54 protein-coding genes and 3 pseudogenes (2 of these 57 running past the window's edge) are annotated in these 55765 nt (G+C 60.6%); 36 read left to right on the top strand and 21 right to left on the bottom strand.

Features of this window, described 5'->3' with window-relative positions:
* From ACM530_RS27475 to ACM530_RS27465, 3 genes are all read left to right on the top strand, one after another.
* Positions 1–323, top strand: partial view of a hypothetical protein gene (locus tag ACM530_RS27475; protein ID WP_416363685.1) — the 3' portion only. Its footprint begins 64 nt before the window's first position; 323 of the gene's 387 nt are visible here — the last part of the coding sequence; the start codon falls outside the window, past its left edge; the stop codon is at positions 321–323.
* 81 nt (positions 324–404) lie between these two features.
* Positions 405–1313, top strand: coding sequence for a glutaminase B (gene glsB, locus ACM530_RS27470; protein ID WP_242197920.1), 909 nt, complete (start codon positions 405–407; stop codon positions 1311–1313).
* Positions 1314–1463: 150 nt separating this feature from the next.
* Positions 1464–1838: a hypothetical protein gene (locus tag ACM530_RS27465; protein ID WP_416363684.1), complete on the top strand. Its 375-nt coding sequence runs from the start codon at positions 1464–1466 to the stop codon at positions 1836–1838.
* Positions 1839–2003: 165 nt separating this feature from the next.
* On the opposite strand, the gene ACM530_RS27460 is transcribed toward ACM530_RS27465, so the two are convergent.
* From ACM530_RS27460 to ACM530_RS27435, 6 genes are all read right to left on the bottom strand, one after another.
* Complete coding sequence (locus ACM530_RS27460) at positions 2004–2339, bottom strand: DUF6124 family protein (RefSeq protein WP_416363683.1); 336 nt, start codon at positions 2337–2339, stop codon at positions 2004–2006.
* A gap of 453 nt (positions 2340–2792) precedes the next feature.
* On the bottom strand, positions 2793–2996 hold the full coding sequence (locus ACM530_RS27455) for a hypothetical protein (protein WP_416363682.1): 204 nt from the start codon (positions 2994–2996) through the stop codon (positions 2793–2795).
* A 128-nt stretch (positions 2997–3124) separates the two neighbouring features.
* Positions 3125–4393, bottom strand: coding sequence for an NAD(P)/FAD-dependent oxidoreductase (locus tag ACM530_RS27450; RefSeq protein ID WP_416363681.1), 1269 nt, complete (start codon positions 4391–4393; stop codon positions 3125–3127).
* A complete protein-coding gene (locus ACM530_RS27445) occupies positions 4390–5142 on the bottom strand; it encodes an amino acid ABC transporter ATP-binding protein (RefSeq protein ID WP_416363680.1) in 753 nt (250 codons plus the stop codon). Before ACM530_RS27445 ends, ACM530_RS27450 begins: the two co-directional genes overlap by 4 nt.
* Positions 5139–5807, bottom strand: a complete 669-nt coding sequence (ehuD, locus tag ACM530_RS27440) for an ectoine/hydroxyectoine ABC transporter permease subunit EhuD (RefSeq protein ID WP_416363679.1) — start codon at positions 5805–5807, stop codon at positions 5139–5141. Before ehuD ends, ACM530_RS27445 begins: the two co-directional genes overlap by 4 nt.
* Positions 5804–6586, bottom strand: coding sequence for an ABC transporter substrate-binding protein (locus tag ACM530_RS27435; RefSeq protein ID WP_416363678.1), 783 nt, complete (start codon positions 6584–6586; stop codon positions 5804–5806). Before ACM530_RS27435 ends, ehuD begins: the two co-directional genes overlap by 4 nt.
* A 215-nt stretch (positions 6587–6801) precedes the next feature.
* Here ACM530_RS27435 and ACM530_RS27430 point away from each other — a divergent pair, with 215 nt between their 5' ends.
* Positions 6802–7581, top strand: coding sequence for an IclR family transcriptional regulator (locus tag ACM530_RS27430; protein WP_145164526.1), 780 nt, complete (start codon positions 6802–6804; stop codon positions 7579–7581).
* A gap of 276 nt (positions 7582–7857) precedes the next feature.
* On the opposite strand, the gene ACM530_RS27425 is transcribed toward ACM530_RS27430, so the two are convergent.
* Together ACM530_RS27425 and ACM530_RS27420 are read right to left on the bottom strand one after the other, a co-directional pair.
* Positions 7858–9102: a saccharopine dehydrogenase family protein gene (locus ACM530_RS27425; RefSeq protein ID WP_145164524.1), complete on the bottom strand. Its 1245-nt coding sequence runs from the start codon at positions 9100–9102 to the stop codon at positions 7858–7860.
* Between the two features lie 28 nt (positions 9103–9130).
* The gene (locus ACM530_RS27420) at positions 9131–10228 is read right to left on the bottom strand and encodes a carboxynorspermidine decarboxylase (RefSeq protein WP_145164522.1); all 1098 of its coding nucleotides are present in this window, start codon (positions 10226–10228) and stop codon (positions 9131–9133) included.
* 276 nt (positions 10229–10504) lie between these two features.
* Here ACM530_RS27420 and ACM530_RS27415 point away from each other — a divergent pair, with 276 nt between their 5' ends.
* From ACM530_RS27415 to ACM530_RS27385, 7 genes are all read left to right on the top strand, one after another.
* On the top strand, positions 10505–11524 hold the full coding sequence (locus ACM530_RS27415; protein ID WP_145164520.1) for a LacI family DNA-binding transcriptional regulator: 1020 nt from the start codon (positions 10505–10507) through the stop codon (positions 11522–11524).
* Positions 11508–12512: an ABC transporter substrate-binding protein gene (locus ACM530_RS27410; RefSeq protein WP_242197398.1), complete on the top strand. Its 1005-nt coding sequence runs from the start codon at positions 11508–11510 to the stop codon at positions 12510–12512. The genes ACM530_RS27415 and ACM530_RS27410 overlap by 17 nt, the downstream gene beginning before the upstream one ends.
* Positions 12513–13331 (top strand): ABC transporter permease, encoded by an 819-nt coding sequence (locus ACM530_RS27405; protein WP_145164516.1) that lies wholly within the window; start codon positions 12513–12515, stop codon positions 13329–13331.
* Complete coding sequence (locus ACM530_RS27400) at positions 13328–14122, top strand: ABC transporter permease (protein ID WP_416363677.1); 795 nt, start codon at positions 13328–13330, stop codon at positions 14120–14122. The genes ACM530_RS27405 and ACM530_RS27400 overlap by 4 nt, the downstream gene beginning before the upstream one ends.
* Positions 14119–15150 carry an ABC transporter ATP-binding protein gene (locus ACM530_RS27395; RefSeq protein WP_416363676.1) on the top strand — a complete coding sequence of 344 codons (1032 nt, stop codon included), beginning with the start codon at positions 14119–14121 and terminating at the stop codon, positions 15148–15150. The genes ACM530_RS27400 and ACM530_RS27395 overlap by 4 nt, the downstream gene beginning before the upstream one ends.
* A gap of 9 nt (positions 15151–15159) precedes the next feature.
* Positions 15160–15993, top strand: coding sequence for a phosphodiesterase (locus ACM530_RS27390; protein WP_416363675.1), 834 nt, complete (start codon positions 15160–15162; stop codon positions 15991–15993).
* Positions 15994–16130: 137 nt separating this feature from the next.
* Positions 16131–17450 (top strand): OprD family porin, encoded by a 1320-nt coding sequence (locus tag ACM530_RS27385; protein WP_416363674.1) that lies wholly within the window; start codon positions 16131–16133, stop codon positions 17448–17450.
* Between the two features lie 19 nt (positions 17451–17469).
* Here ACM530_RS27385 and ACM530_RS27380 read toward each other — a convergent pair whose 3' ends face one another.
* From ACM530_RS27380 to ACM530_RS27370, 3 genes and pseudogenes are all read right to left on the bottom strand, one after another.
* On the bottom strand, positions 17470–17952 hold the full coding sequence (locus tag ACM530_RS27380; RefSeq protein ID WP_242197379.1) for a GNAT family N-acetyltransferase: 483 nt from the start codon (positions 17950–17952) through the stop codon (positions 17470–17472).
* Positions 17949–18335, bottom strand: coding sequence for a GFA family protein (locus ACM530_RS27375; RefSeq protein WP_416363673.1), 387 nt, complete (start codon positions 18333–18335; stop codon positions 17949–17951). The genes ACM530_RS27380 and ACM530_RS27375 overlap by 4 nt, the downstream gene beginning before the upstream one ends.
* Positions 18323–18727, bottom strand: a pseudogene (locus tag ACM530_RS27370) (hypothetical protein); the annotation flags it as partial. The pseudogene ACM530_RS27370 and the gene ACM530_RS27375, both read right to left, overlap by 13 nt.
* 180 nt (positions 18728–18907) lie before the next feature.
* Between ACM530_RS27370 and ACM530_RS27365 the strand changes: the two are divergent.
* Positions 18908–19509 (top strand): annotated as a pseudogene (locus ACM530_RS27365) (LysE family translocator).
* A gap of 98 nt (positions 19510–19607) precedes the next feature.
* On the top strand, positions 19608–21896 hold the full coding sequence (gene metE, locus ACM530_RS27360) for a 5-methyltetrahydropteroyltriglutamate--homocysteine S-methyltransferase (protein ID WP_416363672.1): 2289 nt from the start codon (positions 19608–19610) through the stop codon (positions 21894–21896).
* Between the two features lie 79 nt (positions 21897–21975).
* Here the strand turns inward: metE and ACM530_RS27355 are convergent, their stop codons facing one another.
* Positions 21976–23010, bottom strand: a complete 1035-nt coding sequence (locus tag ACM530_RS27355; RefSeq protein WP_416363671.1) for a HoxN/HupN/NixA family nickel/cobalt transporter — start codon at positions 23008–23010, stop codon at positions 21976–21978.
* 118 nt (positions 23011–23128) lie between these two features.
* Between ACM530_RS27355 and ACM530_RS27350 the strand changes: the two genes are divergently transcribed.
* On the top strand, positions 23129–23680 hold the full coding sequence (locus ACM530_RS27350) for a DUF924 family protein (protein ID WP_416363670.1): 552 nt from the start codon (positions 23129–23131) through the stop codon (positions 23678–23680).
* Here the strand turns inward: ACM530_RS27350 and ACM530_RS27345 are convergent.
* Positions 23677–25110: a hypothetical protein gene (locus tag ACM530_RS27345; protein WP_416363669.1), complete on the bottom strand. Its 1434-nt coding sequence runs from the start codon at positions 25108–25110 to the stop codon at positions 23677–23679. The two genes, ACM530_RS27350 and ACM530_RS27345, sit on opposite strands and share 4 nt — an antisense overlap.
* Positions 25111–25284: 174 nt before the next feature.
* On the opposite strand from ACM530_RS27345, the gene yfcF reads away from it, so the two are divergent.
* Positions 25285–25917, top strand: a complete 633-nt coding sequence (gene yfcF, locus ACM530_RS27340) for a glutathione transferase (protein WP_416363668.1) — start codon at positions 25285–25287, stop codon at positions 25915–25917.
* A 4-nt stretch (positions 25918–25921) separates the two neighbouring features.
* Here the strand turns inward: yfcF and ACM530_RS27335 are convergent, their stop codons facing one another.
* On the bottom strand, positions 25922–26167 hold the full coding sequence (locus ACM530_RS27335) for a hypothetical protein (protein WP_416363667.1): 246 nt from the start codon (positions 26165–26167) through the stop codon (positions 25922–25924).
* Between the two features lie 143 nt (positions 26168–26310).
* Between ACM530_RS27335 and ACM530_RS27330 the strand changes: the two genes are divergently transcribed.
* Together ACM530_RS27330 and ACM530_RS27325 are read left to right on the top strand one after the other, a co-directional pair.
* Positions 26311–26955 (top strand): ATPase, encoded by a 645-nt coding sequence (locus ACM530_RS27330; protein WP_416363666.1) that lies wholly within the window; start codon positions 26311–26313, stop codon positions 26953–26955.
* A gap of 46 nt (positions 26956–27001) precedes the next feature.
* Positions 27002–27343 carry a hypothetical protein gene (locus tag ACM530_RS27325; protein WP_145164486.1) on the top strand — a complete coding sequence of 114 codons (342 nt, stop codon included), beginning with the start codon at positions 27002–27004 and terminating at the stop codon, positions 27341–27343.
* Positions 27344–27414: 71 nt separating this feature from the next.
* Here the strand turns inward: ACM530_RS27325 and ACM530_RS27320 are convergent, their stop codons facing one another.
* Entirely contained in the window at positions 27415–28161 is a 747-nt protein-coding gene (locus ACM530_RS27320; RefSeq protein WP_416363665.1) for a creatininase family protein, read from the bottom strand.
* A 30-nt stretch (positions 28162–28191) separates the two neighbouring features.
* A complete protein-coding gene (locus ACM530_RS27315; protein WP_145164484.1) occupies positions 28192–28905 on the bottom strand; it encodes a murein L,D-transpeptidase catalytic domain family protein in 714 nt (237 codons plus the stop codon).
* Between the two features lie 39 nt (positions 28906–28944).
* On the opposite strand from ACM530_RS27315, the gene ACM530_RS27310 reads away from it, so the two are divergent.
* Entirely contained in the window at positions 28945–30531 is a 1587-nt protein-coding gene (locus ACM530_RS27310) for a L,D-transpeptidase family protein (protein WP_369302356.1), read from the top strand.
* Positions 30532–30585: 54 nt separating this feature from the next.
* Here the strand turns inward: ACM530_RS27310 and ACM530_RS27305 are convergent, their stop codons facing one another.
* Together ACM530_RS27305 and ACM530_RS27300 are read right to left on the bottom strand one after the other, a co-directional pair.
* On the bottom strand, positions 30586–31125 hold the full coding sequence (locus tag ACM530_RS27305; protein ID WP_416363664.1) for an AAA family ATPase: 540 nt from the start codon (positions 31123–31125) through the stop codon (positions 30586–30588).
* 42 nt (positions 31126–31167) lie between these two features.
* Positions 31168–32208: an alginate lyase family protein gene (locus ACM530_RS27300; protein WP_416363663.1), complete on the bottom strand. Its 1041-nt coding sequence runs from the start codon at positions 32206–32208 to the stop codon at positions 31168–31170.
* A gap of 109 nt (positions 32209–32317) precedes the next feature.
* Here ACM530_RS27300 and dapF point away from each other — a divergent pair, with 109 nt between their 5' ends.
* Positions 32318–33118, top strand: a complete 801-nt coding sequence (dapF, locus tag ACM530_RS27295; RefSeq protein WP_416363662.1) for a diaminopimelate epimerase — start codon at positions 32318–32320, stop codon at positions 33116–33118.
* A gap of 54 nt (positions 33119–33172) precedes the next feature.
* Positions 33173–34378, top strand: coding sequence for a TPM domain-containing protein (locus ACM530_RS27290; RefSeq protein WP_416363661.1), 1206 nt, complete (start codon positions 33173–33175; stop codon positions 34376–34378).
* Positions 34379–34394: 16 nt separating this feature from the next.
* Here ACM530_RS27290 and ACM530_RS27285 read toward each other — a convergent pair.
* Together ACM530_RS27285 and ACM530_RS27280 are read right to left on the bottom strand one after the other, a co-directional pair.
* A pseudogene (locus tag ACM530_RS27285) lies at positions 34395–34664 on the bottom strand (methyltransferase); the annotation flags it as partial.
* Positions 34665–34793: 129 nt separating this feature from the next.
* Complete coding sequence (locus ACM530_RS27280) at positions 34794–35288, bottom strand: DUF1543 domain-containing protein (RefSeq protein WP_145164472.1); 495 nt, start codon at positions 35286–35288, stop codon at positions 34794–34796.
* 106 nt (positions 35289–35394) lie between these two features.
* Between ACM530_RS27280 and ACM530_RS27275 the strand changes: the two genes are divergently transcribed.
* Positions 35395–36216: an aldo/keto reductase gene (locus tag ACM530_RS27275; RefSeq protein WP_416363660.1), complete on the top strand. Its 822-nt coding sequence runs from the start codon at positions 35395–35397 to the stop codon at positions 36214–36216.
* A 54-nt stretch (positions 36217–36270) separates the two neighbouring features.
* On the opposite strand, the gene ACM530_RS27270 is transcribed toward ACM530_RS27275, so the two are convergent.
* Positions 36271–36786: an Hcp family type VI secretion system effector gene (locus ACM530_RS27270; protein ID WP_416363659.1), complete on the bottom strand. Its 516-nt coding sequence runs from the start codon at positions 36784–36786 to the stop codon at positions 36271–36273.
* Positions 36787–37264: 478 nt separating this feature from the next.
* Between ACM530_RS27270 and tssA the strand changes: the two genes are divergently transcribed.
* The 15 genes from tssA to ACM530_RS27195 form a co-directional block, all read left to right on the top strand.
* Positions 37265–38818: a type VI secretion system protein TssA gene (gene tssA, locus ACM530_RS27265; protein ID WP_416363658.1), complete on the top strand. Its 1554-nt coding sequence runs from the start codon at positions 37265–37267 to the stop codon at positions 38816–38818.
* A 32-nt stretch (positions 38819–38850) separates the two neighbouring features.
* Positions 38851–39348 carry a type VI secretion system contractile sheath small subunit gene (gene tssB, locus ACM530_RS27260; RefSeq protein WP_416363657.1) on the top strand — a complete coding sequence of 166 codons (498 nt, stop codon included), beginning with the start codon at positions 38851–38853 and terminating at the stop codon, positions 39346–39348.
* Between the two features lie 27 nt (positions 39349–39375).
* Positions 39376–40854 carry a type VI secretion system contractile sheath large subunit gene (tssC, locus tag ACM530_RS27255; RefSeq protein WP_416363656.1) on the top strand — a complete coding sequence of 493 codons (1479 nt, stop codon included), beginning with the start codon at positions 39376–39378 and terminating at the stop codon, positions 40852–40854.
* Between the two features lie 14 nt (positions 40855–40868).
* Positions 40869–41270, top strand: a complete 402-nt coding sequence (gene tssE / locus ACM530_RS27250; protein WP_242197316.1) for a type VI secretion system baseplate subunit TssE — start codon at positions 40869–40871, stop codon at positions 41268–41270.
* A complete protein-coding gene (tssF, locus tag ACM530_RS27245; RefSeq protein WP_416363655.1) occupies positions 41260–43047 on the top strand; it encodes a type VI secretion system baseplate subunit TssF in 1788 nt (595 codons plus the stop codon). The genes tssE and tssF overlap by 11 nt, the downstream gene beginning before the upstream one ends.
* A complete protein-coding gene (gene tssG / locus ACM530_RS27240) occupies positions 43011–44018 on the top strand; it encodes a type VI secretion system baseplate subunit TssG (RefSeq protein ID WP_416363654.1) in 1008 nt (335 codons plus the stop codon). The genes tssF and tssG overlap by 37 nt, the downstream gene beginning before the upstream one ends.
* A 12-nt stretch (positions 44019–44030) precedes the next feature.
* On the top strand, positions 44031–46469 hold the full coding sequence (locus ACM530_RS27235) for an AAA family ATPase (RefSeq protein WP_416363653.1): 2439 nt from the start codon (positions 44031–44033) through the stop codon (positions 46467–46469).
* Positions 46466–47998 (top strand): sigma-54 interaction domain-containing protein, encoded by a 1533-nt coding sequence (locus ACM530_RS27230; RefSeq protein WP_416363652.1) that lies wholly within the window; start codon positions 46466–46468, stop codon positions 47996–47998. Before ACM530_RS27235 ends, ACM530_RS27230 begins: the two co-directional genes overlap by 4 nt.
* 83 nt (positions 47999–48081) lie before the next feature.
* On the top strand, positions 48082–48213 hold the full coding sequence (locus tag ACM530_RS27225) for a type VI secretion protein (protein WP_145164452.1): 132 nt from the start codon (positions 48082–48084) through the stop codon (positions 48211–48213).
* Between the two features lie 17 nt (positions 48214–48230).
* A complete protein-coding gene (tagH, locus tag ACM530_RS27220) occupies positions 48231–49421 on the top strand; it encodes a type VI secretion system-associated FHA domain protein TagH (protein ID WP_416363651.1) in 1191 nt (396 codons plus the stop codon).
* A gap of 5 nt (positions 49422–49426) precedes the next feature.
* Entirely contained in the window at positions 49427–49912 is a 486-nt protein-coding gene (gene tssJ, locus ACM530_RS27215; RefSeq protein ID WP_416363650.1) for a type VI secretion system lipoprotein TssJ, read from the top strand.
* A 1-nt stretch (position 49913) separates the two neighbouring features.
* Positions 49914–51242 (top strand): type VI secretion system baseplate subunit TssK, encoded by a 1329-nt coding sequence (gene tssK / locus ACM530_RS27210; RefSeq protein ID WP_242197293.1) that lies wholly within the window; start codon positions 49914–49916, stop codon positions 51240–51242.
* 5 nt (positions 51243–51247) lie between these two features.
* Positions 51248–52108, top strand: coding sequence for a type IVB secretion system protein IcmH/DotU (icmH, locus tag ACM530_RS27205; protein WP_242197289.1), 861 nt, complete (start codon positions 51248–51250; stop codon positions 52106–52108).
* 16 nt (positions 52109–52124) lie between these two features.
* Positions 52125–55493 carry a type VI secretion system membrane subunit TssM gene (gene tssM / locus ACM530_RS27200; RefSeq protein WP_416363649.1) on the top strand — a complete coding sequence of 1123 codons (3369 nt, stop codon included), beginning with the start codon at positions 52125–52127 and terminating at the stop codon, positions 55491–55493.
* Positions 55490–55765 carry the beginning of a PP2C family protein-serine/threonine phosphatase gene (locus ACM530_RS27195; RefSeq protein ID WP_416363648.1) on the top strand. 456 nt of this gene lie beyond the right edge of the window, so the window shows 276 of its 732 coding nt (coding positions 1–276); the start codon lies at positions 55490–55492; its stop codon lies off the right edge, out of view. The genes tssM and ACM530_RS27195 overlap by 4 nt, the downstream gene beginning before the upstream one ends.

The raw sequence follows: 55765 nt of genomic DNA, 5'->3' as shown, positions 1-55765 counted from the left end.
TAAACGCTGTAGGCGGCGTTGAGCTGGACCAGAATGAACAGTCACTAGAGGCCCGCTTTGAGTCGGGCCTTTTCCTGAGTGGCTTCTATGAAGTGGAGGATCCGGCTATTCGCGCACAGGGTCTGCACGATCTGACGTTTACAGTGGCCACCCGAGGTTATCTGCGCATCAAAGGGCCAGTTCCCGAGGATGCCGATCCATTGGCTGAGGTAAGGGCGTTGATGGAGCAACTGGCCGCGAGGTGTGATGCCTGTTTCTTGCTGTCGTTCCAGTACGAGTCGCTGATGTATTTGCGCGACGATGCCGGGCTTCACGTTCTCTAGTGCGCCACCTGAGCGGCGCGTTTCAGGTATCCTGCGCGCCCCGCTTATCACTGATTCAAAGAAACAATGACCGGACAAGACATGCAGGCGTTGCTCGAGTCGATCCTCGACGAAGTTCGTCCACTGATCGGCCAGGGCAAAGTCGCCGACTACATCCCCGCACTGGCCGATGTGCCCGCCAATCAACTCGGTATCGCCGTGTACGGCAACGATGGCTCGGCCTACTGCGCCGGTGACGCCGACACGCTGTTTTCGGTGCAGAGCATTTCCAAGGTGTTCAGCCTGGTGCAAGCCATCGACCACGGCGGCGAAACCATCTGGGAGCGCCTGGGCCACGAACCGTCGGGGCAACCGTTCAACTCCATGGTGCAGCTGGAATTCGAACGCGGCCGCCCGCGCAATCCGTTCATCAACGCTGGCGCGCTGGTGATCTGCGACATCAACCAATCGCGCTTCGCCGTGCCGATCCTGTCGATGCGCGACTTCGTGCGGCGCCTGTCGGGCAACCCGCAGATTTTGGTCAACAGCGTTGTCGCCGAGTCCGAAGCGCAGCACGGTGCACGCAACGCGGCCATGGCCTACCTGATGAAAGCCTTCGGCAACTTCCACAACGACGTGGACGCAGTGCTGCACAGCTACTTCAACTACTGCGCATTGCAAATGAGCTGCCTGGACTTGGCCAGGGCCTTCAGTTTCCTCGCCAACGAGGGCGTGAGCGCCCACAGCGGCGAGCAGATTCTGACCGCGCGCCAGACCAAGCAAGTCAACTCGATCATGGCCACCAGCGGGCTGTATGACGAGGCGGGCAATTTTGCTTATCGCGTGGGTTTACCGGGCAAGAGCGGGGTAGGTGGCGGGATTGTCGCGGTGGTGCCGGGGCAGTTCACCGTATGCGTGTGGTCGCCGGAGTTGAATGCGGCGGGCAATTCGCTGGCGGGGATGAAGGCGTTGGAATTGTTGAGTGAGCGGATTGGGTGGTCGGTGTTTTGAGGTGCAACACACTTTGTCCTTGCAGCTAACAAAATCAATTAGACGATTTGATGGCTTTTTGATATCTTTTTCAGCGTTGACCATATTGCTTGGTATTAGCTATATGGTTTTTTCTCCGGTTAATGCTGAGTTTTATCAAGGAAGAATATTGTGAATATAAAGTTTATGGGTGTGCTTTTTCTGGCTGGCGTCTGTCTGAACAGTTTTGCAACAGACGGTATTAAAAATTCGGGAAAGGTAGGTTCTATTACAAAAGAGAAAGGCAGCTCTTATATTCTCTCTGGTATTGGGAGAGAGGGAGAGGTTAAGAGTGTAAGTGTAGAGTTAGTAAAGGTCGTCAGTACTAGAGGCTCTAGCGTGCGAGCAGTTTATGATTTTAATGTCGGGGAGTGTGGGACGTTAAAGTTTATACAAGGTGCTGGTCAAAAATATGCTTTGCTCTCACCCGATGACCAGGTTTCAGCAGATGCCGAATCTGCGTGTCCAATTTTTTTTGGAGCAACAGAAAGCTGGTTAATTAAGTAGCTTTTCAAAGCCGCTCAACCGTGCAATTTTCATTTCATTCCCACGCTCTGCGTGGGAATGCTACTCCAGACGCTCCGCTTCTAGCTGTATGGGAATGTATCAGGCCTTGCGCAATGTAATGAGTAGCGCCGCAGAATATACTCCCACCAAGAATAGAAACGATCTTTATGCTGGTGGGTGGGCCACGTTCAGTGCCTTGTCCACCAGCAGTTGCACCCCTTCGAGCATCCGGCAGATACCCAGCGCGACATTGCGTTGGGAACCGTCGATTTCAAAGGCCATATGGTTGGCAATATCACAGATGGACGCCAGGTCCTGGGAGGCGTTGACCAGCAAGGTTTCGGTGCCCAGGTCGGCGCGCACGGTGAAGAGGCCTTCGCTGGGTTCGGGGATGGGTTTGCCGGGATTGAGGTAGTGATTGATCGCACGGTAGGCCACTTCGTGCAGGGTGCTGGTGTCGAAGTCTTGCAGGCCTGGGGGATTGGGGCTGTCTTTAATCATGGTGAAGCTCCTTTATAAATGGAACTGCCACGATTCGCGGTCAAACGAAAGAGGGTGGCAGCTATACGCGGGTTGACCGACCGGCCAAAAGGAGCAAAACCGGCATACCCGAAGGTATCCCGCGCACAGCTGCCGCGACACGATACCTCAGACGTAAAAAAACGCCCAATATCGGTGTTAGCGCATTTGCTCTTTTGGAATCGGACGGTCAAATCCGGTCGCTGAATTGGCAGCGACGACGAGAGGTTAGTCAGCCCCTATCCGAGCCACAACCTGAAACCCTTGTCGGAAACTTCCGAGAGCCGCAAGCCCGGCAAGTGTTGGTGTGTTTTACCTTCGAGCTGTGCACTAAACGCGGTCTTGAAACCCTGCGAAAGCCCTGTGGCGAGGGAGCAAGTGCCCTCGCCACAGGTGTTCATCACGCCTGTACACACCCCCGCATCCAGCCCATCCCTAACAGCATGAGCACGCCGACGCCCAGCAGTAGGCGTGCGCCGGTTGCACACGGCGAATGCGCTCTTGCAATACGCTGATGCCGTAGAGCGCGATCAGCACTGCGAATGCCCAGCGCGGAAGGCGGGCGGTGATGCCCAAGCGGTTTCGTCCTTTAGGCTTGATAGGCGAAGGGTTGCGGTTTGAGGTTTCGTGGAACGTCATGGACGAATCCTTTCGCACATGCCGAGTGGGTAAGCCAATCGATGATTGACTCTCGACTGGCGAAGCTAACGGATTTTGCGGGTTCGGTAACCTGTGAGAGTTGACAGTTTTCTAGACTGTCTGGGCCGTCAACTGATGTTCAACCTGTCCAGCAAGCTATACCAAGCCACACCCGCTCCAATGTAAAAGCGCTGCAACCCATGCAACGGCAAACGCTGTAACGGCGTCACCGGGTAAGCGAAATCCGCGTTGCCGTCACACAAACGCCCGGCCAATTGCTGCCCCAGGCTGGTACACAGCGCGATCCCACGCCCATTGCACCCCAATGCCAGCGTCAGCCCCGGCGCCGGTTGGTGAATGTGGGGCATGAAGTCGCGGGTGATTGCGATACGCCCGGCCCAACGGTACTCAAACTCCAGCGGCCCCAATTGTGGAAACAGCAACGCCAGCGAGCGCTCCAGGTGCACAAAATCGGCGGGTGATGTGGGGTCGTTGAACAGGCCGCGCCCGCCCATCAGCAAGCGGCCATGGCTGTCCTTGCGAAAGTACAGCAGCAGCCTTTGCGCGGTGGACACGGTTTCCTGCCCCGGCAAGATACTGTCAGCGGCACGCCCGCTCAACGGCTTTGTGGCGACAATAAAGCTGTTCGCCGCCAAGATACTTTGTGCCATGCCCGGCCACAGGTTGCCGCTGTAGCCATTGGTAGCCAGCACCACCTGATCGGCCGTGACCTGTGCGCCAGAAACTGTCTGCAATTGCCAGCCCGAACTCTGGCGCTGCAACCCCGTCACGGCGCTGTGGCCATGAATTTGCACATCCGCCGCCAACGCCGCGCCTACCAGCCCACGCGCATACGCCAACGGCTGAATCGCCCCGGCGCGGCCATCCAGCCAGCCGCCGGCAAAGGCCTCGCTGCCCATGCGCGCCGCCACGTCACGTGCTTCCAAGCGCTGCACCGGTACGCCGCGACGCGCCCATTGATCGGCTCGAGCGTGCAGCCCGGCCACGCCTTTTTGCGTGTACGACACCTGCATCCAGCCTTTGCGCACCGGCGCGCAATCTATGCGATGGCGTTCGATCAACTTGAATACCAGGTCCGCCGAATTCGATACCGTGGAAATTAACGGTTCGGCACGTTCCGGCCCGTACATCTGCACCAACTGTTCGGGGTCGTATTTGAGCGTCGGGTTGACCTGCCCACCATTGCGCCCCGATGCGCCCCAGCCGGGCTCGTTGGCCTCCAGCACGCACACGTTGACGCCGCGCTCGGCCAGGTGCAGGGCGGTCGACAGGCCGGTGTAACCCGCGCCCACAATCGCCACATCGACCTTCACCGACTCACTCAACGCCGGTGTCGGCAGCACCGAGGGTGCAGTCGCTGACCATAAAGACTTCATGACAGGCTCCGCGTATTGCCGGTGGGGTGCAGCACGCGCCGCAGGAAATCCTGGGTGCGTGGGTGTTGCGGGTCGCCGAGTACTTGCTCGGCCGCACCGCTTTCGACGATGTAGCCGCCGTGCAGAAAGCACACGCGGTCGGCCACTTCGCGGGCAAAACCCATTTCGTGGGTGACCACGATCATGGTCATGCCTTCATCTGCCAGGGTGCGCATCACCGCCAGCACATCGCCGACCAGCTCCGGGTCCAGTGCCGAGGTGGGTTCGTCAAACAGCATGGCGTCGGGTTTCATCGCCAAGGCGCGGGCAATGGCCACGCGTTGTTGCTGGCCACCAGAGAGCTGTTCCGGGTAAGCGTCGGCCTTGGCACTCAGGCCGACTTTTTCCAGCAGTACCAAGGCTTCTTCGCGGGCTTGTTTGAGTGGCTCGCCTTTGACGTACACCGGGCCTTCCATCACGTTTTCCAGCACCGTGCGGTGCGGGAACAAGTTGAAACGCTGGAATACCATGCCCATGCGGCTGCGCAGGGCGTGCACGCTCTTGCTGCCGCGCTGCACGGTTTCGCCAAACACCGTGATAACGCCGCCGTCGTAGGCTTCCAGCGCGTTGATGCAGCGCAACAGGGTGGATTTGCCCGAGCCCGACGGGCCGATCAGGCACACTACTTCGCCCTTGGCTACATCGAGGTCGACGCCGTGCAGCACGCGGTGGCTGCCGTAATGTTTTTGCAGTTGGCGTATCGAGATCATGCTTTTTTCCTCCGGCCCAAGTGCTGTTCCATCCGGCGCAGGCCGTACACCAGCGGCAGGCTCATCAGCAGGTAGAGCAGGGCAACCAGGGTGTAGACGGTCATGTTCTGGAAGGTCGACGAGGCGATCAGCTGGCCCTGGCGGGTCATCTCGGCCACGGTGATGGTCGACACCAGGGATGAGTCCTTGAGCATCATCACCAGGGTGTTGCCGTAGGGCGGCAAGGCGATACGGAAGGCTTGCGGCAGGATCACCCGGCGCATCATCAGCACCGAGCGCATGCCCAATGCTTCGGCGGCTTCGCGCTGGCCTTGTTCGACGGCAATGATGCCGGTGCGAAAGTTCTCCGCCTGGTACGCCGAGTAGGCGATGCCCATGCCGATCACGCCCGCGTAGAACGCGGTGAGGTGCACGCCCATGTCCGGCAGCACGAAGTAGATATAGAACAGTTGCACGATGATCGGCAGACCACGGATCACGTTGATCACGGTGCTGGCTGCCCACGACAACGCGCGTATCGGCGACAACTTGAGCAGTGCCAACACCAAGCCAATCGCGCTGCTGAGCAGAAACGACAGCACGGTGATCTGGATCGTCACCCGCGCGCCTTGCAGCAGGATCGGCAAAAAGTCCTGGGCGTTTTGCAGGAATTCAGCCGGGTTCATGGGCGCACCTGGGTATCAAGCCCCCACTTCTTGAGGATGGCGTCGAGAGTGCCGTCAGCCTTGATGCTGGCGATCGCGGTGTTCAGGCGATCAAGGGTTTGCGCATCGCCTTTGCGTACCACCAGGCACACTTCGCCGACGTTGGTGGGTGTGTAGTCGGGGGCGAGTTTCACGCCTTTGAACAGCTTCTGGCGGATCTGGTAGGCGACGACCGGCTGGTCGCCGACCGCCGCCTTGATGCGGCCCAAGGACAGGTCGCGGACCATCTCGCCGATGGAGTCGTAGGTGCGGACTTCCTTGAAGATGCCGAGCTTGTTGAGTTGGTCGTAGAACACCGTGCCGGCTTGCACGCCGACCACTTGGTCCTTGAGTGGCGTGAGATCGGGGTAGGCGGTGTTGTCGTCGGCACTGATGATCAGGCCTTCACCGTAGGCATACACCGGAGCGCTGAAGTCGACGACTTTGGTGCGTTCTGCGGTCTTGAGCATGCCGGCGGCGATGAAGTCGAGCTTTCCGGAGGTGAGAGAGGGGATCAGCGCGGCGAAGTTGGTCTGTTCGATCTGGCTGGTAAACCCGCCAGCCTTGCCGACGGCCTCGGCCACATCGACCATTACGCCTTGAATGCTGTTGCTCTTGATATCCAGGAAGGTAAACGGCGAGCCACTGGCCGTTGCACCGACTTTGTACGAGGACGCACTCTCTGCGTGCACGGCGCTGACACAGAGCGCGGCGCAAAGACCGAAGGCAAGGCGGCGAAACAAGGGCGAAAGACTGTTCATCGGGTTACTCCAGAAGGAAAACGGATCGTCAGTACCGCAAGCGGTTGCTGATGAAACCGCAAGCTCTGTGCCATTTCGATTAAAATAAATCGTATGTTGGGTTGTAAAATCAACAAAATGAATCATTCGTATCGATATGCGATATTTAGTGGTCTATTTTTGTGATCTGAGGTAAGAATATCGCCACGCCTGATCGACCTGACCGTGAGTCCGCCATGTCTGAAGAACGCAACAGCTTGCACAACCAATCCCTGGAAAAAGGCCTGTCGGTGCTCAAGGCATTCAGCGCCCAGCGCCGCAGCATGAGCCTTGCAGAGGTGGCCGAGGCCGCCGGCATGACCAAAAGTTCGGCTCAGCGCATGGTGTTTACCCTCGAGAGCCTGGGTTACCTTCGGAAACACTCGCGCACACGGCATTACCAACTCACACCGCGGGTGCTGGAGTTGGGTTTCAGTTATTTGGATGCGCATTCGTTGATTGAGGTGGCCAACCCGTTTCTGTCTGAGTTGACGCGCTTGACCGGCGAAACCTCGTGCCTGACCGAGCCTGCGGGCTACGACATGACCTACATCGCGCGGTTTGTCAGCGCGGGCTTCGTGCCGGTGCACATGCCGATTGGCTCGCGGGTGCCGATGTATTGCACGGCCTCGGGGCGCGCGTATTTGAGCGCGTTGCCGACGGATGAGGCGTTGGTGTTGATTGAGAGCAGCCAGCGCATTGCCCACACCAGCCAGACGCTGACTGAAGTCGACCAGATTCTTGAGTCGCTGCAACAGGTGCGGGAACAGGGTTATGCGGTGAACGGCCAGGAACTGTTCCTGGGCGACATGACCATCGGCGCGCCGGTGCTCGGCGCCAATGGCCGGCCGGTGGCGGCAGTGCACGTGGTGGCGCCGACCAGTCGGTGGAGTAGGGCAGATGCCGAGAAACAGCTGGCACCGGCGTTGTTGCAGTGCTCGCGGGCGCTGAGCAACTCGGCCAGAAATCTGGAATAACTCGACCTCTCAAATCCACTGCAAATCTAGTGCGGTGTTTGTTCGATGCTTGCGTGCGCCAAGCCACTGGGGAATAACAGCCACAAATTAAAATGTGGGAGCGGGCTTGCTCGCGAAAGCGGAGTGTCAGTGCCGAATATGTTGACTGACACCCTGCATTCGCGAGCAAGCCCGCTCCCACATTTTGAATCTTCATTGGATTGCGGGTCTGTATATGCCCAAACAAAAAATGCGCCCCTGAGGGCGCATTTTTTTGTTCAGTCAGCTATCGCCTGTTCAGGCAATCGCATCCCACGCACGGTCACCGTTCTCGTCTTTGATCCGAGTCGGCAAGCCCATCACGTCCAGCGCTTTGAGGAACGGCTCAGCCGGCAGCTCCTCGACGTTGGCCATGTGCTTCACATCCCACTCGCCACGTGCAACCAGCAGCGCTGCGGCCACCGGTGGTACGCCTGCGGTGTAGGAGATGCCCTGGCTGTCCGTTTCAGCAAAGGCTTCTTCGTGATCGGCCACGTTGTAGATGAACATTTCACGCGGCTGGCCATCTTTGCTGCCTTTGACCAGGTCGCCGATGCAGGTCTTGCCGGTGTAGCCAGGGGCGAGCGAAGACGGGTCGGGCAGTACGGCCTTGACCACTTTCAACGGCACCACTTCCAGGCCTTCGGCGGTTTTGACCGGTTTTTCGGAGAGCAGGCCGAGGTTTTTCAGCACGGTGAACACGTTGATGTAGTGTTCGCCAAAGCTCATCCAGAAACGCACGTTGGGCACGTCGAGGTTTTTCGACAGCGAGTGCACTTCATCGTGGCCGGTCAGGTACAGGTTTTGCGAACCGACTACCGGCAGGTCGTCGGTGCGTTTGACTTCGAACATGGTGTTGCTGGTCCACTGGCTGTTCTGCCAGCTCCACACCTGTCCGGTGAATTCGCGGAAGTTGATTTCCGGGTCGAAGTTGGTGGCAAAGTATTTGCCATGGCTGCCGGCATTGACGTCGAGAATGTCGATCGAATCAATGCGGTCGAAATGCTGTTGCTGCGCCAGCGCGGCATACGCGTTGACGACACCCGGGTCGAAGCCCACGCCAAGGATGGCGGTGATGTTCTTCTGTTTGCACTCTTGCAGGTGGTTCCATTCGTAGTTGCCGTACCACGGCGGGGTCTCGCAGACCTTGCCCGGCTCTTCGTGGATGGCGGTGTCAAGGTAAGCGACGCCGGTATCGATGCAGGCGCGCAGCACCGACATGTTGAGGAAGGCGGAACCTACGTTGATGACGATCTGCGAGTCGGTCTCGCGGATCAGGGCCTTGGTCGCTTCCACGTCCAGGGCGTTCAGCGCGAAGGCTTGGATGTCGGCGGGCACCTTGAGGCTACCCTTGGCCTTGACGCTGTCGATGATGGCCTGGCATTTGGAGATGTTGCGCGACGCGATAGCAATACGACCGAGTTCGTCGTTGTGCTGCGCGCACTTGTGGGCCACCACCTTGGCGACACCTCCTGCACCAATGATAAGAACGTTCTTTTTCAATTGCTTTATCTCTCCTTTATCCGCCAGCTTACGAAAGGCTGGACAGGTAGTCGTCGTAACCAAATTCACGAACCACCTCGACAGTACCGTCGAGTTGTTTCACTACGATGGACGGCATTTTCAGGCCGTTGAACCAGTTTTTCTTGACCATGGTGTAGCCCGCGGTGTCGATGAACGACAGCCGATCGCCGATGGCCAGCGGACGATCAAATTGATACTCGCCGAAGATGTCCCCTGCCAGGCAGGATTTGCCGCACACCATATAAGTGTGTTCACCCTCGCTCGGCGCCAGCTTGGCGTTGAGGCGATAGATCAGCAGGTCCAGCAGGTGGGCTTCGATGGAGCTGTCGACCACGGCGAGGTTTTTGCCGTTGTAAAGGGTGTCGAGCACGGTGACTTCCAGCGAAGCGCTGTTGGTGATCGCCGCTTCTCCCGGTTCCAGGTAAACCTGCACGCCGTACTTCTCGGAGAACGCTTTCAAACGGGCGCAGAACGCGTCGATGGCATAGCCTTCGCCGGTGAAGTGAATGCCGCCGCCGAGGCTGACCCACTTGACCTTGTGCAGCAGTGCGCCGAAGCGTTCTTCGATGGTGCCGAGCATCTTGTCGAACAGGCTGAAATCGCCGTTCTCACAATTGTTGTGGAACATGAAACCGGAGATCTGCTCGATGACGCCTTCGATCTTCACCGGGTCCCATTCGCCCAAACGGCTAAATGGGCGCGCCGGGTCGGCCAGCAGGTAGTCGGAGCTGCTCACCTGTGGGTTGACGCGCAGGCCACGGGTCTTGCCTTCGCTGCGTTCGGCAAAGCGTTGCAGCTGGCTGATCGAGTTGAAGATGATCTTGTCGCAGTTCTCCAGCATTTCTTCGATTTCATCGTCGGCCCAGGCCACGCTGTAGGCGTGCGCCTCGCCTTCGAACTTCTGACGGCCGAGCTTCAACTCATACAGCGACGACGAGGTGGTGCCGTCCATGTATTGCTGCATCAGGTCGAATACCGACCAGGTGGCAAAGCACTTGAGCGCCAGCAGAGCCTTGGCGCCGGACTGTTCGCGCACGTAAGCAATCTTCTGCATGTTGACCAGAAGTTTCTGTTTATCGATGAGGTAGTACGGCGTTTTGATCATTTTTGAGAGCCTGCGGCGGTGCCTGCCAAAAAAGGACACGCATTGTGCCCGCACTTGGATCAGATCGAAAGGTTAGCGGGCGGATTTTGCTGCGCCGGTTTCCAAGCATACCCGCGGAGTATGACTATCTGTGGCTACACACCGATCTGATGGGGCAAGCCCCCTCCCACATTTAGCACGGGGTCGCTGCCATCAAACCGTCATCTTGGCACCACGCTACTGCCACATTCCGCCGTTACTGTCCTCGCCAATGAGATCGATCTCAAGCGAGTGATCATGACTGACCTGAAAGACGTTGCGCAGCTGGCCGGGGTATCCCGCGCCACCGCCGCCCGCACCTTTGCTTCCCCCGACCAGGTGCGCCCGGCGACCCGTGAGCAAGTGTTCGCCGCCGCCCGCGAGCTGGGCTTTCGGCCGAACCTGCTCGGCCGCCAACTGCGCCTGCAAACCACCCAGCTGATTGGCGTGGTGGTGCCCAACCTGCTCAACCCGGTGTTCGCCGAGCAGTTCCAGGCCATGGAGCGTGCCGCCCGGCTGCGTGGCTATAGCCTGCTGCTGGCGACCACCGACTACAGCAGCGAACGCGAGAGCATTGTGGTGGAAGAGTTGCTGCGCCAGCGCGTCGACGGGCTGGTGTTAACCGTGACCGACGCCGAAAGTAACAGCGTGCTCAACAGCCTTGCCAGCGAACAAACACCGTTCGTGCTGGCGTATCACCAACCCAGCAACCCCAGCTACAGCGCCGTGTCGGTCGACAACCGCGCGGGCATGGCCCTGGCCACGCGTTATTTGCTCGAAGCGGGGCACCGGCGCATCAGCATGGTCGCCGGCCCCGCGTTGCAGTCCGACCGTGCGCGCCTGCGCTACGCCGGCTATTGCGACGCGATGCGCGAGTACGGGCTTAAAAGCCGCGCAGTGATTGAAATGCCGGCCCACACCCAGGCCGAGTTCGCGGCAATCGAGCCGTTCCTCCAAGGCCCGCAGGCGCCGACCGCGCTGGTGTGTTCCAACGATTTTCTGGCCATCAGCCTGATCGCCGAGTTGCGCCGCAACGCCTGGAATGTGCCCGAGCAACTCTCGGTGATGGGCTTTGACGGCATCGCCCTCGGCACCCAGATGCACCCGACGCTGTGCAGCGTGGTGCAGCCCATCGGCCTGCTGGCCAGCACGGTGATTGACCAATTGCTGGCGCAGATCGCCGGCAACGCCCCGATTTCCCATTGCCTGCCGTGCCATATCCGGCCCGGCGACAGCACTCAACCCCTTGAGGAGACACCTGATGCGCGCGTTCAGTAAAACCCTGGCAGCCGTGCTGCTGTGCGGCATGGCCAGCCTGGCCCAGGCCGCCGAAACCGCGATTTGCTACAACTGCCCGCCGGACTGGGCCGACTGGGGCAGCCAACTCAAGGCCATCGCCGCCAATACCGGCGTGCAGGTGCCGCTCGACAACAAGAACTCCGGGCAGTCGTTGGCGCAGTTGGTGGCGGAGAAAGCCGCGCCGGTGGCCGACGTGGTGTATTACGGCGTGACCTTCGGCTTGCAGGCGCAAAAAGCCGACGTGGTGGGCACCTACAAGCCCAAAGGCTGGGAGCAGATTCCGGCCGGCCTGAAAGACCCGGCGGGCCACTGGTTTGCGATTCACTCCGGCACCTTGGGCATCATGGTCAATGTCGATGCGCTGGGCGGTTTGCCGGTGCCGCAAAGCTGGGCCGACCTGCTCAAGCCTGAGTACAAAGGCATGGTCGGTTACCTCGACCCATCCAGCGCGTTTGTCGGCTACGTCTCTGCCGTGGCGATCAACCGCGCCTTGGGCGGCGACCTGGATAACTTCGCCCCGGCCATCGACTACTTCCAGAAGCTCGCCAAAAACGCGCCCATCGTGCCCAAGCAAACCGCCTATGCGCGGGTGCTGTCCGGTGAGCTGCCGATTCTGGTGGACTACGACTTCAACGCCTACCGCGCGCGTTACAAGGACAACGCCAACGTTGCCTTCGTGATTCCCAAAGAAGGCAGCATCAGCGTGCCGTACGTGATGAGCCTGGTGGCCAACGCGCCGCACCGCGCCAACGCTGAAAAGGTCCTCGATTTCGTGCTCTCCGATGCAGGCCAGGCACTGTGGGCCAAGGCCTACCTGCGCCCGGTGCGCGCAATGAAAATGCCGGCCGACGTCGCCGCGCAGTTCCTGCCCGACAGCGACTACGCCCGCGCTGGCGTGGTGGACTACGAAAAAATGGCCGCTGTGCAGGAAGCCTTCGCCGCCCGTTACCTGAGCGAGGTCAAGTAAGTGGCAACCTCGGCAAAACATGCCGCCTGGGCACTGGCCCCGGCGTTTGCGGTGCTGTTCGCGTTCTGGCTGTTGCCGCTGGCGCATTTGATCGTGCTGGGCACCGAGCGCCGCGACAGCAACGGCAGCGGCTATTGGCAGGTGCTCAGCAGCACGCAGTACCTGGGCAGCCTGGCGCAGACCTGCGTGCTGGCCGTGTTTGTGACGCTCACCGCGTTACTGATCGGCGGCATCAGTGGTGTATTCCTCGCGCGGCAGCAGTTCTTCGGGCGTTCGGCATTGGTGGCATTGCTCACCTTTCCATTGGCGTTTCCTGGCGTGGTGGTGGGCTTTCTGGTGATCCTGTTGGCCGGTCGCCAAGGCCTGTTTGCGGCCCTGGGCCTGCAACTGGCCGGTGAGCGCTGGATTTTCGCGTACTCGCTGGCGGGGTTGTTTGTCGGCTACCTGTACTTCTCGATCCCGCGGGTGATCCTCACGGTAATGGCCGCGTGCGAAAGCCTCGACCGCAGCCTGGAAGAAGCCGCGCACTCACTGGGCGCCGGGCATTGGCGGGTGGTGTGCGACGTGATCGTGCCGGGGCTGGCGCCTGCGTTGGCCTCGTGCGGGGCGATTTGTTTTGCCACGTCCATGGGCGCGTTCGGTACCGCCTTTACCTTGGGCACGCGGCTGAATGTCACGCCCGTGGCGATCTACAACGTGTTCACCAACTACGCCAACTTTGCCGTCGCCGCCGCGCTGTCGGTGGTGCTCGGTGCAGTGACCTGGGCGGTGTTGCTGCTCACGCGACGCCTGGTGAAAAACGCGGGGACGGTCCTGTGAAGCGCTCATCGCTGTTTGTGGTGCAACTGCTGTTTACCCTGCTGGTGTGTGCCTTCATGTTGGTGCCGGTGTTGATGTCGTTGCTGGCCGGGCTGACGCGTAATTTCTTCGTCGGCCTGTCCAGCGGCTTGACCTTCGACTGGCTGGTGCAGGTGTGGCAGGCCTATTCGCCCACGGTTTGGCTGTCGCTGCAATTGGCCCTGGCCTGTGCGGTGTGCGTCTGCGTGGTCGGCGTGCCGGCGGCCTATGCCTTGGTGGGCATGAACAACCGCTTCAGCCGCGCCTTCGAAGAGCTGATGGTGCTGCCGGTGGCGATGCCGGGTTTGGCCAGTGCGTTGGCGTTGCTGCTGACCTACGGCCAATTCGGCACGTTCCGCAGCAGCTGGTTGTTCATCCTTGTCGGCCATGTGCTGTTCACCTTGCCGTTCCTGGTGCGCCCGGTGATGGCGGTGATGCAACGTCAGCAACTGCCGGTATTGGAAGAGGCTGCCGCCAGCCTCGGCGCGGGGCCGATCAAGCGCTTTTTCAGCGTGGTGGTGCCCAATTGCCGGGCGGGCATTCTGGCCGGCGTGCTGATGGTGGTCACCCTGAGCCTGGGTGAGTTCAACCTGACCTGGATGCTGCACACGCCGATGACCAAGACGCTGCCGGTGGGGCTGGCCGACAGCTACGCCTCGGCGCGTCTGGAAATCGCCAGCGCCTACACCCTTATCTTTTTGCTGATGATCGTGCCGCTGCTGATTGCGTTGCAGGCCATCAGTGCTCGTTTGTCCCGTGGAGAGCGTCGATGACCGCTATCACTATTCGCCTGCAAGGCTGTCGCAAGGCATTCGCCGACGGCACCGTGGCCGTGCATGACCTGAACCTGAGCGTCGAAGGCGGCGAAACCCTGGCAATTCTTGGCCCGTCCGGCTGTGGCAAAACCACGACCCTGCGCCTGATTGCCGGCCTGGAACGCCCGGACGTGGGCCAGGTGTTTTTCGGCGATCAAGATGTCACGCGCCTGCCCATCGAGCGCCGTGATGTGGGCATGGTGTTTCAGAATTACGCGCTGTTTCCCAACCTGGACGTGGCCGGCAATATCGTCTACGGCCTGAAGATTCGCGGCGTGTCGGCGCCTGAGCGCAACAAGCGCTGCGAGGAACTGTTGGAACTGGTGGGTTTGCAACACCACGGCAAACGCAGCATCCATGAACTGTCGGGCGGCCAGCGTCAGCGTGTGGCCTTGGCCCGCGCGCTGGCACCGCGTCCCAAAGTGCTGTTGCTCGATGAGCCGCTGGCCGCCCTGGATGCGCAATTGCGCGAGCGCCTGCGCAGCGAGCTGGATCAACTGCTGCGTGGGCTTGGCATCACCTCGGTGTTCGTCACCCACGACCAGGGCGAAGCCATGGCGCTGGGCGACCGCATCCTGGTGATGGAGCAGGGACGTATCGCGCAACTGGCCAGCCCTCGGGAGATCTACCAGCAACCGGCCAATGCGTTTGTCGCAGGCTTCGTCGGCAACCTCAATGCCTTTTCTGTGCTGGCGCGGACTGCCCACGGCCTGAAAGTCTGCGGCGGCGAACTGCCGTGGCACGGCGCCGGCTTACCGAGCACCGTCTACTGCCGCCCCGAACACCTGCGCGTGATGGAAGACGAAGGGCACCTGCACGGCCATCTGGTCGCGCAGTTCTTTCAGGGCGCACAAAGCCGCCTGCTGGTGGATGTGGGCGGCTCGCAACCGCTGCTGGTGGACAGCAGCGACAACCAAATGCACCGCGTCGGCGCGCCGATTGCCCTGGCAATCGCGCCGCACGTGGTGTTCACCCTGAATGCGTGAGAGCTTATTTTGAACCGTCCGTTTCTTGTTGCGCAGATCAGCGACCTGCACCTTAAAGCCGGTAACCGCCTGACCTATGGGGTGGTCGATACCTTGGGGGCACTGCGCCGCGCCGTCGACCATCTGAACGCCAGTCACCCACGGCCCGATATCGTAGTGATCAGCGGCGACCTGGTGGATTTTGGCCGCGCCGATGAATACGCCGTGCTGCACCCGGAGTTGGCGCGCCTGCACATGCCTTGCTACCTGGTGCCCGGCAACCACGATACGCGCGCGCCGTTGCTGGATGCGTTCGGCGATCACGCTTATCTGCCGACGTCGGCAGATGGCCCGCTGGATTGGGTCGTGGATGAGCATCCGTTGCGCTTGATCGGCCTGGACTCGACCATTCCCGGTGGTCACGGCGGCCAACTGCTCGACAGCCAATTGCAGTGGCTCGACGCGCAATTGGCGCTGCGCCCCGAGGCACCGACCTTGCTGATCCTGCATCACCCGCCGTTTAGCAGCGGCATCGGCCATATGGACCGCGAGCCCTTTATCAACGCCGCCGCCCTGGAGCGCGTCGTCGCCCGCCACCCACACGTGGAGCGCCTGTTGTGCGGGCATTTGCACCGCCCGATGCAACGGCGTTTTGGCGGCAGCCTGAGTTGCGTATGCCCCGGCACCTCGCACCAGATCGTGCTTGACCTGCAAGACGCCGCGCCTGCGCATTTCAACCTGGAACCGGCCGGCTACCTGCTGCACCGCTGGGATGCACAGCACGGGTTGATCAGCCACAACGGCGTGTTCGGGGACTACCCGGGGCCGTATCCGTTTTATGACGCTCATGGATTGATTGACTGAGGTTTTACGGAGGTTCACTTCACTCAACTAAGCACTTAAACGTTGGTTAACGCGGCGGCCAACCTAAGTTGGTCGCGTGCATCCTGCTGCCCTTTTTACGCGCCCGGAACCTGGATTCCGCGCCGGAGTTCGTCCTGATGAAAGCTACTTTGAATGTACTGAGTGTATTAACCGGCGGCCTGGGTATTGCCCTGAGCCCCTTGGCCTCGGCTGATTTTTTGAGCGACAGCAAAGCCAACTTGGGCCTGCGCAACTTCTACTTCAATAACGACAACCGCGATGGCGCCGCCGCACCGTCGAAGACCGAAGAGTGGGGCCAGGCGTTTATCCTCAACTACCAGTCGGGCTTTACCGACGGCACCGTCGGTTTTGGTCTCGACGCCGTCGGCATGCTCGGCGTGACCCTCGACAGCGGCACTGGCCGCCACGTGGGCAGCTCGATGATCCCCACCGATGACGGCAAGGCAGCCGACAGCTGGGCGCGCGGTGGCGCGACGGCCAAGGCGCGTTTTGCCAAAACCGAACTGCGCTACGGCTACCTGCGCCCGAACTTGCCGATCCTGGTGAGCAACGATGGCCGCCTGCTGCCGCAATCCTTCGAGGGCGCGCAGGTCACCAGCAAAGACATAGACAACCTCACGCTGATCGGCGGCCAGCTGCAACACACCACCGGCCGTGGCTCCAGCGATCGCAGTGGCCTGGCGGCCGCGGGTGGCACGCAAGAGAGCAATAAATTCAACTACGCAGGTTTCGACTACCAAGTGAACAAGGACCTGCTGGTCCAGTACTACTACGCCAACCTCGAAGACTATTACCAACAGCACTTTGCCGGGTTGATCCATGTATTGCCGTTGGGCGACTACGGTTCATTGAAAACCGACCTGCGTTATTTCAACACCACCTCCGACGGCAAGAACAGCACTGCCGCCGGGCGTGCCGAAGGCTATAAATTCAGCGGCTATACCCGGAACGGCAACGGCGAAATCGACAACAACACCTGGAGCGCCGCGTTCATCTACTCGCTGGGCCCGCACGCGATCACCGCGGGTTACCAGCAAGTTTCCGACGACAGCAACTTTGCCCAACTCAACCAGGGTGGCCTGGTCAACAAAGGCGAGGGCGGTTCGAGCCTGTACCTTTACACCGACCGCACCGTGCAAACCTTCATCCAGGCCGGCGAACGCACCGCCTTTGCGCAATACGCCTACGACTTTGTCGCGCTGGGCCTGCCTGGCCTGAAGGCGTCGGTGATGTATTTGAAAGGCGACCATATCCTCACCACCGCCGGCAACACTGCCAGCGAATGGGAACGGGACATCTCCCTGGATTACGTGGTGCAGAGCGGCAGGTTCAAAAACGTCGGCTTTGGCTGGCGCAACGGCGTGTCGCGCAGTGAAGTGGCGCGCGACCAGGATCAGAATCGGGTGTTTGTGAGTTATTCGATTCCGTTGCTGTAAGTGCGCGATGCACGGTGCCTCATGGCGCTTTTGAGGCCCGTGCTTTCAGCGCGATCAGTGACATTACGTGCGTCGCGTGGTCGTTATCGATACGTTGAAAACCGCAACGCAGATAGAACTGCGCGGCTTGCGGCGTATCGGTAGTGAGCCGTGCTTCCTGAAAATGCGCCGCCGCGTGCGCCAATAGCCGTTTGACCAAGGCTTTGCCAATTGCCTGCGCGCGCATGCTGGGCGCGATGTACACCCGGCGTAGCCGACCGACCCCAGGACCTGCATAGGGGTCACAGGACACACCGCCGACGCCAATCAACTGGCCGTGGCGAAACACACCGAAAAGGCATTCACCCGGCTGGTCAAACCGATTCGTACGGTTTTCCCATTCGCTGATAAGCCGCGTCAGGAACCTGAACCCTTCGGCGACAGCCTGCGCTTGCAGCGCGTGGATCTGCTCGGGAAGCTCTTCCAGTTTGCGTATCGCAATGTCTTCGCTGGCGTGGGTCACACAGTTTCTCCGCAAAACCACGCAGCTCTGGATTCAATGCAGCTGTGCGTCTGCTTGTGCGCAGTAAAAGGGCTATCGAGGGTGCCGACTGCGATGGATATCCATTCTGGAAAACGTCCATGGGCGTCAGACCAGAACAGCGATGATCCGCACCGCGAGCAGAATTGGCGAGTGACGCCCGCTGAAGATTCATAGCGTCGAAGCACATCCGAAGCGGCGTTGATACTGACGGCTGACCGAGGGGCGCTGGCATACGTGGCGAACGCGGCGCCGTGCGCTTTCTGGCATTTTTTGCAGTGGCAGTGAGTGACCGCCTTCAAAGGGGTCGACACCTGATAACTGATTGCGCCGCACAGGCAACTGCCTTGGGTCACTGCATCCATGTTTTTGTGCCTCCCAGTAAATACCGCCACAGTTTATTCCAGCGCGCCACGCCCAGGGTGAATGAGTTGTTGGGGTGAGCGGAAACCGACTTTGTGGGCGAGCGGGCCTCTTGTGGCGAGCGGGCTTGCCCCGCGTTGGGGGGCGAAGCCGCCCTGAACCCGGCTGGCGCGATGTGCCTGACTGAATGCGGCGCTCTTATTGGGGCTGCTGCGCAGCCCAACGCGGGGCAAGCCCGCTCGCCACAGGAAGCCTGTTTGCCACAGCAAGCCCACTGCACGTCATCGCCGACGGCGTAACCGTAGGTGTCGTTGACGCGCTTGAAATAGTCGGCGTCGATCAGTGCGTCGTGCGTGGCCAGTTTCGGCAGGTCGGCATTGGCCTGGGTGCGAGCCATTGGCGACGGGCGGGGTGTACGCGCTGTGTGTGCAACCGCAGGCAGCGTCCCACGCAGGCTGCAGCATGGTCATGGCGTGGTTCGCCCACCAGGCGCAACGCTGAACCACAAACGTACAAGATTCAGCGCAAAGCGCCTCAGTAGACTCGCCGGACTTCTTCTACTGCAGGTTTCTCCATGGACATTTTCCTCTACGCCTTCAGCGTCATGTACAGCCCCGGCCCTGTGAACCTGATGGGGCTGAACGCCGGGCTTACCGGCAAATTCCGTCGCTCCAGCGGGTTCTACCTCGGTGTGGGCTGCGCGATGCTGTTGATGTTCGTGCTGTTTGGCTACACCGGCGAGGCGATCATTTCCCAGGCGGCGCTGCCTTATATCTCGCTGGTCGGCGGGGTGTACACGCTGTACCTCGCCTATCAGGTGTTCACTGCCCGCACGGTGGTTGAAGAAACTTCAAGCACGCCGGGCAAGCCCTCACGTTCTGGAATGGTCTGGTGATTCAGTTGCTCAACCCCAAGGGCATCGTAGCGGTCTTGCCGATTACCAGCGTGATGTTGCCGGCGGCGCATATTACCGGGGCGTCCATCGCCGGGGTTTCGGCTTTGCTGGGGCTGGGCGCGGTCGGCGCGCCGTGGGTGTACGCCTTGTTGGGCGCCATGTTAGGACGCAGGATCAGCGGGGCGGCGTTCACGTGGTTCAACCGCTGCATGGGACTGGCGTTGGCCGGCTGTGCGTATTTCATGTTTCACGCGTTTTATCTCCACGTCGCTTCAACATGAACGAATCTTGTGATCATCTGGAATATAATGAGTTTGTCTCACGATGAGTGGGTGTCGACAATGGCTGCCATCAAATATCGACATTGGAGTTGTAAGTCATGGCAGTCGCTCATTCCCTGGGATTTCCGCGCATTGGACGCGATCGTGAACTGAAAAAAGCGCAGGAAGCGTTCTGGAAGGGCGAACTCGACGAAGCCGGCCTGCGCGCCGTTGGCCGTGACCTGCGCAACACTCACTGGGCGTTGCAGAAGCAGGCCGGCATCGAGCTGTTGCCGGTCGGCGATTTCGCCTGGTACGACCAGGTCCTGACTCATTCCTTGATGTTCGGCGTGATCCCTGAGCGCTTCCGCCCAGCCGACGGCCAAGCCACATTGCACACGCTGTTCGGCATGGCCCGTGGCGTCAGCGACAACTGCTGCGGCGGTGCCCACGCCCAGGAAATGACCAAGTGGTTCGATACCAACTACCACTATCTGGTGCCTGAATTCAGTGCTGACCAGCAATTCCAGCTGGGTTGGGAGCAGCTGTTTGAAGAGGTCAAGGAAGCCCGTGACCTGGGCCACAACGTCAAGCCGGTCGTCATCGGCCCGCTGACCTACTTGTGGTTGGGCAAGGCCAAGGGCGGTGACTTCGACAAGCTGGACCTGCTCGATCGCCTGCTGCCGCTGTACGGCCAGATCTTTCAGCGCCTGGCTGACCTGGGCGTTGAGTGGGTGCAGATCGACGAGCCGATTCTGGTTCTGGACTTGCCGCAAGACTGGAAAAACGCTTTTGAGCGCGCCTACAACCTGATCCAGCGCGACCCGCTGAAAAAGCTCGTGGCCACCTACTTCGGTGGTCTGGAAGAAAACCTCGGCCTGGCCGCCAACCTGCCGGTCGATGGTTTGCACATCGATCTGGTGCGTGCACCGGAGCAGTACCCGACCATTCTTGATCGCCTGCCGGCTTACAAAGTGTTGTCCCTGGGCGTGGTCAATGGCCGCAACGTCTGGCGCTGCGACCTGGAAAAAGCCTTGGCGACCTTGCAGCACGCACATGAAAAGTTGGGTGATCGCCTGTGGGTAGCGCCGTCCTGCTCACTGCTGCACAGCCCGGTCGACTTGGGCCGCGAAGACACGCTGGATGCCGAGCTGAAAAGCTGGCTGGCCTTCGCCGTGCAGAAGTGCGCGGAAGTGGCGGTGCTGGCCCAGGCCGTCAACGCGCCGCAGGCGCCGAATGTACGCGCCGCGTTGGCGCAGAGCCGCGCCGTGCAAGCGGCTCGCGCGGCTTCAACGCGAATTCACAAACCTGCCGTACAAGCCCGCGTGGCGGCGATCACCGCCAAGGACAGTCAGCGCCAGTCGCGGTTTGCCCAGCGTATCGAGCAGCAACGTGCCGGCCTGAACCTGCCGCTGTTGCCGACCACCACCATCGGTTCGTTCCCGCAAACTGCCTCGATCCGCCTGGCGCGCCAGTCGTACAAGGCCGGCAAGTTGAGCGAAGCCGAGTACGTCGAAGCGATGCACAGCGAGATCAAGCACGCCGTCGAAGTGCAGGAAAACCTCGGCCTGGACGTGTTGGTGCATGGCGAAGCCGAACGAAACGACATGGTCGAGTACTTCGCCGAACAACTGGACGGCTACGTGTTCACCCGCTTTGGTTGGGTGCAGAGCTACGGTTCGCGCTGCGTGAAACCGGCGGTAATCTTCGGCGACCTGAGCCGCCCCAAAGCCATGACCGTGGAGTGGATCCGCTACGCCCAAGGCCTGACCAGCAAGGTGATGAAGGGCATGCTGACCGGCCCGGTGACCATGCTGATGTGGTCGTTTGCGCGCGAAGACGTGAGCCGCGAAGTGCAGGCGCGTCAACTGGCGCTGGCGATTCGTGACGAAGTGGTTGACCTGGAGGCGGCCGGCATCAAGATCGTGCAGATCGACGAAGCGGCGTTCCGTGAAGGCTTGCCGTTGCGCCGGGCGCAGTGGCAACACTACCTGGACTGGGCCACCGAAGCGTTCCGCCTGTGCGCCTGCGGCGTGCGTGACGAAACCCAGATCCACACGCACATGTGCTACAGCGAGTTCAACGATGTGATCGAGTCCATCGCGGCGATGGACGCCGACGTGATCACTATCGAGACGTCGCGCTCGGACATGGAGTTGCTGGACGCGTTCGAAGCGTTCGCGTACCCCAATGACATCGGCCCGGGCGTCTACGACATCCACTCGCCGCGCGTGCCGGATGCGTCGGAAATGGCCAACTTGCTGCGCAAGGCCGCCCAGCGGATTCCGGCCGAGCGCCTGTGGGTCAACCCGGATTGCGGTTTGAAAACCCGCGGCTGGCCGGAGACAGAAGCGGCGTTGGTTCATATGGTCACCGCGGCGCGTCAACTGCGCGCTGAGCTGGCGTAACGCGGTTTAGACATGTGGGAGGGGCTCGCCCGCGATTGCAGTGTGTCAGTCCCGAATGTGGCTGACCTGCTTCTCGACTTCAGGCGAGCCGGTCGAAGCCCTTCAAGCGGTACAGCAACACCGACGCCGCCCAGCTGGCGACGAAAATCCCGATGATGATGTAGCCGAGCATCCCGAAGCTGTCGTTCAGGTTGCCGATAAAGCCCCAGAAATCACCCTTGAGCTCCAACTGGTCGGCCATCAGCCCCAGCGCCTCGATGCTGCCGATGATCACCGCCACGACCACCGAGACCAAGGTAATGCTCATGTTGTAGTAGAGCTTGCGCAGCGGCTTCATGTACGCCCAGCCGTAGGCGCCGAGCATCAAGTGGCCGTCCAGCGTGTCCACCAGCGACATGCCGGCGCTGAACAGCAGCGGGAACACCATGATCGACCATGGCGATAAGCCCTGCGCCGCCTGCGTGGCGGAGATGCCCAGCAGGGCGATTTCGGTGGCGGTGTCAAACCCCAGGCCAAACAGAAAACCCAGCGGGTACAGGTGCCAACTGCGGCTGATGAGGCGAAACAGCGGGCGGAAGATTCTCGCCATGAAACCGCGGTCGGCCAGCAGTAGGTCAACATCCTCTTCGACGTAAGCGCCGCCCTCGCGCACGTGGCGCCAGGCCTTGTAGATCGGACGCAGGATGACCAGGTTCATCAGCGCGATCACCAGCAAAAAGACCGCCGACACTGACGTGCCGATCACACCGCCAACCGCCTTGAACGCCTCGACATGGGCAGCGGTAAGGGCCACGCCAATCGAGGCCAGCACCACCACCGACGAATGCCCCAGAGAGAAAAAGAACCCCACCGCCACCGGGCGTTTCTGCTCTTGCATCAGCTTGCGGGTGGCGTTGTCGATGGCGGCGATATGGTCGGCGTCCACCGCGTGGCGCAGACCGAAACTGTAGGCGAGCAGGGCTGTGCCCAGTAACACGGGATGCTGATGAAACGCCACCAGCGCCCAGAGCCAGGCGCCGACGTTAATGGCGACCAAAATGCCGTAGATGCCAAACAGCTTGGTGCGCACGTGGCCATTGGAATCACTGAAAACCTGGGCAAGACGGTGGATCATCCGGTAAACCCTATGTGCGATGGCACGACCGCTGCGAAGCAGGAGCGGCTCCAGAGCGGAAACTTAATGGATTCTGCCGGCGTCAATGATGAAATCTGCAAGCCAATGGGAGGTAATGATGTCGAGCATCAACGGGCAACCGGCCGAGGCGGTGATCGAGTTCTGGAAGCAGGCGGGCCCCAAGCGCTGGTTCGCCAAGGACGACGCGTTTGACGCGGCCTTTCGCGACACCTTCCATGCCACGCATATGCAAGCGGCCCGGCGCGAACTGGAGGGCTGGCTGGATTCGGCACACGGCGCGCTGGCCTTGTTGATTCTGCTGGATCAATACCCGCGCAATGCCTTTCGTGGCACCGCGCACATGTTTGCCACCGACCCGCTGGCGCGTTTGTACGCGCGGCGGATGGTCGATGCTGGCCTGGACCAATTGATCGCGCCCGAGCTGCGGGCGTTCTGTTACTTGCCATTCGAGCATTCGGAAGACCCCGCCGATCAGCAGCGCTCGTTGGTGCTGAACCAGCAACTGGATGCCAGCACCTACCATTGGGCCAAGGAGCATGCCGCGATCATCGAGCGGTTTGGGCGCTTTCCACACCGTAATGAAGTGTTGGCCAGGGTCACCACGGCGCAAGAGCGTGAGTTTCTCGATAAAGGCGGTTTTGCCGGCTAAGCCTGCGTCAGGCTTTCCTTGGCGCCCGCCGGGCGCAAGCGCCGCAGGCCCTTGAGGTCGACGGCCCAGCGCAACGCTTCGGTGGCCGACGGACGCGGGCCCTGGGTGATTGCTTGTTCATCGGTGGAGAGCGCACCGAGGTAACCTTGGGCACCGCCGCGCTCACTCCAGTAGTGGGTGTGGCTGAGCCATGAGCGCGCGAGCCAGCCTTTGCGCGAGCCCACGGTCACCGGTAAATCCAGCACGCCTGCGCCCATCACCGGGCTGACCGGGCCCGCGACGATGTCGCCAAACAGGCCAAAGGGCGCGGGAAAGTAGAGGTTGGTCCAGCGCGTCACTGCGAATGCCGCCGCGTGGTGCAAATACTGGGGCGTGAAGGGTTTCTGGCCGAGCATCACCGGATGACGGGCGTTGTAGCCGTAGCCCTTTTCGTCCTGAGTGGGCGGGCAGGCGGGGGCTTCGCGGCGCTCCATGCGTTTTTGGAAGTCACTGACGCTGCGCCCCAACAACAGGCTCGCGTGGGCCATCGGGCTGCCGACGGTTACCAGATCGGTAATGCGCCACGGGTTGCCCAGGCCGCGCTGCTCGATAAAGGCTTCGGTCTGCTGCTCGCGAAATTTCAAAATGCTGCCCAGGCTGCCGTCAAGCGCGGCGCCGGCGTTGGGCAGCGTGTCCTTGATGACCGGTTGCAGCGCTTCGTGATTGGCATAACGGCTGGCGAGTTCGCGGTTGCTGGGAATGACTTGGGTCAGCTGATCGTGATGTTCGTGCCACAGATAACCGACGATGTCGTAGGCGATCACGCTGCCCAAACTGTGGCCGACCACGATGATGCGGTCGTAATCGCCTTTGTTGTGCAGGGCCCGCAGCAACGCCACGCCGTCGGCGCGAATCTGCTCGCGCACCACCACGTTCTGCGGGTTGGGGCTCAGGTAACGGGCGGCGTCGCCCAGGTAGGACAGGGCCGAGTAACGCAGCGCCAGGCCGATAGCGCCGAGCAGCAACGGCACCAGCGCGAACGGGTTGTCGCTGTGATCGAATTGGCCCCAGGCCGTGGCGAGGGTGCCGCTAGCGATCAGCAGCAACAGCAGCATCACCGTCCAGCGCGTGGTGCGCCAGATCGGCACGATGGCGTCGGGAATATCGCGGCGTGGGCGCTTGAAGATGTCCCAGAGCCAACTGAGCAGGTGGCCGACTTTGGTGCCCTGCATCTTGTGGGCCCAGTAGTACTCGTAGAAATCCGTGCTGGTGCGGCCGGACGACTTCAAGACGCGCAGGTCGAAATTGCGTGACAGCCGATCCGGCTTGCTCCAGTAGAAGGGCGTGCCGTCGGGCGTGTCGGCGGGAATCATGGCATCCACAAAGCCATGCAGGGTGTCCATCGGGCGTTGCTCGCCGATGCCGTGTATGACGACAACTGCTTGTTTCATAAGCTGATCGTTCCTTGAAAGCTTCGAATGGCGGGGCGTTTTCGCAAACTAGCGAATCGATGTGATATTGCCACTATCGAGGCTATTCCCGCCAGGAATGCCCCCATAAAAAACCGCCATTGTCTTTATTGCCCCGCCTCTCGTAGCGTGGGTGCTCACCCAAGGAGACCTGCCATGCACCCACGCCCGTTACGCCTCTATGTGGATTCCCAGTTCACCAGCCCCTACGCGATGTCGGTGTTTGTCACCCTGCGCGAAAAAGGCCTGACGTTCGACATGCTCACCCTGGACCTGGACACCGCGCAACACCAGACGGCGGACTTTACCCAACTGTCGCTGACCCAGCGTGTGCCGACGTTGGTGGAAGGCGAGTTTGCCCTGTCGGAATCTTGCGCTATCACTGAATACCTGGAACAGGTCTATCCCGAAACGCCGGTATACCCGGCTGACCCACAGCAGCGGGCGAGGGCGCGGCAGGTTCAGGCGTGGTTGCGCAGTGATTTGCTGGCGATCCGTCAGGAGCGCTCGACGCTGGTGGTGTTTTACGGGCAGAAAATGCCGCCGTTGTCGCCCGCCGCCGAAGCGGCCGTACGCAAGTTGTTCAGTGCGACGCAGGCGCTGTTGGCCGGCAACCCTCCGTACCTGTTCGGCGAGTGGTCGATTGCCGACCTTGACCTGGCGGTGATGCTCAATCGCCTGATCCTCAACGGTGACAGTGTGCCGGCCGAATGGGTGGACTACGCGCAGCGCCAATGGCAGCGGCCGTCAGTGCAGGCATGGGTCAACCTGCAACGCCCAGCACTCTAAGGGTTTACATCCATTCCTGGGACACGCGCCGGTCGAGGTCTTCCCAGTCCGCCAGGCCCAGCACTCGGGTGGTGTTCAAGCCCCGCAGGTAGCCGCGCAATTGCTGGGCGCTGGCGTAACGCTGGTCGGCGTCGGCGGCCTCGTCCTGCAGCACGTCTTCATAATCGACCAGGTAATCGGCGACCCGCTCGCGAAACTCCGGCAGTACGGCTTCGCGGATGCGGTCGAAGGTTTTCTGGTGGGGCTTCATGGCGTGGTCCTTATAGTTTTATAGAGGTCGGGAGACGCGACACTATCGGTTCAAATGATAGTCACCATCAAGCATCGCAAGTTCTGTTTTTATGCCAAAAGCGCAGAATCAGCGCATCGAGACGCTGATCAAGGAAATGCGCGATGAGGACGATTATCCAACTGGGTTTAATGATGCTGATGTTCGGCAGTGTGGTTCTGACCAGCCCGGCATTTGCTGATGATCTGCCTGCGGGCCATTTGCTGCCACTCGTCGGTAGCGTAGACTCCCTGCAGCGCGCGCAGTCGGTGGGTGTGTTGTACAGCGAAAACACCCGCGACAACCTCAGTTACCTTGAACGCTACCACGCCATGGCCATGAACGGCGCCAAGGATGCCCTTGACGGGCGCATCCGCGAGGCGTTCGTCAACAGCTCCGACCCGGAACTGGCGATTGATTGGCTGATGAGTTCATTGCAGGGCACGTTTCGCATCGTCACGGTCTACAGCAGCCTGGATGAGCTGGTGCAGGCTCACCCGGATGTGGTGGTGATGCTCGATACCCATAACCAATTGCTGACCCAGCGTAACGATCAGGTCGAGGCGCGTTTTGTGGCGCGGTTCTATGACGCCGACCTGCAATACATTGCCAAGGCTGAAGGCTCGGTGCACAAACAGGTGCCGTCGGTATGGGTGCATGACAAGGCGGCCCCGGACATTGCCGCGCAGATTGAACAACAGCGTGATGTACAGCTCGATGCCTTGAAGCAGTTTGACGCGTCGCTAAAGGCCCTGGTCCGCGCGGGATGACGCGCGGATCGTTGTGAACCCTATTTGGTTATTTTCAGGAATGTTTATGCGCTCTTTTTTCGTCCCGGCCCTGGCTTTTGCTTCGTTGTTGCTGACCGGTTGTATCACTGCTCCCAACGCTCCAAGCTTGACCCTGCAAACCGACAAAACCCCTGAAGGCTATGTGCAGTGCGTAGTGCCCAAGCTTGAAAAACGCGGCATCACCTCGACGGTGACGCAGAACTCGCGCCACGCCAAGGTGGTGTTGACCAGCAAGATTGCTGCCGATGATGTGCTGGAGGCCTACAAGTCCCAGGACGGCACCAAGGTGTTCCTGTATGAGCGCAAGCCACTGGCCTCGGCGATCAAACCGTCGCGGCTGGAGCTGGCGGCGCAGGACTGCAAATAATCCAGGTACGCCTGAGGGTTTGAATGTGTGGGAGCGAGCAAGCCCGCTCCCACATTTGCGATGGGCCGGGCCTAGGGTTTTGCTTCGCTGCTGAAGGTGTTCACGGTCTTGACCAACCCCTTGGCTGCCAACGCCACCAACTCACCGCCTTTTTCCACCGTCGCCAGCGCCGGGTCCGAGCCCATGCGGCCGTCGGGGAAGCGGGCGCGGAAGTCCAGCGCTTCGCGGATCGGCCCGGTATTGGCGATTTGCGGAGAATACTCGGCGGACTTGATCGATTGCGGGTACGCCCACTGCGTCACCGCAATTTCTGACGGCGTGGCATGGCTGCCGTGGCCCACCGGAAATTGGCGTTGAGCCAAATCGTGCACGCCTTCCAGATCCCACCAGTTCACCAGCTTGAGCGCGAAACCGGCGGGGCGGCGGGCAAAACTGGCTTCGGCGTACAGCTCGGAAAACGCCGCTTCAATGGTGGCGATATTGCCGCCGTGGCCATTCAGGAACAGGATCTTCTCGAAACCGTGTCCGACCAGCGAGCGCACCCAGTCGCCAATGGCGGCGATAAAGGTGGAAGGGCGCAGGGAAATGGTGCCGGGAAAACCCAGGTGGTGCTGGGCCATGCCGATATTGAAGGTCGGGCCGATCAGAATGTCGGCGTTCTTCTGCGCCTCGTGGGCGATGATCTCCGGGCACATCCAGTCGGTGCCCAGCAGGCCGGTGGGGCCGTGTTGTTCGTTGGAACCGATGGGAATCACCACCGTGCGGCTGCGTTCCAGAAACTGCCCGATCTCGATCCAGGTGGAGGTATGTAGAAGCATGCGGCGCTCTCTTTTATCTGTGGGGACAGGCTAACCACCACGGATTGTACGACTACTCGCCACTTGTTGGGGCTTGCAGTTCAGATACGTCGATGACTTCAACCAGCGCTGGTCCGGGTACCAGGAAAACATGAACTGCCCATCCTTGAGTTTATCCACCACCTGGCGCGCCACTTGCGGGCGCACCGCCGGGCAACCCTGGCTGCGGCCGATGCGGCCTTCGCGCTTGCTCCACGCCGGGTTGACGTAGTCGGCGGCATGAATCACCAGCGCACGGTCGCGCGCCTGGTCATTGAAACCGGGCTCCAGGCCGTCCATGCGCAACGAGTAGCCGTGGGCGCCGAGGTAACTTTCCTGGGTGCGAAACAAGCCTAGGCTGGACTGATGGCTGCCTTCGAGATTGGAAAATTGCGTGGCGAAGTTTTCCCCGGACTTGGCACCGTGGGCCACCAGGTCGCGCAGCACGAGGGTCTTTTTGCGCAAATCGAAAATCCATAACCGACGGGCGGTCGAGGGTTGGGAGTAGTCAATAACCGCTAGGCGCTCTGACCGTTCCTCGCCGTTATTGACCGCGCACTGCACCGCGCTCAGGGCGCTTTTCAGTACGGCGGGATTGAGTTCTGGAGCCGAGCGCGCCAGGCTGCTATACAAGTTAGGAGGATTCCCATTGGCGGCGAGCGCAAAATTGCTCAACGTTGCCAGCGTGACGGTGATCAAACCGAAGCGACACATAAAAGTCAGCATCTACAAAGCGTCCCCCGCTGTGGATTGGAGCCAAGTCAATTGTTCAAAAAACACGCATGTTACTTGAGCATTTGCCTGCTCGTTGCACCATTGGTCGCGACGGCTGATGAGCTGCCGATGGGCGCCGTGCCGGTAATTTCCGCAAGCCCGGTGCAACAGGCCCTCGCGCAGTTGCCCAGCGTTTGTCCCAGCCTCGCCCCGCAGATCGACGCCGCAGCCCTGGCGCGCCTGCAGGCGTTCTATCAGCAGCAGGGTGATGGGCCGCTGTGGTCTGGCGAAGAACGCCGCCAAGCCTTGCACACCCAGTTGCTGACGCTGGCCGACGACGGCCTGGACCCCAGCCACTATAGTCTGCCCACGGCGGATGCCACGGCCAACGTGCTGTGCAGCGACATCGACACCAGCCGCCAGTACCTGCAAGCCCTGCAGGATTTGCATTACGGGCGCCTGCAGCAATCGCGCTTCGAACCGTTGTGGCATTCCCAGCCACCCGCCCGCGACCCGAATACCGAGGTGCTGGCCTTCGCCGCCGCCGGCCTGCAAGACATGGCGCAAGCCTTTGACCAGGCGCGGCCCAGCGCCGATCTGTACCGCAGCCTGCGCAATGCCTATGCCGCCGTGCGCCTGCAACCGTTGCCGCATTGGGACCCGGTTGCCAGCGGGCCACTCTTGCGTCCCGGCATGGAAGACCCGCGCGTGCCGGAACTGGCGCGGCGCCTGCACAGCGGTGGCTACCTGGCCAAAGTGCCCAGCGGCACTGGCAAGCAATACCGCGACGAGCTGGTCAAGGCAGTCAAGGCCTTCCAGGCCAGCCACTCGTTACAGGCCGACGGCGTGATCGGCGCCGGCACCGTGGCCGAACTCAACATCAGCCCGGCGATGCGCCGCGACCAACTGCGTATCAACCTGGAGCGCTTTCGCTGGCTCGCCCAGGACCTTGAGCCTGAAGGCGTGCTGGTCAACGTAGCCGCCGCGCAATTGAGCGTTTACCAGAGCGGCATTCCGGTGTGGCAAACCCGCCTGCAAGTCGGGCGCGCGGAGCGTCAGACGCCGCTGCTCAAATCGCGCATCACCCGGTTGACGCTGAACCCCACCTGGACCATCCCGCCCACCATCATGCGCGAGGACAAGCTCCCGGCTATCCGTCTGAACCCCGAATACCTGCGCCAGCAAAACCTGCAAGTGCTTGATGCCCAGGGTCACCCCCTGGCGCCCGATCAAGTCGACTGGTCGCGCCCCGGCAACATTCTCCTGCGCCAGGAGGCCGGTCCGCGCAACCCATTGGGCAAGATCGTGATGCGCTTTCCCAACCCGTACTCGGTGTACCTGCACGACACACCCAGCCAACCGTTGTTCACCAAAGGCCCGCGGGCGTTCAGTTCGGGGTGTGTGAGGGTGGAACAGCCGTTGCTGCTGCGTGACCTGCTGGTGAGCCCGGCCGAACGCGCTCGCACCGATGAACTGCTGGCAACCGGCGTGACCCATGAATTCAGGCTCGCCACGCCGGTGCCGGTGTTGCTGGGGTACTGGACAGTCGAAGTCGATCGCCAGGGCGGCCTGGTCTACGCGCCGGATATTTACGGGCGCGATCCAGTGTTGATGAAGGCGATGGGAGCAGTGCTTTAAAAAATGCCACCTACGCAGGGCGAGGGCGCTTGCGCTGGTTGGACTGCGCGCCCGTCACACCTTTAGCGCTTCACCGGGCGCCCGCGCATTCGCCTCGGGTTTGAGGTGCGCCAGGATCAACGCCACCGCCTGATCTGCTGTCACATGGGCGGTATCGACCGTCAGTGGCTTTTGATCCCAGGCCTCATATTCATGCGCCGATACGGACCGCCAGTCGGGCGGAGTCAGGCCGGGAATATCCCCCGCACGCTGTTCAACACGGCGTTGATGTTCTCGCTCATCAGAGCAAATCACCTGGATATCAACCCACGCGGCGCCTGCTTGAATCGCCACCGCTTTCCACGCCTCGCGGCTTTCCCTGACCGGGTTCACACCGTCTGCGACGACGGTGTGCCCCAAGCGCAAATTGCTCAACGCCAGCGCATTGGCCACGCCGTAGCCGCTGGCACCTACGCCTTGCGCTAACACGTCCGCGTCCCGAAGCGCCTGTTCGATCACATCGATGCGCAAGTAGGCGGCACCGATCTGGCGCGCCAGTTGGCTGGCAATCGTGGTCTTGCCGGTGCCGGGCAGGCCGCTGAATACAACAAGCATGGTCAATCCCTTGAAAGAGCAACCCGGCCAGTCTAGCCGCGCTTACGGCAAATAGCAGGCACTGATCCAATCGGCCGGGTGGGCGGCCAATTGCGTCGCCACAGGCAGGTAGCGCTTGTCCAGTTGCGCCGCCAGCCAGAACAGCGTGGCGCTGCTTTTGGGCTCCCAGGTGCCGCTGTAGCCGGCTTCGCCCACCCCGGCGCGGTCCTTGTCGAATTGCACGTGGGTGTGCACGAACTCCTGGTGGCTGCGCTGGCCATTGGCATACGGCACCAGCCAATCGAGGGCGGCCCCCAGGGACGCGCCATTGGCCTTGAGGTTCAGCCAGTCGCCGCCGTAGGGCTTGGCCGCCAGGGCAGCTTGCACCAGAGGTTCAAGGTCGTAGACCACGTAGTGCAGGGCATCGCGGTCGTGAAAATCGGTGACCGAGCCATCGGGCAACACATTGTCGGCGATCTGCTGTTTGAACACCTGGTGGGCCTGCTCGAGCATCGTCCGGTCGCCCAGTGCAGCGGCGGCCACCGTGATCAACTTGACGCGATGGCTTTGCCAGTTGTTGGTTTGCGTGCCTTTGTTCTGGCCGTGGAACTGCTGGATACGCGCGAGGTAGCCGTTACCCAGATCACTGATCAAGCGGCGGCTGGCTGCGCGGGTTTCCAGGCGCAGGTTATCGGCAGTCAGCGCATAGGCATTGATCAGCTGGTCGAGGTTGGTTTCGTCAATCGGGTTGAAGTCCGGTTGGTACACATCGGCCCAGGCGCCAAGGTAGTCGTCGACTTGCCTGAGGTAACGCGGGTCGCCGCTCAACCGCCACGCCAGCGCGGCCTGGCGCATCACCGGCCAGTCTTTTTCGGCGGCAATGCTTTGCTCGCGAATGCCGTGGTGGGGCAGTGTGCCTTCAGTGTGCACATGGGCCAGGGGGTTGGGACGGTCAGCCAGGTGCCGTTCTGCGGCGGCCAGCAGCGCCTTGGCCGTCGACTTCGAGGCGCTCGGCTGGCACAGGCTGGGAGGCTGGGCGGCCGCCAGGGTAGGGTGGGAAAACGCGAGCAGCAGTGCGGTCAAAGCGAAGAGGTTTTTTTTCATGGCGGGCTCTGCCGGATCAAAACGCACACACGCTAACATGCGGTCGAATCGGTCTGGATGAAACTGCCGTATGCTCACCCTCCCATCGCACTCACCCACCGGACAGCCCATGACATTGCCCTTTGTGAAGATGCATGCCCATGGCGATGATTTCATCATCATCGACCGCCGTGGCCAGGACGACCCGATCACCGCGCAGGTCGCCCGCCGTCTGGGCGACCGCCACACCGGCATCGGTTTCAATCAGCTGGCGGTGATCCTTGACGGCGTTGACGCCGCCGCGCGTATCAAATTCTGGAACCCCAACGGCACGCCGCTGCAAACCTGCGGCAGTGCCACGCGAGGTGTCGCCGACCGCTTGATGCACGAAGCCGGCACCGATTCGATTGTGCTGCGCACCGACCGTGGCCTACTGACGTGCGTACGCGCGCCGGGCCAGCGGGTGTCGGTGGACATGGGCGCGCCGTCGCTGGAGTGGTCGTCAGTACCGCTGGCCGCCGCCATGCAGACCCTCCTTTTGCCGATCAAGGGCGATCCGGCGGCGTGCAGCATGGGCAACCCGCACTGTACGTTTTTTGTCGATGACCTCGCCGCCATCGACGTGGCAGCCGTAGGTCCTGCGCTGGAAACTCATGCGCTATTCCCGGCCAGCACCAATGTGCATTTCGTGCAGGTGCTGGACCGCGCGCATGTTCGTCTGCGCATCTGGGAGCGCGGCGGCGGCGTGCCGCTGGGTTCCGGTTCGTGTTGCTGCGCCGCGGTGGTCAACGGGATCCGGCGCGGCCTGCTGGATGACACGGTGCAGGTGCAGTGCGACGGCGGCACGGTCACGGTGCAGTGGGACGGGCAGGGCGGTGTGGTATTGACCGGCAGCGTGCAGCCGATCATGCAGGGCACGGCCTACGTGTGAACGTGTCAATAAGGTAAAGTCGGCGCCTTCAGGATGAAACTTCAGGTATCAAACATGATGGCGATGCTGCGGCAATCCGTGTTGAGTCTACTGGCGCTGATGTTCATCGGCCTGCTGAGCACTGCCCAGGCGCAGACGTCGCCCATCGGCGTCGCCCTCGACCAGCGGGTGATCGACCTCACCAATACCCTCGACGCCAGCATCACCACGCGCCTCAAAGACCAACTCGCCGCCCTTGAACAGCGCAAAGGCGCGCAAGTCGCGGTACTGCTGGTGCCCACTACCGGCGGCGCGAGTATCGAGGATTATGCCAATCAACTGTTCCGCGCCTGGAAGCTGGGGCGCAAGGACGTCAACGACGGCATCCTGCTGGTGGTGGCGAAAGACGACCATACGGTACGCATCGAGGTGGGCTATGGCCTGGAAGGCACGGTCACCGATCTGTTGGCCCATCGCATCATCGAAGAACACATCACGCCGGCGTTTCGCCAGGGCGACTACGCGGGCGGCGTGCAACAAGCGGTCAATGACTTGACTGTGCTGGTGGACGGCGGCGACCTGCCAAAGCAGGCCGCGCCACAGGTTAACCCGCAGATCATCGCAGTACTGCTGGCATTTATCGCGGGCGCCATCGGCGGTGTGCTGATCGCTGCCGGCAAGCTGCACTGGCGCCGTGCGCTGATCGCCACCGTCGTGGTGACGGTGTTGCTGACGATTTATGCCGGCGGTCATGAGTGGCCGATGTACCTGCTGGTACTTGCGCTGACCCTGCTGATCGGCGGCGCCACGTTCGGCGCCCTGTGGCTGGCGCGCGCGGTGTTTTACTGCGTGGTGGGCGCGCTGGCGTATATCGTCGGGTTGCTGGTGGTGGACCACTTTGTGGCGGTCAACTTCGTACACTGGCTGGCGTTGCCGTTTGGCGGCGCCTTGGTGCTGGCGTTGTACGTGGGGCTGTTCTTCGTCATCCGCGAGTCGTGGAAGACCAAACCACGCTTTTTTCTCGTGCGTGCGTTGGCCGTCGCGGCGGTTTATGTGGCGGTCGGTTTTATGCTGGGGCACGGCTACCAGGGCTGGATCCTGGCGATACCGGCGGCCTCGGTCGTGGCGTTCATTGTCTTTATCCAGAGCATTTCCGATGGCGGCTCGGGGTCGGGCGGAGGGTCTGGTTCGAGTTCCGGCAACTCCGGTTCCAGCTCCAGCAGCAGCTCGTCCGGTGGCGGCGGTTCCATTGGCGGCGGCGGCGCGTCGGGCAGTTGGTAAGCCGTTAGCGCGGCTTTTAGCCCACCCAGCCCTTGAAACTGAAGTCGGCATAGAACAGCTCCACGCCTTCGAAGCCGGCTCGGCTGATCAAGGCAGCGTCCTCCTCGGGAGACAGCACCGACAATTGTGCGCTGATCGCCGCTATCGCCCGCTCGGCATCCGCCGCGGGCACGCCGGAGTCCACGGCAAACGCGGCGTAGCGTTTCAGCCAACGGGCCTTTTCCTGCGCTGCCTGCGGGAAACTGTGGTGTGCCACGATCAGCGGCGCGCCCGGCAATACGGCGCTGAACAGGGCGATAAAGGTTTTATGCATGGCGGACCCACCTTGAGTTGTGCGTGTTATCAGGTTCGGGGACTGATTGCACTGTCAGGCAGGTGGAGGGTGGGCGCCATACCCCGTTCGGGTAGGGATAACTCAGGGCAGCACGATGTAGTCGTTCTGTTGCACGATTGGCCTGTGCGAACCTTGCACCAGGTGCAGGTAGCGACCGTCGACCAGGTCGATGGGCAGGCAGTCGTCAATATCCATCACGCCGTCGGTATGGGCCTGGGACCAATGGCGCAGCATCTGCTGTTTCCCCTTGCTCTTCGCTTCCTTTTTGTCGCGGGCGACCACCAGCAAATAGTGATGGGCTTCGCCAAAAGCGTTGGCTTCGTAGCCGCCCAGGTTGATGAAGTACAGATGGTGCGCGCCGGCAGGCGGGGCCAGGTGGCTGAGTTCAACTTTCCAGCCATCAACGCCATCCACTGCCATCCAGGAGTCGATGTGCACACCCTTGGGGCTGCCAAACCAACCATCGCGCAATTGCGGGTAGGTGTCTTGCAGTGTGTTCGCTACAGCGAACACCACATCGTGAACTTCAATTCTGGCCCGCGGGTGCTTGCCCCCGAGCATCACGACAAACAGCATTGCAGGTCCTTCCTGGCGACTTTTCAGAGGGCAACCATACTTCGATTGAACCCTTTTGTCCGCCCAATGCCACATTGTTAATCCGCGAACTCATCAGGAGGTTGTCATGCGCACCATCGATCTGGCCGGCGTTCCCGTCCCTGTCATCGGCCAAGGGACCTGGCGCATGGGCGAAAACCCGCACCGGCGCAGCGCCGAGGTTGCCGCGTTGCAGTTGGGTATCGACGAGGGCATGACCCTGATCGATACCGCCGAAATGTATGGCGAAGGCGGGGCCGAGGAAGTGGTCGGCGAAGCCATTCGCGGTAAACGTGATCAGGTGTTCCTCGTCAGCAAGGTCTATCCGCACAATGCCAGTCGCAAGGGCGTGCCCCGTGCCTGCGAAGCCAGCCTGCAGCGCCTGGGTACCGATTACATCGACCTGTATCTGTTGCACTGGCGGGGCCAGTATCCCCTCGAAGAAACCGTCGAAGCCTTCGAAACATTACGTCAGGCCGGCAAGATCGGCCGTTGGGGCGTCTCCAATTTTGACGTGGCAGACCTGCAGGAACTTGCATCCCCGGCGTGTGCAACCAACCAAGTGCTCTACAACATTGAAGAGCGCGGTATCGAGTTCGACTTGCTGCCATGGTGGCAACAGCACCATTTGCCGCTGATGGCTTACTGCCCGATCGCCCAGGGGGGTGAGTTGTTGTCCAGCCCGACGCTCAAGCAGATCGCCCGTCGCCATGAGGTCACGCCCGCTCAAGTATCCCTTGCCTGGGTGTTGCGTCAGGACGGCGTGATCGCAATTCCCAAGGCTGTTACGCCCGAGCATGTGCGGCTCAACGCCGGTGCCGCGAACCTCAAGCTCGATGAGCACGATCTGGACGCGATCGACCGCGTGTTCGGCGCACCCAAGCGCAAGCATCCGCTGGCAATGGTCTAGCCAACCAAGCAGGCGCGGCGCCGTCCCTGGCGGCCGCTTCTGCCTGAGCCGATGTTAGCCGGCTACCGGACTACGCCAGTCGTCCGAGCCTGAAGTGCCGGCGACTTCGTGGGTCCAGACGATCTTGCGGTAAGTGAAATACACATCCTCCAAATGGGTGAAATGAGCGTTGTCCGGGTCCTGGCAGTTGGGCATCCGCGATTGAATGTCCACGATGGTTGCGCCTTCCAGTTCGGTGGTGAAGTAATGCTCCTGGGTGCCAGCCGAGGAGGTACGGAACCATTCCAGGCGACATGACACTTCTTCACCCGTGGTCAGCGCGCTGAAGAGCAGCGGTGAGGACTTGTCGAAGACCTTGCTGACCATCAGCGGCTTATGAACCCTTTGGCCGTTCGGCTGGCCCGATTGTGGGTCGCGGGGAATGATCACCTGGTGGGCAAACGCCTGCACGAGGATCTGATCCTCATGACCTTCCTGATAAATATTGCCTACCGAGTCCTGAGTAAATGTGCCTGCCGTGATCAAGCCTTGCTTGACACCGGTGATAGTGAGGTACGCGGGTGTTGGCATGACTGGTTTCCTTGCCTGATTGAGTAGGTAATCCCGACGGCGTGTTTGCCAACGGGCAATTGCCTATAACAAAAAGCGTGCCTGAAATAATGAGAGCCAATGGAATAAAGGGGTTGGGAGGGTTGTTGGTTTAAATGTATGAAAGTTGTCGTCGGTTGGCGCTTATTTTAGTGTCGATGATTGCGCGAGTGTGCGCAGTTAGTTGCTCATGCTGTTTTATTAAATGAATACATGGGTGCGCAAGGTATTCGCGTTTTATCAAAGCGCGTGAAGTGCGCAAATAGCTGCGCAGGCCCGTTTTTATTGGCCTTGTAGGAAATTACTTAAGTGCGGGCTGACCGCTTGATGATTGATTCTTGTATGGCTAAGGTTCGCCTACTTCGTCAGGTGCTGAACGAAGATTAATTGGCCTTCTAATGCGTACGTGGATTGCGGTTAGTTTGTCGCCCTTGCCTTGAATAGTTATGTGCGGACCGGAATGGTTTATTCAGACACGCTCTACGCTTATCACCTTGAACTTGCGCGCTTACCCTGTTCGTCAGGGGGCTTTGCCGGCTGTGATATGCGTTTTTCGAGTGAGTATGAAGCCCTGGAGTCCGAACTCGGCAAGGCACATTCGATACATGGTGCAGGCTTGCCGGATTGGCAGCGCGTCAGCGAGCTCGGCGAGCGGGTTTTGCGTGAGCACTCTAAGGATCTGCGCGTCGCCGTCTGGTTGACCTGGGCGTTGCACCAGCGCGATTCATTCCCCGGGCTTCTGGCGGGCCTCGGCGTACTGCTTCATTTGTGCAAGCATCACTGGGCGATTGTCTACCCTGCTAAATCACGTACGCGGATTGCCGCGTTTGGTTGGCTGGTGTTGCGGCTCGACCCCCTGTTCACGAAGCATCTTTCGCTTACCGATCAAGTGCCATTGTTTCAGGCGCTTTTGGAACACCTGGAAAGTCTCGACGAGCTGTGGCGTGAACATCTGAGGGACGACGCGCCCTTGTTGTTACCGATCCGCAGGCAACTGTCGGAGCGTTTGGCGCTTGCCCTGCAGGGCGGTTCCGAGCCGCGTGGTGTTGCGGGTGCCATCGCTCAGGTCAAGCAGGTGGCAACGCAGTTGCTGAGGCCTGAACAGCCGGTCAATAACGAAAAAGACGCGCAAAAACTGTTGCGGGCATTGCAGGAGCAGGCTCGGCCACTGTGCGCCTGGTGGCTGCGCCAGAGTGCCACTGATCTGCGTGCCTTGCGCCTGAGCCGCACCCTGGCCTGGCTGGCGCTTACCAACTATCCCGACGCCAACAGTGAGCGAGTAACCGCTTTGCGCGGGCTTCCTCACGACAAACTCAAACGCTACCAGAACCGTCTGACCCAAGGTCATCACGCCGACCTTTTGCTTGAGCTTGAAGCGAGCCTGGCCGGTGCGTTGTTCTGGTTTGACGGGTTGCGTATGGCCTGGGAGTGCCTCGAAGCCCTGCAGGCAGAGTGGGCCATGACCGAGCTGGAAATGAGTTTTGCGTTGTTGTTGCAGCGCCTGCCGAGTCTGCCGGAGTTCAGGTTTGATGACGGCACCCCATTTGCCGACCCCGCGACGTGCGATTGGATCACGCTCCACGTCCTTCGCCACGTACATAAAGCCGAGCCTTCAACCGCCGTCATTGACGGCGGAAACGAGCCCTGGGAGACGGCCTTGCAGGCCGTTATGTCCAGGCTACGCAAGGAGGGCCTGAAGGCGGCGATTGCCACGCTCAAAGAAGGACTGCACGCCGCCCGCGGCGACCGGACCCGCTTTCATTGGCGATTGGCGCTGGCCAGATTATGCATACGAGCAGGCAAACACGAACTGGGCAGGATCCAGCTCGAACAACTGGACCTTGAATTACAACAGGCGGGCCTGGAGCGCTGGGAGCCAGAACTGGCCTTTCAAGTCTCCCGGCTCCTGTATCGCTGTTATGACCTTTTGCCACAAGACCATGCCGTGCGCGAGCGCAAGGAAGTCACCCATCGCAGGTTGTGCCACTTCGATCTTGAAGCGGTGCTTGATTAGGCTCGCGAGCCCACCGAAAAAGGAGAAACACCATGCTCAAAGACGGTTCGGTAGCACCCAAGGAACGTATCAATATCACCTTCAAACCTGCCATTGGCGGTGTGCAGGAGGAAGTCGAACTGCCACTGAAGTTACTGGTGCTGGGCGATTTCAGCCACCGCGAAGATCTGCGCAAACTTGAGGATCGAAAGCCCATTGGTATCGACAAAAACACCCTTGACGAGGTGTTGGCCAAACAAGCGCTGAGCTTGACATTGAGCGTTCCGAATCGATTGCAGGAGGAGGGTGGCATCGAGGAGCTGTCCGTCGAGGTTCGGATTAACGCGATGAAGGACTTCAACCCCGCAAACCTGGTTGAACAAATACCCGAATTGCAAAAGTTGATGGCGTTGCGTGAGGCGTTGATGGCACTCAAGGGGCCGCTGGGTAACACGCCAAGCTTTCGCAAAGCCATTGAGCAGGCGCTGGCCGATGACGAGTCTCGTGCGCGCGTACTCGCCGAGCTGGGGCTGAGCGGCCCGACCACCTGAACCCTTCAGTAAAAGGACACTGACACCATGACGACCACTCAACAGAACCTGCAGCCGGCCCAGGCTAGCGGCGAGTACAGCATTCTCGACACTATCATCGCCCAGACATTATTGAGCGCCGATGACGAGGCCTACGGCATTGCCAAGCGCGGCGTGTCGGCCTTCATCGAAGAGTTGCTCAAACCCCATAACAGCGCTGAGCCAGTGAAGAAACGCCTGGTCGACCGGATGATCGCCGAGATTGATACCAAGCTCAGCCAGCAAATGGACGAGATTCTTCATCATCCGGATTTCCAGGCGCTGGAGGCTTCCTGGAGAGGCCTGCAGTTGCTGATCGACCGCACCAATTTTCGAGAAAACATCAAGATCGAGCTGCTCAATGTCTCGCGTCAAGACCTGCTGGATGACTTTGAAGACTCGCCGGAAATTACCCAGTCCGGGCTGTACAAGCATATCTACAGTGCTGAGTACGGACAATTTGGTGGCCAGCCGGTGGGCGCGATCATCGCCAATTATTTCCTTTCACCCAGTGCGCCTGATGTGAAGTTGATGCAATACGCTTCAAGCGTTGCCTGCATGGCCCACGCGCCCTTTATCGCTGCTGCGGGGCCGGCTTTTTTCGGATTGGAAAGCTTTACTGGATTACCTGACCTCAAGGATCTCAGGGATCATTTCGAAGGCCCGCAGTTTGCCAAATGGCAAAGTTTTCGTCAGAGCGAAGATGCCCGCTATATCGGCCTCACTGTGCCGCGCTTTCTACTGCGAACCCCTTACGATCCGATTGATTGCCCAGTTAAAACCTTTGCCTACCAGGAGAACGTGGTGAACAGCCACGAGCACTACCTCTGGGGCAATACTGCCTACGCCTTTGCCACGCGCCTGACTGAAAGTTTTGCGCGCTTTCGCTGGTGCCCGAACATTATCGGACCGCAAAGTGGCGGCGCGGTAGAAGACTTGCCATTGCATCATTTTCAGAGCATGGGCGAGATCGAAACCAAGATTCCTACAGAGGTACTGGTTTCGGACCGGCGCGAGTACGAACTGGCGCAAGAGGGGTTTATTGCCCTGACCATGCGCAAGGGCAGTGACAATGCGGCGTTCTTTTCGGCCAGCTCGGTCCAGAAACCCAAAACCTTCGGCATCAGTGAAGAGGGCAAGGCAGCCGAACTCAATTACCGGCTCGGCACCCAATTGCCCTACATGATGGTGGTCAACCGTCTGGCGCACTACCTCAAGGTCTTGCAGCGCGAGCAACTGGGCTCCTGGAAAGAACGCACGGACTTGGAGCTGGAGCTCAACAAGTGGATTCGCCAATACGTGGCCGATCAGGAAAACCCCAGTGCTGAAGTGCGCGGTCGCCGGCCACTGCGGGCAGCACGCATTGTCGTCAGTGATGTCGACGGAGAGCCAGGCTGGTATCGGGTCAACCTGAGTGTGCGCCCTCATTTCAAGTACATGGGGGCTGACTTCACGTTGTCCCTAGTCGGCAAGCTCGATAAAGAATGAGCAGAAGCCGGCGGATGCCCCATAACGTGAGCCTTTTCGAACGCCTCGAAGGCGATGCATCAACCCAGCGGTGCAGTGTGGCGTCCGTCGCCGCACACCTGGGGAAAATGCTCAGCACCCGGGCAGGCAGTGTTCAGACACTGCCCGACTATGGTTTGCCCGATCTCAATGATATGCGGCTTAGCCTGCACGAGTCCTTGATCCGCTCACGCGCCTTGATCGAGCGATTTATCCGTGCCTACGAACCGCGACTGGCAAATGTACAGGTCAAGGTGCTGCCGCGTGCTACTGAACCTCTGGCCCTGGCCTTTGCGATCGAAGCCGCGCTGATCGTTGACGGTGTCACACGGCCCGTTGTGTTCCAGGCGCGCCTGGTGGATGGCGGGCGGGTTGAGGTCTGCGCCGATGGGCTTTAACCGTTACTTCCAAAGCGAGCTCAGCGCCCTGCGGCACCTCGGGCGGCGTTTCGCCGAGCGTAATCCCGCACTGGCGCCGTTTCTGGCTGAAAGCGGCCAGGACCCGGATGTGGAGCGATTGCTGGAGGGGTTTGCGTTTCTGACCGGTCGCCTGCGCCAGAAGTTGGACGACGAGCTGCCGGAGCTGACGCATTCCTTGATGCATTTGCTGTGGCCCAATTACATGCGGCCAATACCCGCCTTCAGCATCCTGCAATTTGACCCATTGAAACGTGCAGGTCCCGCCGTTCGGGTTGCCCGTGATACGGCGGTAGAAAGTGTTCTTATCCAGGGTGAGCGGTGTCGCTTCAGGACGTGCTACACCACTGATGTCATGCCACTGCAACTCACAGGTCTGGACTTCAAGTGTCAGGGTGACGGGGCATGGTTGGATTTGCACCTGGACATGAGCGTCGAGGGTAACTTCGGCCAGTTAACCTTTGACTCACTGCGACTGCACCTGTCGGGCGACCGCTACATCAGCCAGGGGCTCTACCTCAGTTTGCTGCGACATCTGGATGGCATTCACTTGCTGTTACTGGATGGCGAAGGGGGGCCGGTCAAGGGCAACGATGGGCAACCGATGACGGTGCGGCTGGGCGCTGCCCAGGTCAAGCCGGTGGGGTTTTCGCAAGACGAGGCGTTGATACCGTATCCACAGAATACGTTTCGCGGTTACCGCCATTTGCAGGAGTACTTCGCCTTTCCCGAAAAGTACCTGTTTGTCGATATCGATGGGCTGAGTGTCCTGCACACACTTGCCCCTGAACAGCTCGGCCAGGTCCGTGGCATGGTGCTGCGCTTTGAACTGCGCGCCCACGGGCACGCACTGCAACAGCCCACGCTGGACAACGTGAAGTTGTATTGCACGCCCATTGCCAACTTGTTCAAACATGATGCGGTCCCCATTCGCCTGAATGGAAAAGAGGATGAGTACCTTCTGGTGCCAGGGGAATATACCCCGGGCAATGCCGCCGTGTTTTCCGTCGACAGTGTCACTGGCTGGCGCCCTGGCGGGTTGGGTTACCAGGCCTATGTGCCGTTCGAATCCTTTGAGCATGACTGGGGGGTTGACCGAGCTACAGCGCCGGCCAGCTACAGCATTCGCCAGCGCTCGTCGCAGCAGCATGGGGGGCTCGACACCTGGATGGGGTTTGGCAGTCGCGAAGGTAAAGACCAGGAAACGTTGTCGATAGAAATGACTTGCACCAACTGCAACCTGCCTCGGCAGTTGCAGCCAGGCGACATCAACCAACCCTGCGAGCAGGCACCGGAATCACTGACGTTTCGCAACATCACCGCACCAACGGCGAGCTTCGCGCCGCCGCTGGACCAGGATTTCCTGTGGAAGCTGATCAGCAATATGTCGCTCAACTATCTGTCGTTGACCGATATCAATGCCTTGAAAGTGATTCTCGAAACCTATGACCTGCCGCGCTATCACGATCGGCAGGCGCAAAAGGTCAGTCAGACAAGACTCGGTGCGCTGCAGTCCATTCTCCATGAGCCGGTTGACCAACTGCACCGTGGGTTGCCCATTCGCGGCCTACGTGTGGAATTGACAGTCGACCCCCAGGGGTTTCTCGGTCAGGGCGATCTGTTTGTGTTCGCCTCGGTCCTCAATGAGTTCTTTGCGCTCTACGCCAGCCTCAACTCTTATCACGAGTTACGAGTCATCAGCACACAAGGAGACGTGTACCTATGGCCATCCCGCATGGGGCAACAGCCCCTGCTTTGAATGCGCTCTGTTGCGGCATTCGTGAGTACACACTGTTCCAGGCAATTGAGCAGGTGATTGAGCGATTGCGCGAAGCTCATCCGCTGATGGGTGAAGACGCGCTCTACGACCTGTTGGAATTTCAGGCCAATCCAGGTCTGGGGTTTGCCGGACACGATATCGATCGCGTGGCGTTCTTTATGGAGCGCGGGCAATTACGCGCTCGCCTGCGGCTCAACATATTGGGTTTGGTCGGGGCCGGGTCACCGCTGCCAGCGTTCTATGCAGAGCAGGCGTTTGGCGAGCTGTCCGGAGGTAACCCCACTCGTGACTTCCTCGACCTATTCCACCACCGACTGCATCGGCTGATGTGGCCGATCTGGCGTAAATATCGCTATCGAGCGTGTTTCCAGACTGGCGCGAGCGATGCGTTCTCGGAGCAGATGTTTGCGCTGATCGGCCTGGGTGGCAACGCGATACGAGGTACCACGCAACTGGACTGCAAACGCCTGTTGCCTTACCTGGGGCTGTTGAGCTTGCGCGTGCATTCGGCCGCCTTGATCGAAGCCGTGCTGCGGTACTACTTCAAGCATGCCCCGGTGTTCATCGAACAATGGGTTGAGCGCCGTGTGGAGGTTGCCCATTTTCAGCGCAATAGCCTCGGTATCACCCGCTGCGAACTCGGTGAGGACCTGGTGCTGGGGCATCAGGTCAGCGACCGCAGCGGGAAGTTCAGGGTGCATGTCCTGGCGCTGAGCTGGCAGCAGTTTCATGCGTTCCTGCCCACGGGGAAGGGCTACCAGCCCCTGTGTTCACTGGTGCAGTTAACCACGCGAGACCCGTTGGAATACGACCTGCGCCTGGTGCTTGCCGCCGGTGAAATCAGAGCCCTGCACATTGGCGCGCGCAATGTCTGTCGCCTGGGCTGGACCAGTTGGTTGGACCATGAGCAAGCCGACGGTGTGGTCACGTTTGCTGGCAACTTTCATTAGGGACGGGTGATTATGATCAATGTGGACCTGCAACAGCTTATACGCACGCTGACAATCCAGGTACGTCGCGACCTGGAGCGTTCCTCGGAACGTTGTGTAAACCGCGGTGGCCGAGAAGTACTCGTCGAAGACCTGCTGCTTGCCTTGCTTGAGCAGCCCGGCGGCCTGCTGGCCAAGGCCCTGGCCGACGCTGATGTGCCGATGAGCGAGTTGCAAGCAACGTTGCAGCCAAGAAGTGAGCAGAGTGCAACCCGTAATCCGGTCTTCTCTCAGGCGCTGGTGCATTGGTTGCAACAAGCGTTGATGGTTGCCCATCTCGAGCTGGGGCAACGCTTTGTGGATGACGGCGCCCTGCTGCTGGCGCTGTTGCGTCATCCGCTGGAGTACGCCGGTGCTGGCTATCAGGCCGTGCTGGGCCGCCTGGATGCAGAGCGTGTACGGGATTTTCTCGCCAGCCAGGCACCTGCGGCCGAACCTTTGCCGACAGAATCGTTGTTGCAGCGTTTTACGCATGACCTCACAGGCCAGGCGCGTGAAGGCCTGATTGATCCGGTGCTGTGTCGCGACGGTGAAATTCGGCAACTGATTGACATTCTTGTGCGACGCCGCAAGAACAACCCGATCCTGGTCGGGGAGGCCGGGGTAGGCAAAACAGCGATTGTCGAAGGCCTTGCGCTGAAAATTGTCGCTTCGCAGGTGCCCGATGCCCTCAAGGCTGTTCGCGTACTGACCCTGGACATGGGGCTCCTGCAAGCGGGTGCCAGCCTCAAGGGCGAGTTCGAGCGGCGGCTCAAAGGCGTGATTGATGAAGTCAACGCCTCGCCGCAGGCCGTGATCCTGTTTATCGATGAAGCCCATACGCTGGTCGGCGCAGGAGGCCCGGCAGGGGGTTCCGACGCGGCCAATCTGCTTAAGCCTGCGTTGGCTCGAGGCGCTCTGCGCACCATTGCGGCCACCACCTGGTCGGAATACAAGCAATACATTGAGAAAGACCCGGCATTGGCGCGTCGTTTCCAGCCAGTGCTGGTCGGTGAGCCGAGTGTCGAGGAAGCCGTGTCGATCCTGCGCGGCCTGGTTCCGGTGTATGAGGCAAGCCATGGTGTCTACGTCCGAGATGATGCCGTCGTAGCGGCGGCACACCTGAGCGCTCGTTATCTGGCGGGCCGCCAGCTGCCGGACAAGGCCGTGGATGTGCTGGACACCGCCTGCGCACGAGTGCGCACGCGTCAGGCAATGCCCCCTGAGGCGCTGCAGAACCTGCACGCGGAACGGGCGGAAGGCAGGCGGCAACATGAGGCGTTAAGCCGGGACGCCGAGGCGGGGCTGCCGGTGGATGCTCAGGCATTGCAAGCGCTGGGCCGACGCTTGGACGCCATCGAGCAGGAACGTCAGGTAGTGGAGCAGCAGCGGATTCAACAGGCTGGCCAGTCATCGGACAAACTTGAGGTATGCCCGCGTTTGATCGCCGAGGTGGTCAGTGCCTGGACCGGCATTCCGGTTGAGCAGCTGGCGCTGGAGCCCAACGAAAAGGTATTGAGCCTTGCTGCTGCCCTGCGCACGCGCATTCTGGGGCAGGAGCACGCCGTGCAGGTGCTTGATCGTGCCTTGCGGGCGGTTGCTGCGGGCCTCAACAACGCGGATGCGCCGGTGGGTGTGTTTCTGCTGGTGGGCCCCAGTGGCGTCGGCAAAACCGAAACAGCGCTGGCATTGGCGCAGCTTTTGTATGGCGGTGAGCGGTTCGTGACCACCATCAATATGTCGGAATACCAGGAGAAACACGCGCTGTCCCGTTTGATCGGTGCGCCACCGGGCTACGTCGGTTATGGCGAAGGTGGAGTCCTGACCGAGGCTGTGCGCAAGCGGCCTTATTCAGTGGTACTGCTCGACGAGGTCGAGAAAGCCGACCCCGAGGTGTTGAACCTGTTTTATCAGGTCTTTGACAAGGGCCGCGCCAACGATGGTGAAGGCAGAGAAATAGATTTTCGCAACACGCTGATCCTGATGACTTCCAACCTTGGCAGCGACTGCATCAACGAACTGTGTGAAAACGGTCGGCGGCCTGAGGCCCAGGTGTTGCAGGACGCTATACAGCCCGTGTTGCGTAGCCACTTCAAATCGGCCCTGCTGGCCCGGATGCGTGTCGTGCCGTATTACCCGATTGCCGGTCCAGTCCTGCATGAGGTGGTAAGGCTCAAACTGGCAAGCCTCGGTGAGCGGTTGCATCGGCGCAAGTTGGCCCTGACGTGTTCCCCTGAGCTGATCGCGCACATGGCCGAGCGCTGCGCGGACCGTGACAGTGGTGCGCGGTACATCGATCAATGGATCGAGCGCTACTTGCTGCCGCAAATGGTCGATCGCGTTCTGAGTGCCATGGCCACGTATGAATCCTTGTCGTGGGTGCATGCAGGGTTGGATGGCAATGGCCTGCCCAGCTGTGAGTTCGGCCAATGACGAACGCTATGTTTACCCAAGTGGCCGAACCGCTGGTGTACGCCGCCGCCTTGCTGGACGGCTTCACGCGCGTGAGCCAGGAAAGTGACCCGACGACGTTGCCAGGCCTATGTGCTGTGAGCGCTGCGCACCTGAGCCAGTGCGAGCTCACTCAACTATATCTGGTGGATGAGGAGACTGGCCAATTCGAGCTTATTGCTCAACATTTGCCTGAGGCGCTGCCGGGCGGCGAACCGACTTCACGTCCGGCAGAGAAAAACCAACAGCTGTTGCACTACGTCCTGAGAACGCGTTGTTGCCTGGGGCTTGATGACGTGGGAAGCAGCCTCTATGACAGCGGCTTTTTGCCGACAGCGCGGGCGCCCTGGCGTGCGCTATTGTGTGTTCCGCTGTTCAACCGCACCAATGCCGTCACAGGCGTACTCCTGTGCGCGAGCTGGCGTGTGACGCCACTGCTGGGTTACGCGCCATCGCTGGGTCAATTCGGCAGTTTCGCCGTGAACCAACTGCTTATGCTGCGTCGCATGCAACCGGCGCCAGCCATTGCCCGTTCACCGCGCGGTGGGTCGACTGCAGGGGCCTATGGCTTGATCGGCAACAGCGCTGCGATGGAAGAAACCTGCCACCTGATCGGCAAAGTCCTGCAGACCCCTTATACGGTGCTGTTGCGTGGTGAGACCGGCACCGGCAAAGAGGTCGTGGCGCGGGCGATTCACACGGCCGGGCCACGCAGTGCCCAGGCATTCGTGGTGCAAAATTGCGCTGCGTTTCCAGAAGGTTTGCTCGAGAGCGAACTGTTTGGCTACCGCAAAGGGGCATTCACCGGTGCCGAGCGCAACTATGCGGGGCTGTTCGACGCCGCGCATGGCGGTACGTTGCTGCTGGATGAAATCGGCGACATGCCGCTGTCATTGCAGGCCAAGTTGCTGCGGGTCTTGCAGGAGGGCGAGATCCGCCCGTTGGGCGCCAGCGTCGCGCATAAGGTTGACGTGCGCATCATTGCCGCGACCCACCGCGACCTCGCTGCAATGGTGGCGCAAGGCAGTTTTCGTGAAGACCTTTATTACCGGCTCGCACAGTTCCCCATTCAATTGCCTGCCCTGCGTGAACGCGATGGCGATGTGTTGCAGCTGGCGCGGCACTTCGCCGACAAGGCGTGCGCTGCGCTGGGGCGGGCGCCTGTCGATTGGTCCAATACCGCCCTTGATCAACTGTCGAGCCATGGCTTTCCCGGCAATGTCCGCGAGCTCAAGTGTCTGGTGGAACGCGCAGTGCTGCTGTGTGACGACGGTGTGATTCTGCCGGCGCATTTGTCGTTGCCACTGGCCCCGGATGCGACCGATGCCGTTGATGTGACGCTACGCCAGCGTATGGAGCGAGTGGAACGCGTATTTCTGATTGATTGCTTGCACAAGAACCGTGGCAATCGAACCCGCACTGCCCGTGAACTGGGGGTTGCTCGGCGCACGCTGCTCTATCGTCTCGCGCGCCTGAACATTCCTTTCGACGATGCCAGAGGCGAGGGCTGAAGTGTGCTTTTGTGCATTGCCATGCATGACCGACGCCTGTGCCGTATCGAGCAGGGCAAGCTTATTTCTGTGGGAGAAACGTGATGCCTGATCGTCCGTGGCAAGCCGTTGTGCTTGTGTTGTGTCTGCTGAGTGGCTGCAGCGCCAATTACGTGTTTGACGACGCTGACTACCGCCCGCTGGGTGAGCCCAAGTCGATCAATCGTGGCCAGTGAAAGGGGAGAAGCTGACCATGCAACTTGTGTTTGAGCTTTTGGGTACCGAGGACGGAAGCCGCGCACCCACGGCGCGCAAGCTATTTTGCGCTGCAGGCGGCGTGATCGGTCGTGGTGCCGGGTGTGACTGGGTGATTCCGGACGCCAGCCGTCTGCTCTCCAGCCACCATGGTTTGGTCGCCTATCGTGAGGGCCAGTACCTGTTGACGGATATCAGCAGCAACGGAATCGGTGTAGCCGGCAGCGCCGAACGTCTGCGCAAGGGGCAGGCGCGATTGATCAGTGATGGCGACATTTTTCAACTGGGAACCTTGTCGATTCGGGCAAAACTGGTGGCGTTGACGCAGTCTTGCGGTGAGCAATGGGACGCCAACACAGGGCTGATTCCCGATGATGCCTACCTGGCGCTGGACCCAATTCAAGCGCTCGACGTCGAGCAGCAGCGTCAGACCACGTCGCAGGACCTGGAGGCATTGGCAGATGGGAGCGGCACGTCGGGTCCGTGGGCCGACGATCGGGTGACCAATAGGGACCATCTGACGTTACCCCGACGCGCCGAACCCGCTCAGGAAGCCGTCCCGGTTCGCTCCGATGCGATGCCAGCAGCGGGCAGCGACGTTTTTTGGGGGCGGTTTGCGACAGCACTGGGTATTAGCCTGGAAGCCCTTGATGCGACGGGTCGCGAGGCGTTGGCGATCAGAGCAGCGCGCCTGCTGCGTATGGAGGTAGAAGGTCTGCAACAAAGCCTGCGGATTTGCGAAGAGCTCAAAAGCGAGCTGAATCTGCCGCTTTTCGAGACGCTGCAAAGGCGCCGGAGCCCTTTGAGAGACAGCGTCGAAACCGATGCCGCAATGGCGGTGCTGCTGGGCACCGAGGATCTTGGCCAGTTGCCGGCCGAACACGCCATCATCCAGGCCCACCGGGATATGCAAGTCCATCAGGTTGCGTTACTGGCGGCCTGCCGCAATGCACTGCGCGCTACGCGCAGCAGCTTTGCCCCGGGTCATCTGCTGACATGCTTCGAATACCAGGGGCAACGGCGCCGATTTTTTACCGACGGTGGGTATTGGCGGGCTTATCAGCGTCACTACCAGCGTTTGCTCGAGGATGAGCAGTTCACCGATCGCCTGCCGGGCAGTGACTTCGCCAAGGCTTACGAAGAGCAGGTGCGCTTGATCTCAACCCTGCACGTCGATTATCCAGGATGAACATTATGTTTCGAGTCGCGCTTGCAACAACGCTGCTTTTGCTCGGCCTGTTGGCCGGCTGCAGCAGCCTATCGCCGTTTTCTACCTTGACCAAGTTGGACATGGCGCTGGCCGCCAGCGAGCAAGTCAACCCCGACCTGCACGGCAGGCCGTCTCCGGTGGTGGTGCACTTGATTGAATTGCGTCACGCCGTGGCGTTTGAGAATGCGGACTTCTTCAGTCTGTACAGCAATGCCGAGCAGTCGCTGCCCAAGGACTGGCTGGGCAGTGAGGAACTTGAACTGCGACCGGGTGAGCGGCTGGCGCTCAAGCTCGGGCTCGAGCCCGGCACGCGTTTCTTGGGCGTGTTGGCAGCCTATCGAGATCTGCCCCATGTTCAATGGCGGTGGGTCGTGCCCATTACCGCGCAGCAGTTAACCCGTGCCGATCTTGTGCTGGACCAGGCCGGTATTCGTGTTTCGTCGTCCATGCATGGCCAGGAGTCCGAGTGATATGCAGGTTCATAAAGTCATCTGGCAGGAAGGCATGCTGTTACGGCCGCAGCATTTGCAGCACAACGATCGCTATTACCACCAGCAGCTCAATCGGACGCGCTTGCTGGGGGCTGATGCGTGGGGGTTTCTGACGCTGGAAGTCGATTTGCAATACCTCAATTTCGGCAAGGTGGTGGTCAACCAGGCCAGTGGCGTATTGCCGGACGGTAGTCTGTTCGAGTTGGGCGGGGCGATGGAGCCGCTGGTCTTGCAGGTGCCCGCCAACGCCGGCAAACAGCCGATTTATCTCGCGCTGCCGCTGGATACCGGCAATCAGAACGAAGTTCGCCGCCAGCAGCAAACCGACGTCCTGGCCCGCTATCTGGCGTGTGACATTGAGGTGGGGGATTCGAATGCCGGCGTCGACTCCCGTTGTCACATCAGTTGCGCGCGTCCTGACCTGCGTCTGCTGCTGGGCGACCCTCCAAGCGAGCAGAGTTTCGTCAAACTCAAGGTTGCTCAAGTGCTGGAGTCGACCGATGCAGGCGGCGTGAGCCTGGATGCCGACTTCATTCCATCCTTCATTTTTCTTCAGGGCCACGGCTATTTGCCGTCGTGCCTCAAGGAGGTGATCAGCTTGCTCTCCAGCCGTGGGGATGCCATTGCAGCGCGTATTCGGGGTGAAGGCACCGCCGCAGGTACGGAAATAGGCGACTTTCTGATGCTGCAATTGATCAATCGTACCGAGTTGGAATTGCGTCACTGCCTGAGCCAGACCCACGTTCGCCCGCAAGCCTTGTTCCGGGCATTACTGTCGCTGTTCGGTGAGTTATCAACGTTCGCCAACGACAGCAAACGTGCTCACCTGGATGTGCGTTATCGACATGAAGACCAAGGTGAAAGTTTTCGCGGGTTGATGGAGGGCGTGCGTGGCGTGCTGTCAATGGTGCTTGAGCAACACGCCATCGAGTTGGCGTTGCAGCAACGCCAATACGGGGTGTTGGTATGCCCGGTGAGCGACCTGAAATTGCTCGGCACTGCGACGTTTATTTTGGCGGCCACTGCTCAGTGTGATTCGGAGGAATTGCGCCATCGCCTGCCTTCGCATTTGAAGGTCGGGCCGGTGGAGCGCATACGCGAGCTGGTCAACTTGCACCTGGCGGGAATCAAGGTCAGACCGTTGCCTGTGGCGCCACGGCAGATTCCGTTTCATGCAGGCAAAACCTATTTCATGCTGGATCTGAGTGCCCGCGACATCACGCAGCTGGAGCAGTCGGGTGGGTTTGCCTTCCATGTAGGCGGTGAATTTACAGCGCTCGAACTCAACTTCTGGGCCATCAGGAACTGAACACAATGGACAGTGAATACCTGCAGGATGAAAAGACTGTTTTGCTCGACCATCAGGGCCGTGGGCCGGGCCACGGCCCGATCACGGACTTCCCTGCGCCGCCACGCTTTGAGCAGTTGGAAGATCGAATGATCTACGCCGCCCACGAGCAAGGTACCCCGCGCTTCAAGATGGGGTTCAACTCTCTCGTTGAGGCCGCATGGGCGTTGTTGTCGCAAGTGGTTCAGCTCAAAAGCGCCTCTGGCCGCGAAAGCTTGGGCACGGTCAACGACAGAATGGCATTGGCGGTCACTCAGTTTGAAGCCCGCGCGTTGCAGAGTGGTGTCGAGAGCAGCCAGGTGATGTCTGCCCGCTATGTGTTGTGCAGCGTCGTCGATGAAGCTGTAGTCACTACGGCGTGGGGCAGCCGCAGCGACTGGTCGAAGATGAGCCTGTTGAGCCGCTTTCACAACGAAACCTTCGGTGGGGAGAAGGTTTTCCAACTGTTGGAGCGGCTGTCCCGCGACCCGGTCAAGCACCTGGCAATGCTGGAACTGATGTACCTGTGCCTCTCCCTCGGATTCGAAGGCAAATACCGAATCATGGAGCGAGGTGTCAGCCAACTTGAAGCCGTGCGTGATGCCTTGTACCGACAGATCAGGCACGTGCGAGGCGAGCCACTGTCGGCGCCTTTGCAGCCCACGCGAGCAGGGCGTGCGCGCCGTAAACGGCTCCCCGTTATCCCGGTGACTTGGGTCGCAGTCTTTACCCTGGCCTGTTTGCTGGCGATGTACACAGGATTTGCCTGGCGACTGGGCGAAGAAGCCACGAGGGCGCTGCAACCCTTTCAATTTTCGGCGTCGGAACTGACTCAGACGCCCTTGTAAACGCTGGGAGCAATGAATGAACGCATTCCTCAAGAACGCGCGCACCGTGCTGGGCACGATTTGGGTCTGGAGCTTGTTGCTGGTGCTTTCCTGCGCGGCGTTGGTGTGGTGTTTCGGGCCGCTGCTGGCCGTGGATGATCACCGCTTCTGGCAAGGCGCGAGTGCGCGCCTGGTCACCATCAGCGTGTTGTTTCTGCTGTGGGGGCTGGCAATGGTCCTCGTCGGCGTACGCCGGGCAGTTGAGCTCAAGAGACCTGAACGCCAGGCACACCATGAACAACTGGGATGGGTTGAGGACGAGCAGCGACAGGTACGCGGTCGCTTCAAAGAGGCCCTCCAGCGCTTGAAAACCTCGCCGCGATACGCAGGGCATAACCAGCGATGGCGTAATAACTTGCCCTGGTACTTGTTGATCGGCGAGCAAGCCAGCGGCAAAACGCGGCTGTTGGCGGCGGCGGGCTTACAGCTGCCATTTGACCGAGTAGAAGCAATGCCAGTGGGAGGCACGGCTCATGCGCAATGGCATTTCGCTGGCGAAAGCGTACTTATCGATACCCCCGGGCGTTACCTGACACAACCTGACAGCACGCTGGACGCCGCCGGCTGGTCGATGCTGTTGCGTCTGCTCAGGCAGCGGCGCCGAGTGCGCCCGCTTAATGGCGTGGTGGTGGCTTTGTCGGTCGAAACATTGTTGGGCCGTAACGAGCACGATCTGGACCTGCAGGCTCGCCAGGTGCACTCGCGCCTGCAAGAGGTCCAGCAAACGTTGCACGTGGACGTTCCCGTGTATCTGGTGCTGACCCAGGCTGACCGCGTGCCGGGGTTTGCCGAATTTTTCGATGCGCCCCAGGGAGAGGAGGCAGAAAGCGTGCTTGGCCAGCCACTCGATGTTGGCAAGGGCGGCGTCGACATCGCACAGGTGCGCCGCGCGTTCGACGAGCTGCTGCAGCGTTTGAGCGGTGAACTGATTACACGATTGCATCAGGAGCGTAATGTCGAGCGCCGTGGCCTTATGCTCGACTTCCCCCAGCAGGCGGCGCAACTCGGCGAGCGTTTGTGCCTGTTCGTGGAGTCGGCTTTTTCCGCCCATCGTTATCAGCGCATCAGCGGGTTGCGGGGCTTCTATTTGACCTGCGCCGGCGACAGGCACAGTCATTTCGTGCAGGGCCTGTTCAGTCGGGTGATCTTTGCCGAGGCAGACCTCGCCGGTCTGCAGACCCCGGAGCAACGGCGCATCCATTTGCGCCAGGGGTTACTGGCCATGGCCGTTGTGCTGGTTATCGGGGGCGCAGGGTGGCTGTGGACGCACAGCTACACCGTCAACCAGCAGCGCCTGACGCAAGTGGCTGCACTGGCGGTGCAACCTGGCCCCGCTGCGCAGAATGCTGACGACACCCTCACACTGCTGGCGCTGTTGGATGCCCGCTGGGCGGCGACGCAGGTTTTCCCTGCAACAGAAGATGCACGGTTTATCGAGCGCGCCGGCCTTTTTCAGGGTGATTTGAGCCGTCCACCCTTGACCCACGCGTATCAGCTGGCCGTGCAGCAGCTGTTACTGGACCGCCTAACAGTGCTGCTCGAGGAGCAAGTTCGCACCAACCTTGGCAATCGCGAACGACTGCTGGAAAACCTGCGCGCCTACCTGATGCTCAATCTGCGGGAGCGCCGTGATACCGGGTGGCTGGCACAGCATATGGCAGACCATTGGTCTGCGCGTTATCCAGGTGACGCATCGGTGCACAAACGCCTGAATGAACACTTGGCGCGGCTGCTTGAGCAACCGTTCATTGCGCCGCTCGATGAAGCCCTTGTGGCCAAGGCTCGCGAAGCACTGCGGGGTGAGTCCCTGGCGGATGTGGTTTACCGGGCGTTGCGCGAACAGTCACGCAACCTCGAGCCTTTGCGGCTTGTCGAGGGCAAGGTATTCGCGGCCATTGATCCACCTATTCCCGGTTTCTACACCAAAAGGTATTGGCAGTACTTTGAGGCACAGGGGCCGCGGCTGGTGAATGCCATTGCACAGGACAACTGGGTATTGGGGGAGGGCGCCGACCTCAGTGTCATGGATTTGCGGCGGCTGATGATTGAGCTGCAGCAGCGCTATTTCAGTGAGTATGCCGATACCTGGAGTGCCGCCCTTGGCCGTGTCAGCCTGCAACAGAGCGACAGCCTCAGGCAGGATGCCGAACAGCTCGCGGGCTTGACGTCAGCCCAGTCGCCGCTGATGCAATTGTTGCTGCTGTTGCGTGAAAACACGCGTTTGCTGCCCGGTCATGACCCTTTGGCCAACGTACCCGCTCAGACGGGAGCGTTGGGGGTGATCGCTCAGACGGCTGTGGCTGAAGGGGCGAAGGTCGTCCTTCCAGACTCTGCCCGCCGAGCGTTGCAACGACGCTTTGAGCCATTGCACCAGTTGCTCGACGAGCAGCACAACCCTGGCGTCGAGTTGACGCAGGCATTGCGGTTGCTCGACGAGTTGCACCTGCAACTGGCTGCGCTCAACCGCGAAAGCTCGCCCGAGCAGGCGGCTTTTCAACGGGTAAAGCGGCGAATGGAGGGGCAGCAGGATGTGCTCGGCACTCTGCGTGACGCTGCTGCACGGTTACCGTTGCCGCTCGCAGGCTGGTTTGAGGGGGTGGCTGACAACAGCTGGCGTCACTTGTTGGACGGGGCCTATGCGCACGTCAACCAGCGCTATCACAGTGAGGTGTATGGGCTGTATGCCAAGGCGATCCGCCAGCGTTACCCGTTCAATGCTCATGCGAGCAGCGATGTCGCCCTCAATGACTTTCAAGCGTTCTTCAAACCCCAGGGCGTCATGGCGCGCTTTTATGAAAGCTACCTGCGGCCTTTCGTCAGTGTTGACGGCAACCGTTACAGGTTGCGTGGTCTGGATGGCAGTGGGTTGCCGGTCTCGCGTTCGGTGCTCGATCAACTGACGAAAGCCGAGGTTATCCGCCAGGTGTTTTTCACTGAACCGCAGGGTGAGGTGTCGGTTCGATTTACCGTGGCGCCCTACAGCCTGGATCAGTCGGTCAGTCGGGCGACCCTGCGCTTTGGCGATAAACAGCTGGAATATCGCCATGGACCCATCGTGCCCATGGTGTTTGATTGGCCGATGGAGGCCGACAACGGTCGCAGCAGCCTGGTACTGGAGCGGGGCACGGAGCAACGCCCCCTGGGTATCGAGAAAGATACCGGCGCCTGGTCGTTGTTCAGGTTTTTTGACTTGATGCAGCGAGAGCCGGCGAGCGGCAGGAACGCGCTGATATTCAAGGCCGACCTTGCCGGGCTGCGGGCCAATTACCTGTTGACCAGTCAGCGTACGCCCAGCCCGTTTGACATGGAGGCGTGGCGCACTTTCCGCCTGCCTGAGCAACTGTGAGCAGTCGGCCTATTGAGTGGCGCAGTGCCGGGCGCACACAACAGGGCCAGGCCCGGTCGCGTAACGAGGATGCGTTCCTGGACGGTCCGCGGCAAAGCTGTTGGGCCGTGGCGGATGGCATGGGCGGTCACCAGGGCGGTGATGTGGCCAGCCAGTGGGTGGTTCGCAGTCTCGCTTCATTGTCTGCCACGGGTAACCTTGATCAACGCGTCAACGCGGCTCGGCAACGTTTGCAACACGTCAGCCAGCAGTTGGCGAAGGCGGGTATCAGG

It is taken from the genome of Pseudomonas sp. NFX183, from assembly GCF_047943075.1.
Lineage (GTDB): Bacteria > Pseudomonadota > Gammaproteobacteria > Pseudomonadales > Pseudomonadaceae > Aquipseudomonas.
The sequence above is the reverse complement of the archived record's forward strand: the minus strand, read 5'-3'. Positions and strand labels throughout refer to the sequence as shown.

What these genes read in the sequence shown, in the direction of transcription:
- tssC (WP_416363656.1), top strand. Translation starts at nt 39,376, where the DNA reads ATGACGACCACTCAACAGAACCTGCAGCCGGCCCAGGCTAGCGGCGAG.
- ACM530_RS27305 (WP_416363664.1), bottom strand. Translation starts at nt 31,125, where the DNA reads ATGCTTGTTGTATTCAGCGGCCTGCCCGGCACCGGCAAGACCACGATT.
- ACM530_RS27330 (WP_416363666.1), top strand. Translation starts at nt 26,311, where the DNA reads ATGAGGACGATTATCCAACTGGGTTTAATGATGCTGATGTTCGGCAGT.
- ACM530_RS27230 (WP_416363652.1), top strand. Translation starts at nt 46,466, where the DNA reads ATGACGAACGCTATGTTTACCCAAGTGGCCGAACCGCTGGTGTACGCC.
- ACM530_RS27395 (WP_416363676.1), top strand. Translation starts at nt 14,119, where the DNA reads ATGACCGCTATCACTATTCGCCTGCAAGGCTGTCGCAAGGCATTCGCC.
- ACM530_RS27335 (WP_416363667.1), bottom strand. Translation starts at nt 26,167, where the DNA reads ATGAAGCCCCACCAGAAAACCTTCGACCGCATCCGCGAAGCCGTACTG.
- ACM530_RS27320 (WP_416363665.1), bottom strand. Translation starts at nt 28,161, where the DNA reads ATGCTTCTACATACCTCCACCTGGATCGAGATCGGGCAGTTTCTGGAA.
- tssK (WP_242197293.1), top strand. Translation starts at nt 49,914, where the DNA reads ATGCAGGTTCATAAAGTCATCTGGCAGGAAGGCATGCTGTTACGGCCG.
- glsB (WP_242197920.1), top strand. Translation starts at nt 405, where the DNA reads ATGCAGGCGTTGCTCGAGTCGATCCTCGACGAAGTTCGTCCACTGATC.
- tssM (WP_416363649.1), top strand. Translation starts at nt 52,125, where the DNA reads ATGAACGCATTCCTCAAGAACGCGCGCACCGTGCTGGGCACGATTTGG.
- tagH (WP_416363651.1), top strand. Translation starts at nt 48,231, where the DNA reads ATGCAACTTGTGTTTGAGCTTTTGGGTACCGAGGACGGAAGCCGCGCA.
- ACM530_RS27445 (WP_416363680.1), bottom strand. Translation starts at nt 5,142, where the DNA reads ATGATCTCGATACGCCAACTGCAAAAACATTACGGCAGCCACCGCGTG.
- icmH (WP_242197289.1), top strand. Translation starts at nt 51,248, where the DNA reads ATGGACAGTGAATACCTGCAGGATGAAAAGACTGTTTTGCTCGACCAT.
- ACM530_RS27275 (WP_416363660.1), top strand. Translation starts at nt 35,395, where the DNA reads ATGCGCACCATCGATCTGGCCGGCGTTCCCGTCCCTGTCATCGGCCAA.
- ACM530_RS27460 (WP_416363683.1), bottom strand. Translation starts at nt 2,339, where the DNA reads ATGATTAAAGACAGCCCCAATCCCCCAGGCCTGCAAGACTTCGACACC.
- ACM530_RS27430 (WP_145164526.1), top strand. Translation starts at nt 6,802, where the DNA reads ATGTCTGAAGAACGCAACAGCTTGCACAACCAATCCCTGGAAAAAGGC.
- ACM530_RS27270 (WP_416363659.1), bottom strand. Translation starts at nt 36,786, where the DNA reads ATGCCAACACCCGCGTACCTCACTATCACCGGTGTCAAGCAAGGCTTG.
- tssA (WP_416363658.1), top strand. Translation starts at nt 37,265, where the DNA reads ATGGTTTATTCAGACACGCTCTACGCTTATCACCTTGAACTTGCGCGC.
- ACM530_RS27290 (WP_416363661.1), top strand. Translation starts at nt 33,173, where the DNA reads ATGATGGCGATGCTGCGGCAATCCGTGTTGAGTCTACTGGCGCTGATG.
- tssB (WP_416363657.1), top strand. Translation starts at nt 38,851, where the DNA reads ATGCTCAAAGACGGTTCGGTAGCACCCAAGGAACGTATCAATATCACC.
- metE (WP_416363672.1), top strand. Translation starts at nt 19,608, where the DNA reads ATGGCAGTCGCTCATTCCCTGGGATTTCCGCGCATTGGACGCGATCGT.
- tssG (WP_416363654.1), top strand. Translation starts at nt 43,011, where the DNA reads ATGGCCATCCCGCATGGGGCAACAGCCCCTGCTTTGAATGCGCTCTGT.
- ACM530_RS27315 (WP_145164484.1), bottom strand. Translation starts at nt 28,905, where the DNA reads ATGCTGACTTTTATGTGTCGCTTCGGTTTGATCACCGTCACGCTGGCA.
- ACM530_RS27455 (WP_416363682.1), bottom strand. Translation starts at nt 2,996, where the DNA reads ATGACGTTCCACGAAACCTCAAACCGCAACCCTTCGCCTATCAAGCCT.
- ehuD (WP_416363679.1), bottom strand. Translation starts at nt 5,807, where the DNA reads ATGAACCCGGCTGAATTCCTGCAAAACGCCCAGGACTTTTTGCCGATC.
- ACM530_RS27345 (WP_416363669.1), bottom strand. Translation starts at nt 25,110, where the DNA reads ATGAAACAAGCAGTTGTCGTCATACACGGCATCGGCGAGCAACGCCCG.
- tssJ (WP_416363650.1), top strand. Translation starts at nt 49,427, where the DNA reads ATGTTTCGAGTCGCGCTTGCAACAACGCTGCTTTTGCTCGGCCTGTTG.
- ACM530_RS27410 (WP_242197398.1), top strand. Translation starts at nt 11,508, where the DNA reads ATGCGCGCGTTCAGTAAAACCCTGGCAGCCGTGCTGCTGTGCGGCATG.
- ACM530_RS27350 (WP_416363670.1), top strand. Translation starts at nt 23,129, where the DNA reads ATGTCGAGCATCAACGGGCAACCGGCCGAGGCGGTGATCGAGTTCTGG.
- tssF (WP_416363655.1), top strand. Translation starts at nt 41,260, where the DNA reads ATGGGCTTTAACCGTTACTTCCAAAGCGAGCTCAGCGCCCTGCGGCAC.
- ACM530_RS27435 (WP_416363678.1), bottom strand. Translation starts at nt 6,586, where the DNA reads ATGAACAGTCTTTCGCCCTTGTTTCGCCGCCTTGCCTTCGGTCTTTGC.
- tssE (WP_242197316.1), top strand. Translation starts at nt 40,869, where the DNA reads ATGCCCCATAACGTGAGCCTTTTCGAACGCCTCGAAGGCGATGCATCA.
- ACM530_RS27355 (WP_416363671.1), bottom strand. Translation starts at nt 23,010, where the DNA reads ATGATCCACCGTCTTGCCCAGGTTTTCAGTGATTCCAATGGCCACGTG.
- ACM530_RS27225 (WP_145164452.1), top strand. Translation starts at nt 48,082, where the DNA reads ATGCCTGATCGTCCGTGGCAAGCCGTTGTGCTTGTGTTGTGTCTGCTG.
- dapF (WP_416363662.1), top strand. Translation starts at nt 32,318, where the DNA reads ATGACATTGCCCTTTGTGAAGATGCATGCCCATGGCGATGATTTCATC.
- ACM530_RS27415 (WP_145164520.1), top strand. Translation starts at nt 10,505, where the DNA reads ATGACTGACCTGAAAGACGTTGCGCAGCTGGCCGGGGTATCCCGCGCC.
- ACM530_RS27325 (WP_145164486.1), top strand. Translation starts at nt 27,002, where the DNA reads ATGCGCTCTTTTTTCGTCCCGGCCCTGGCTTTTGCTTCGTTGTTGCTG.
- ACM530_RS27450 (WP_416363681.1), bottom strand. Translation starts at nt 4,393, where the DNA reads ATGAAGTCTTTATGGTCAGCGACTGCACCCTCGGTGCTGCCGACACCG.
- ACM530_RS27420 (WP_145164522.1), bottom strand. Translation starts at nt 10,228, where the DNA reads ATGATCAAAACGCCGTACTACCTCATCGATAAACAGAAACTTCTGGTC.
- ACM530_RS27300 (WP_416363663.1), bottom strand. Translation starts at nt 32,208, where the DNA reads ATGAAAAAAAACCTCTTCGCTTTGACCGCACTGCTGCTCGCGTTTTCC.
- ACM530_RS27375 (WP_416363673.1), bottom strand. Translation starts at nt 18,335, where the DNA reads ATGGATGCAGTGACCCAAGGCAGTTGCCTGTGCGGCGCAATCAGTTAT.
- ACM530_RS27280 (WP_145164472.1), bottom strand. Translation starts at nt 35,288, where the DNA reads ATGCTGTTTGTCGTGATGCTCGGGGGCAAGCACCCGCGGGCCAGAATT.
- yfcF (WP_416363668.1), top strand. Translation starts at nt 25,285, where the DNA reads ATGCACCCACGCCCGTTACGCCTCTATGTGGATTCCCAGTTCACCAGC.
- ACM530_RS27385 (WP_416363674.1), top strand. Translation starts at nt 16,131, where the DNA reads ATGAAAGCTACTTTGAATGTACTGAGTGTATTAACCGGCGGCCTGGGT.
- ACM530_RS27235 (WP_416363653.1), top strand. Translation starts at nt 44,031, where the DNA reads ATGATCAATGTGGACCTGCAACAGCTTATACGCACGCTGACAATCCAG.